Source organism: Chlamydiales bacterium (assembly GCA_041395025.1).
In the GTDB taxonomy this organism is placed as follows: Bacteria; Chlamydiota; Chlamydiia; order Chlamydiales; family JAAKFR01; genus JAJACP01.
In genome coordinates this window covers 230,686-288,356 of sequence record JAWLBH010000001.1, presented here as the reverse complement: position 1 = coordinate 288,356, position 57,671 = coordinate 230,686, and the positions used below count along the sequence as shown (strand labels likewise).

The window sequence follows — 57,671 nt, the reverse complement described above, 5'->3', positions numbered from 1 at the left end:
AGGAGTTAAGGCTAATAGAAAGAGGAGGAATATTCTGAGGCCAAGCCAATTCAAGCATTTGCCCTTTGACCGGTTTAATCGGTAGTCCCTTAAGAAGAGCCATATTTGTTACTCCGGGTCCTATTGCGATAAGAATGCGATCATATGACGCAAGGTCATTTTTTCTCATTAGTTTGCTTTGACAGTATTGGACACCAAACTTAGCAAGTTTTTGCCATAGTCCTTGCAAATAACCTTTCACATCAATTGTTAGCCCTTCTTTAATATAGAGTGCTCCACTCTCTTTAGAAAGGAGCAGTCCTGGCATTTTTTCGAGACATTGATGATAGTCCCACCAATCAGTATCAGAATGGCTATCGGCACATCTTTTAAAAGCTCTGAGTTGTTCTTGGTTAAGGGCAGGTCGAAGAATCCCTTTAGAAAGAATGACAGATTTTCCAATTCCTTCACTAGCCACTGTAATTAAGCGGTGTGTATCTTTTAAACAGTGATCTCCCTGCCAGCTCCTACGGGCTTCTTTCCCAGGATAAATATGAAGAAGACCTGAAGAAAGCCCCGAAATTCCTTCTCCGATTGGCTCTGGATCGTATACATCTATTGAAATTGCACCAAATGTGTAATGCAAAAGAAAATAAGCAACCGACAAACCAGAAAACCCCGCCCCTAAAATAGCGATACGCATAGTTTTTTTATTTAAAAGACATAATAAATTCATTATCATTGTCAAAAAAACTCAAGGTGTCAATCAAGAAACATCTCAATTGAGATAGCCTCTTAATTGTCTGGTCTTCGCGTTGCTCTCAGTACTTTGAAATGGGCGCTATTAAGAATAGAGTTTTTTCGTTTTAGATGATAAATCAGTATTTTTATTTACAAAGGACAATTAGTCGTAGAAATAGAATAAAATTCACACATAGAGAAGATGATCGAATCATGTTGGGAATTGAGAAGTAAAGTTACAAGGATTTAGTTGGATCATGATCAATTTGTATTATTTAATAATGAAGACTTATTCATGCAAGTGGAATTTTTATTTTTAGGTACAGGAAATGCCGCGGGTGTTCCAATGATCGGCTGTAAATGCTCAGTTTGCCTATCGAACCATCCTTTTAATCAGCGATTACGTCCATCAGGTTTACTGACTTTAGGGAATAAGAGGTTATTAATTGACTCAGGACCTGATTTTCGAACACAAGCATTGAAATTTGAGATAGACCGATTAGATGGTCTTGTGTTGACACATGCCCATTTTGATCACATTGCTGGTCTGGATGAATTAAGAGCCTATTATCTTCTTGACCATAGAAGACTTCCTGTACTTCTTTCTATGGCGACTCTTAAGGCATTAAAAAAAAGATATCCTTATTTGTTTAAACGTAAAAAATTGAAAGCTAGCTTAGCTGCACAACTAGATTTTCAAGTGTTAGAAAACACTCGAGGTCAAACAGTTTTTTGCGATGTTCCTCTCAACTATATTACCTATGAACAAGGAGGGATGGAAGTCAATGGATATCGTTTTGGTTCTTTTGCTTATCTCTCTGATATTAGAGAATATCCGAAAACAATTTTCCAAGATCTCCAAGGTGTAGAAAAACTTGTCCTCAGTGTAGCGAGTGTCAAACCATCACTCATGCATTTTGGCCTCGAAGAAGCATGGAGTTTTTCGCAAAAAACAGATGCCCATGAAGTATATTTTACCCATCTTGGACACAAACTGGAGTATCTAGGAATTAACCAAACCCTACCTACTGGTTCTTTGCTTGCCTATGATGGACTAAAACTAAAGTTTACCTATGAATTTTAAAGATGAAACAAGACTAGATGGAGGGATCAAACTCAAAGATAATGAGGATATTTTTGCAGTTTTGATAGGAATTCATAAAGAAGTGGCAGATTTAGACATCTGTTGTGAACATCTTGATGAATTAGCCAGTCTTGCACATACGTTTGGTCTCACCAAACTTCAAAAAGTCCCATGCCGAATGCAAAAAATTAAAGCATCTACTTTTCTGCATTCTAAGAAAATTGAAGAAATTGCCGATCTATTAAAGGCTCAGAAAGGACAGCTTGTAATTTTTGATGAGGAAATCTCACCTGCACAACAACGTAATCTTGAAAAAATACTGCGTGTAGCTGTTATGGATAGAACAGAATTGATTCTGGAGATTTTTGCACAACGTGCTCAAACAAAAGAGGCTCAATTACAAATTGAACTTGCAAGAACAACCTATGCATTTCCTCGTTTAAAAAGACTTTGGAGTCATCTATCTCGGCAAAGGGCAAGTGGTGGCTATCTAAAAGGAGAGGGAGAAAAGCAAATTGAAATAGATCGTCGTCTTCTAAAAGAGCGTTTCAAACGTCTTTCAAAAGATTTACAGAAAGTACAAATCTATCGACAAACTCAAGGTCATGCTAGACGCCGTTCAGGCATTCCAACATTTGCAATCATTGGGTATACTAATGCAGGCAAATCTACTTTACTCAATGCACTCACACAAGCTAATGTCTTAGTTGAGAATAAACTTTTCGCAACTCTTGACCCGACGACTAGAAAATTTATTCTTCCCAATAAACAGGAAGTATTGCTTACAGATACAGTCGGTTTTATTCGCAAACTTCCTCATACTCTGATTGCTGCTTTTCGTAGTACGTTAGAAATAGCATTACATGATGATGTCCTTATTCACTTGATTGATGTCTCTCATCCTTTAGCCGAAGAGCATGCAAAAACAACACGAACTTTGCTTAAAGAATTAAATGCAAAAGAGGATGCGATTATTACTGTTTTAAATAAAATTGATTGCTGCAACCATCCTCAAATAATTGATCGTCTCAGGATGTCCTATTCTAAAGTTGTTCTTATTTCTGCTAAAAAAATGACCAATTTTAATGAATTAGCTCAAATGATGATGGATGAGTTAGCAGAGAAACGCAGAATCGTAAAATTAAGAATTCCTCAAAGCGAATATGCTTTGGTGACGACTTTAAGAAGAGAAGGAAATGTCTTATATGAGGAATATGAGGAAAATGATGTGATTTTACGTGCAGAAATTCCTATTAAACTATTCAATCTGTTTGAGGGTTACTTAAGTGCAGATTAGACATCTTCCTCTTGAAGAACGTCCTAGAGAACGTCTTGAAAATCATGGAGAATTAGCTCTATCTATTATTGAGTTAATCGCTGTAATTATAGGGAATGGTACGAAAGGAAAATCTGTTTTAGCTCTTTCTCAAGAACTTTTGGGAACATTTGGCTCTCTTGTTGGGTTAGCAGAAGCAGGAATAAATGATTTGTGCGCTATTAAAGGATTAGGAAAGGCAAAAGCGATACAGCTTAAGGCTGCTTTGGGTTTAGGGCAACGTCTTGCTCGTCAAGGTCGGTCACCGAGATACTCTATTTCTACTCCTGAGCAGGCGTATTTTTGGGTGCGAGATCGAATTGCTTTGCAAAAACGAGAAATATTCGGAGCGATTCTTCAAGATACACGAGGAAATGCGATGAGATGGGAAGAAATTTCTGTAGGAACTCTTACTCAAACTCTTGTTCATCCTAGAGAGGTATTTTCACCAGCTATACATTATCGAGCTGCGAGTCTTATTTTAGCCCATAATCACCCCAGTGGAGATCCGACTCCTTCACCTCAAGATATCATTTTAACCCGTAATCTCATTCAGGCAAGCCGGGTGATTGGAATTCCTATTCATGACCATATTATTGTGAGTAGCTCAAGTTTTTTTTCTCTTAAACAAGAAGGTTTTATCAAGCTTTAAATATTAGAAAGGAGTACTTGTAATTCTATACGCTGATCATGTAAGTGAAAAGTTTAGAATCATCAGCCCATCGTTGATATTTATAAATTAATTGTGCTTGAAAAAGAGTTTCCAATACACATTCTAAGCATTCATAAACCTCAGAAGAGTTATTAGAAAAATCAACTTTTGGAGTTATGGTAAATTCAATCGGCCTATCAGATGGGTCTGTTTTATCACAAGTTGCGATTTTTTCATTTATGAATCTGATGAGTTTAAGAGCAATATTTAGAGTCTTCCCTAGAAGACTTGGGTTCTCTAAATTATTTTTAAAATTCAATGACTCAAGATCAACCTCGAAAGGCGTATGTACATCGGTGATTTGATTCTTTAAGCGATATCTTTCTTGGATGTTTTTGCGTCTTTTCGCAATTTCAGCTTCTCTTCTTGCTAATCCTTGACAATACCAAACGTGAATTTCTTCTTCGGTAATTTTTCTTTTTTTTTTGTCTATATCTGTCGGATAATTTTTACCAATCAGCGTTTTCGCTACTGATAGAACAGTTTCAAACTGATTTTCGTAATATAAACATCCAAGTAGACCTCTTCTAAAAGGTTTTTCTAACCCAAACAGTCCTTCTAATGGATCAGCACTCACCTCTTCACAGTCAAGAAAAGCGATCTTCTCAGAATCTTTTAAAATGGGATTGTTGCACCAATTATAGTCGGTTAAACGGGTTTGAATTAAGAAATGTGCTAATACTTCAATTTTTTCATTCGATAAAGATTGATATAAATACTCCTGGTTCATTAGATCAAAATCTAGTTTTTTTTCAATCATTAAATAGCATCTTTTTTGATTATGACTGTCTGGTGGCAATGGGCAGAAAAATGCTGATGGAATGATGATATGAGATCGAAAATGATGCTTTTTATCCTTTCGAATAAGTGTTTCTGCATTTACTGCATTTTCAAAACGTGCTTTCATATTAGGTAAGCCAGATTCAGATTCCATTGCGATTTTGAATACAAAATCTAGTTTGTTTGGTTTTACAATTTCAAAAATATGATGATCAATTCGACTAAAATAAAATTTAAAGATATCTATATCAGAAGAAATGAGTGAAGAATCATGTTTCAAAATTTCATTCAGATGAGTTTGAATTTTAGCGAATGGATCTGCTTGTATATTGATGGCATTTCGCCATGTTTTTTTTATTTCCTTGGAGGAATCTTGACCTATTAATGAGAACATAAAAAAATTCCTTATAAGTTTATAAGCCAGCGACTAAAGTTAGTTTTTTTTTTATATATTTATCAATACAAATAGTGATCTAAGTTGACTTTTCGGAGCAGTTTTGTCATGATTTTTTCCTTTTTATTATGGGAAAAAAAAAATTTCGACTTGCTACACTAGGATGTAGAACCAATCAGTATGAAACACAAGCCTACCGAGATCAGCTGACGCAAATTGGCTACTTAGAGGCTAAGGAGGGAGAAGAAGCAGAATTATGTATTGTTAATACTTGTACTGTCACTGACTCAGCTGATCGAAGAAGTCGCCATCAGATTCGTCAACTCATTCGTCAAAACAGAGGAGCTCAAGTTGTAGTCACAGGGTGTTTAGCTGAGCAACCTCCAGATTGGCTGCAAGATATTGAAGGTATTTCAATGATTTTTCCTAATCAGGACAAAGAAGAGCTTATTGCTCATCTCTTTCCTAACGAAGAGATTCCTGAATTTTCTATTAAACATTTTGAAGCCCATACACGAGCTTTTGTTAAGGTACAAGATGGGTGTAACTCATTTTGTTCTTATTGTATTATTCCTTATGTACGTGGTCGATCGCGCTCTCGTCCGATTCAAGATGTGGTTCATGAAGTCACAGGACTAGTTAATAATGGATATAAAGATATTGTGATCACTGGGATTAATGTCGGTGATTATGAGTGGGGATTAGCAAATCTTATGAGAAATCTTGATAAGATCGATGGACTAGCACGACTGCGCCTTTCTTCAATTGATCCAGATGAAGTTGATGATGAATTGATGGAAACGGTATTGAATGGTAAGCATACCTGCCATAGTCTGCATATTGTCTTGCAGTCTGGATCAAATGTAATCCTGAAAAAAATGAACCGGAAATACACACGACAAATTTTTTATGAAACGATTGAAAAGTTACAACGTGCCTCTCCTTATTTTACATTTACAACTGATGTGATTGTAGGGTTTCCTGGAGAAACAGATGCAGATTTTGAAGAAACTCTGCAGGTGATGAAAGAGGTTCAGTTCGCAAAAGTACATATGTTTCCTTATAGTCGTCGTAAAAGGACACGAGCGAATCTCTATCCAAGACAGATTTCGCAGGATATTATTAATACACGTAAAGCAAAACTTATGCAGGTAGCTGAACAAGAAGCTTTTGCTTTACGTGAGAAATATGTAGGAAAAATAATGTCAGTATTAACTGAAAGCCATTCTCTCGGCCATACCGAGAATTTTCTGACTGTTTTATTGGATCAGAGAGAGGAAATTGTAGCAAATGAACTCATTAATATGCGTCTTGTAAAAAATACCCCGGAGGGTTTAATTGGGATCATTGATTCGCATTGTAGCTAGGCTTCGTCCTTTTTCTCATCTTCCTAAAACAAGATGTTTGATTCCTGGAACTGGTCAAATTGTAGAAGCTTATCCAAATCGCATTCTTTTAAAAAACCTTGAGACAACAGACACGAAGGAAATCCTCCTCAATATTCAAGGACCATTGAATCATTTCACAGTGATTCAGGATCTTGAAAAAGGATATGTCATGGTTTTTAGTGAGAAGTATCAGGTCTATATTCTTCCAAATGGCCAAATTCATTATAGAACACCACGGAATTTTCCTTTGATAAAAAATAGAGAAATTCTTTCTTTTGGAATGCATAAGAAACAAGATTGGGAGTTGATAAGAAAACGCCTTGATTTTCGTGAAATATTTCCAATTTGGTTTCGACTGGGTGCTCTTTTAGACCTTTCTCCTAGAAAAGGAGTAAATCAAGGAATGTATACTCTTTTAGCAGAGTGTAAGGAGGCAATTGCTGCCCATCAGCCTGAATATATTCTTCATGCCTTTAAAAAACTTTTTCTTGCAGGATTTGGAGGATTATTTGTACCTCGGCTCATTGATGAGGACTATCATGGAATTCTTCCTGAGCCATCAAGTCTGAGTAAAGGATCTCCTCTGTATTTATTGACTGAAGGTGCTGATCTTATTCGTTCATTATTTTTAACGCTATCTGGCAATAAGATTTTCGTTCTTCCTAATCTTCCTCCTGATTTATTTGCAGGACGTCTGACTGGCTTTGCCTGTCAACCTTATGGAGAAATTGATTTAGAATGGTCTAAAAAAACTATAAGACGGCTGGTATTTAGAGCTACATGTGAAGGAGAAATCACATTCTGTTTTTCTTCTTCAATCCGTTCATATCGTTTAAAAGTGATTCCACAAAAGCATGGAGAAACTCGTACAACAAGAGAATCTCTAGAAATAAAATTAGGAAAAACTTATTTATTAGATCAATTTCAAAAATAAATCCCTTTTTTCTGAATGAGGCTCAAAGGATTCAAAGAAACAGATCGGAACTTTTTCAATGAATTTCAGCGGATTGTCAATGGAGATCACTCTAATCCACACCATTTTTTAGGACTTCATCCTGATCATAAACAGGAGAAAAAGTGTATTTGTCTTTATCGTCCAGGTGCCTGTGAAATTTTTTTAGAAATACGTGGGAAAATTCTCTCTGCTCAAAAGATTCATGATGCAGGTTTTTTTGAAACTATTGTTTTGAATGATATTGATTTCTCTGATTATCGAATTTACCATCAAAATGGCTTACTTGCTCATGATCCCTATGCCTTTCCCCCTACTTGGGGCGAGATCGATAGTTATTTATTCAATCAAGGGACCCATTATCAAATTTATGAGGTTATGGGTGCACATAAAATTACACACCAAAATATTGAAGGCATTTCTTTTGCTGTTTGGGCGCCTTCTGCAACTAGAGTTTCAGTAATTGGAGATTTTAATTTTTGGGATGGACGTGTGAATCCAATGCGTATAATGGATACATCTGGGGTTTGGGAATTATTTGTTCCCGGTCTTAAGCAGGGAGATCGGTATAAATTTGAAATTAAAACAAGTAAAGGAGAACTCCTTATCAAAACAGATCCTTATGCTCATAGTGGGGAAATTCGTCCTGCAACAGCTTCTGTCATTACCGATATGAATGCTTTTAATTGGGAGGATCAATATTGGATTGAGAGGAGAGATAATCAACAGAATATATGTAAACCATTGAATATATATGAATTACATATTGGCTCATGGAAAATATTCAAAGATCATGATTCGAACTTTCGAACTATTGCTATTGCACTTACAGATTATTGTATAGAGATGGGATATACTCATGTTGAGTTACTCCCTATCAAAGAACATCCTCTCGATGAATCTTGGGGATATCAAGTTTCTGGATTTTATGCGGTGACAAGTCGTTATGGATCTCCTGAGGATTTTCAGTTTTTTGTTAACTATCTTCATCAACATAATATTGGGGTGATTCTTGATTGGGTGCCAGGTCATTTTCCTAAAGATAGCGCGTTTTTAGCTTGTTTTGATGGAACTTGTCTTTATGAACATGTGGATTCTAAGCAAGCAGACCATCCTCATTGGCATACTCTTATTTTCAACTATGGTCGTAAAGAAGTTATGAATTTTCTGATTGGTAGTGCACTTTTTTGGATAGATAAGATGCATATGGATGGACTACGTGTTGATGCAGTGGCTTCGATGATCTATCTTGACTATGGTCGAGAAGGGAAAGAGTGGATTCCAAATATTTATGGGGGAAAAGAAAATCTCGAAGCCATTGAATTTATTAAACATTTAAATTCAATTATTCATAAGAGATTTCCAGGAGTGATGATGATTGCTGAAGAATCGACTGCTTTTTCTGGAGTGACACATTCTGTTGAATCAGGGGGTCTTGGTTTTGATTATAAATGGAATATGGGATGGATGCATGATACTCTGAACTATTTTCAACAAGATCCTATTTGTCGACGCTATCACCATAAAGCATTGACTTTTGGCCTTCTCTATGCTTTTTCTGAAAAATTTATCCTCCCTTTATCTCATGACGAAGTTGTTCATGGTAAAAAGAGTTTAATCTCAAAAATGCCAGGGAATTATTGGGAAAAATTTGCTAATTTGAGGTTACTTTTGAGCTATATGATTTGTCAACCAGGTAAGAAAATGGTATTTATGGGAGGAGAATGGGGGCAATTCAATGAATGGTGGGTCAAAGAAGAAGCACATTGGCATTTACTTCAATATCCCAGTCATAAAAAACTTCAAAGGATGGTTAAAGAGATAAATCATTTTTATCTTCAGCATCCTTCGCTTTGGGAAGGTGATTGCGAGAATAGTGGATTCCAATGGATTGATTTTTCAGATGTTGATCTGAGTATTATCAGTTATCAAAGAAAAGGCAAATCTGATAGTGACTTGCTTTGTATCCATAATTTTACCCCAGTCTACCATTGTAAGTATTTTTTAAAATTTCATGGATTTTCTTATCTTGAAGAGGTTTTTAATACTGATGAAGAGAAGTATGGGGGGTCAGGGAAATTAAACGATGAAGTTATAGGAGTTAAAGATGAAAAAGGAAATACAGTAGGATGCTATCTTCAACTTCCTCCACTAGCTACCTCAATCTTGAAAATTATTTACTAAAAACTCAACATTTTTTAAAATTCCTTAAGATATGAGCTCTTTTGCAACTAAAAATATTCTAACTCCTATTTTTGTTCCTGAATTATATTTTATTAAAAAAACAAATATTTATTGCAATTATCCTATTGGAGGCCGTCTAGCTACCGGGATAATTGCCCTTGTTTCTGGGTTTGTTAAGCCCCTTTTGTCGCTTCCTATTGCTGCAATAGGGATCATTGTCATGCCAATTTTTGCTGGATTATCTGCTTATAAAAAGGACTCTCATAGAGCGAAAACTTATCTTAAAGCTTGTGGATTTTGTTGCATCGTCTCCTTTAGTGGAGTCGCTTTTTTGATCGCAGCAGCTTATCTACCTCTTATCTGGTCAATGTCTTTAATTGTTCTTATTATTTCTTTGAGTATTATTTGGCATGTCCAATATGCGATGCCATCCCCTCCACTCCCTCAGTAGATAGGTGAGTATTTTGATGATTAGTTGAATATTGAATTAAATTATTAATTATGTTATAATTAATTAAGTTTTTATTAAATATAATTTTATTATGTCGTCAATAAATTCTAATTTAGTGAATAACATTAAAGGGCAATTTTCAAAAACATTTGATCAAATTCTTGCCTTACCTGATAAGCCTTCAAAAGCATGGCAACGTAAAGCCCTCTATATTCTTTTTGATCTTGGAATGATTTTGCTTGCCTGTGGATTAATGGTAACAACGATGGGTTCAGGTATTGGACATACCCTTCAAAATCTTAGTTTGACGAATATTATGATGATTGTGCCTCTAACGGGATTAGCAGGTTTAGGGTTAACTTTTCTAATTCAGGATATCATTCCCCAAAAGGCACATCGAAATGTAGCAAAGGTCATGGCAGTGGCTGCTCCTTTGCTTCTTGTTGCTGGTATAGCGGCATTATTTCTAGCAGCAGGAAAAGCTAGTGGAGGAGGTATTTTTAGCCTCACACAAGCCATGACGAATTCTTATTTCTACATAGGTTTGTTATTGATGCCTATTGCTTTTCATTTAGCTACCCGCGTACCTCGGGTGTTTAGGAAAACATGTCCCTATATTATGAAAAAGCACTCTCCTTCTAAAATAAAAAAACAAGCTCGTCAATCTTCTTTAGTCTTCAAAGAAAACGATCCAAGTGCAAGAGAAGTAAGTCGTAGTCATCGTCATAACCAATAGGGAAGAAATGCTTTTTTGCATTTTTTATTCATAATCTGCGTAAAACAGCTATATGACTTAGAATAATTCCTCTAAGTAGGCCATTTTATTTAAAGAATTTCTAGTTTTTTTATCGGTTATGGATATGACTCATATGCTTTTGTTCATTAAGTAAGAGATAAAAAACAGTGTTAAGATTCAGATGTTGTTTTATTATCTAAAAGTATGTTCTGACTTCTTCTATGATCACAGGAGTTAGGTATTTTCTCATTTGCTTTTCTTCTCCAAATATTGTTTATGTGTCTTATTAAAAAAGGGCATACATATCTCAAGTTGTTCGGGAGTGATTTGGTCTAACCTCTGATAAGTTTGTGCTAATTGGTAACTCATTGTTGGAAATAGGCTTTCAATAAAATGTTTTTTCTTATTATTTTCTATTTTTGAGAAGTCAATAAGAGAAATTTGCTCTTTTTTTAAATAGCTAAAATGTGTCTCTTTGAAAAAATGTATGTATATATTGAGTTGTTCAGCATTGAATTCTTGTAGGATGCTAATATTTCTGTTGTATGTTGCAGGGGAGTTGGTGGAGGGTAAAATACTTTCAATAATATTTTTATTCTGAGAATTGGCCTCCTTCATTTTTAAAGGATTAAGAGCAAGAATTTGCTCTTTTTTTAAATAGCTAAAATGTGTCTCTTTGAAAAAATGTATGTATATATTGAGTTGTTCAGCATTGAATTCTTGTAGGATGCTAACATTTCTGTTGTGTGTTGCAGGAGAGTTGGTGGAGGGTAAAATACTTTCAATAATATTTTTATTCTGAGAATTGGCCTCCTTCATTTTTAAAGGATTAAGAGCAAGAATTTGCTCTTTTTTTAAAAGATTAAAATGTTTCTTTTTGAAAAAGGGAAAATAAGTATCTATCTCTTTAGGGTTAAGTTGTCTCAACTTATTTTCAGTTGATTTAAGTGCTTCAGAATTGGTTGGAAAGAGGCTTTCAATAAAATGTTTTTTCTTATTATTTTCTATTTTTGAGAAGTTAATAAAAGCAATTTTCTCATCTGTTAAATCGTCTAAAGGTTGGTCTTGTAGAATATCTTCATCTTTTTGCAATGAATCTAATGGGAGTGTTGAGTTATCTATTAAGGAAGGATTTTGAACCAGTTTCGAGGAGAGGGGATCCTCGAATTTATGATTAATTACTAGCTCTTCATCTGCTAATTTTTTTGGATCTAGTTGACTAGAATTCTCAGAATGCAAAGGTGGAGTTGTTTTATCTTGAGGTTTAGCAGGGGAGAGCACCGAGTTTGTGTCTTGAGTTAAGTCAGTCTGATGATCGATAGGATGTAAAATATTGAATGGTGGTGGTGATTGGATCGGTGATGATTGCCTTCTAACATCTGCTAATTTTTTTGGATCTAGTTCACTAGAATTCTCAGAGTTCAAAGGTGGAGTTGTTTTGCCTTGCGATTTAGTAGGGGAGAGCACCGAGTTTGTGTCTTGAGTTAAGTCAGTCTGATGATCGATAGGATGTAAAATATTGAGTGGTGGTAGTGATTGGATCCTAGAGGATTGTGTTTTTGTCTTATTTACAAAGATATATTTGCTCAATAAGCAGACAGACAGAAAAATCCCCCCGCCAAGAGCAAAAGAAGAATGCCCTAGATGAGGATGTAAGCAGACAGCTGTAGCTAAACTCCCGATAAATGTAATGATGCCTAAGGCAAAAAAAAGACAACTTCTTGTATTTATCGATTTTGATCTGGATGAATCAGAATTTAATGGATTAGCTAATAAATTAGTATTTTCATTGATTTTCATAAAGATAACTATGTCATTTGTTTTTTTTAACTTCTAGTAAATATATTAAATACAATTAGTGAAAAATTAGTATTTCACCCAACATAGGGTTTGTTCTTTTTAGGAAAGAAGAATGAAGAAAAAATAGATACTGTGCCATTTGCTTTTGAGAATTTCAAACTGTATTTTTTTTATTGGATTAAGGAATAGAGGTGAGAAATGCATAAAGTAGAAAAGTACAGTCAACAACTGGAAACAGCTTTAGAAGAGTATTAAAACGAGGTATATAGTTCTTTAATAATTAAAAAATAGAACTTTATGTATAAAAAACTCTCATATCTTTTTTTATGATAAGCCAGTCTATTATCTTTCTTTTAGTAAGTTTAAAGTTTTTTTGTTTTTTTACCTCTTGATTTGCCTGCCATTTTTCTATTCTTTCCTAATCTACAGATGAACATATCTTTTGCTATGGATCTCATGGTGTGATTTTAAAATTTGTATTTTTAGCGGAAAAAGATTTTTTTCAGGGGAGGAATAAGTTCTAGGTATTATGTATATACAAGTTTCTATTTAGTCTCGATATTCATTAGGATGATTTAAATCATTATAACGAAGTTGACCTGTCCATCCAAGTTTAGAGCGTAAAGTAGAAAAAAAGTCAGAGTGTGCAAGATGGACCATTTTAAATTTTCTTTTCGCACAACTCATACTCACTATCTCATGAGTGGCAAGTGGATGAGAAGAAAATCCATCACAAGTCACCTCAACTGGATTATAGGGACTTAGGTACTGGATCTCAATTTTATCAGATGGAAGAAGAACGATTGGACGATTAGAAATGGTATGGGGGTTGATGGGGGTAATTACAATTGCTTGTAAAACTGGTGTAAGGATAGGACCGCCAGCAGCTAAAGAGTAAGCAGTTGACCCATTGGGTGTCGAAATGATGATGCCATCTGCACAAAAAGTATTGAGATATTTTCCATCTACATGAATTGAAAGATCAACTAGAGAAGAATTGCGTGAGCGATGAATAACGATTTCATTAATCGCAAAAATCGCTTGTTTATCAGAGATCATCCCCTCCATAGTCAAGCGTTCTTGAATCGTGTAAGATCCATTAAGAAGTTGATCTAGGCTAGGGTAGAGATGAGATAAAGGCACATCTGCCATGAAACCAAGGTGTCCAAGATTGATTCCGAGGATAGGTGCATTAAGATAAGGAAAATGATGGATCATGCGTAAAATAGTCCCATCTCCACCAAGGGAAATTAAAAAATCAATTTTATTAGGTTCGATAGAGTGTAAAAAAGGAATATTTAACTGAGTGGCTTCTTCTTCACGTGCAATCACAGTGACCCTTCTATTTTGTAAATATTCAATGACTTTTTGTGTGATTTCAGAAGAGCCTCTCTTTTTCATGTTGGTGAAAAGAGCGATGATTTTATTAAAATCTCTCTTCATATCTTGAATCGCCTGTTTTTACTCTTTTTTAATTAATTTAATTATCTCTTTAGTAAAGAACGGAGGAAAAAATAGACTGAATTTCCATTTTTATAAAAAATTATCTATTCGAATATTGGAAAAATGGAAAATGAGCCATAACTTTTTGCAACATTTTTTCGGGAGTTAATCCAAGCTGGTTTAGTAAATCCTCATACCCCCCTTGTTCTACAAATATATCAGAAACTCCGAAATTTAAGATTTCAACTTGTCCAAAATCATGAGACATAAGAAAGTCGTTGACTTCGCTTCCGAGCCCCCCTTTAATTGAGTGCTCTTCAATAGTGACAATACGGTTATATTTAAGAAGTAAATCTGAAAAGAGGTTTTTATCAAATGGTTTTATGAAGATTGGATCAACTACTCCAGCTGATATTCCTCTTTCTTGAAGTAAATCACGTAGACATAACGCAGCTTCACATTGGTGGCCAAGAGCAATAATGAGAAGATCCTCTCCTTCAGCTAATACCTCTCCCTTTCCAAGCGGACGGTGACATATTGCATTCTCCGATTCTTCCGTTGGTAAGTTAGGATAGCGGATCACTGTCGGGCGTTTCCAGCTGAATGCAGATTCAAGTAGCTCTTTAAGAAGATGGCCATTTCTGGGTTGGCAGATCACTATATTAGGCATAGTACGTAAAAAGCCAATTTCATAAATACCATGATGAGTGGCTCCATCATTTGGAGAAAGTCCACCTCGGTCGACAGCAAACACAACTGGAATTTCTTGCAGACAAACATCTTGAAAAAGATTGTCTAGAGCCCTTTGAAAAAATGTTGCATAAATTGAACAGACAACATCAAGATCTCGATTCTTAGCTAGACCCCCTGAAAAGGTAACTGCATATCCTTCAGCAATTCCAACATCAAAAAATCTTTTTGGATATTTTTCCTGAAAAGAGACAAGACAAGAACCCAGAGACATTGCAGGAGTAATGACAACCAGTCGACTATTTTTTTTACCCATACTTAACATGTGTTTACCAAAGATGCTAGGAAATGTGAGCTTTTGAGATAAAGAAGGAAGAAATTGGCATGTTTTGGGATCAAAAGGTTTGACACCATGGTATAAAATAGGATTTTGTTCAGCTTGTTCAACTCCTTGTCCTTTTTTTGTCAGAATATGAATGACAATTGGCATATTTAGATTTTTTACTGCTTGAAAGATTCCAATGAGTTTTTTTACATCATGTCCATCGATTGGACCAATATATGAAAAGCCAAACTGTTCAAAGAAAGGAGCTGAGCTAACAATATTTTTCACTGATTCGGTAAGTTTGAGCCCTTGTTTAGCAAGAGAAGTCCCGCAAATAGGAATTTTTGATACAAAAGTTTCTAATTCGCGCGTCCATTTACTAGTTGTTGGGTTATTTAAAAGGCGACTCAATATATTCGTGATTCCACCTACATTTTTTGAAATCGACATTTTATTATCATTAAGAATCAAAATAAAGCGAGACAAGTTACGAGAAATATTATTTAAGGCTTCCAGGGAAAGACCGCATGTTAATGTCGCATCACCAATAATAGGAATCACATGATGATCTTTATCAAATAGATCTCGTGATTGAGCTATCCCAAGAGCAAGAGGGAGCGCAGTGCCTGCATGGCCAGCATAGAAATGATCATGAGGGGATTCTTTAGGATCAGAAAAACCACTCAATCCTTTGTATTGACGAATTCTATCAAAACGAGAGTCATTTCTTCCTGTGATTAATTTATGGGTATAAGTCTGGTGACTGACATCAAAAATCAATACATCACGAGGAGAATCAAAAACGTAATGAAGGGCAAGGGTGAACTCGACACTCCCTAAGTTCGAAGCAAGATGACCTCCTTTCACCGAAAGGACAGAAATAATTCGTTCCCGAATTTCTCCTGCAAGTGTTTTTAATTCGAGAATTGAGAAATGTTTAAGATCTTTAGGAGAGGAGATATTTCCAAGGTGAGTCAAAATGCCTCTTGAGGTTCAAAGGGTTTTTTAAGAGGTATCTCATCCTCATCGATTTCGATTTTCCCATCTCGTCTTTTAATTAAAATTTCAATACGTTCTTCAACCTCTGATAAACGTGAGCTGCATCCTATAATCAATTGATCAGCTTCTTCATAGAGTTTAAGTGACTCATCCAAAGGAACATTTCCAGAATTCATTCGTTCTAGAATGACTTCTAATCTTGCAAATGCTTTTTCGAAATTAAAAATTTGTTCATTCATCTTCTACCCTTAAAACCCTTTCACCGTTGCTAAATAAGGCTTTGACTTTTTGTCCAGGACTTAAATGTTTAGCTGATAATATAACTGAATCTTCATTTAAGGCCAAGATGATGGCATATCCTCTTTTTAATACATTTTTTGGATCTAAAGATTGTAGTTGTTTAACGATTTCTTTTAATCTATGTTTGTTTAATGCGATTTTATTTTTAATAGCTTGATTCAGTTGTTTGATTTTTTCACATAGATGATTCTGAGAAAGGATAAATTGATTTGTAGGTTTTAAGCCATTAATATCTTTTTTCTTTCCTTCTAGCATATAGCGCTTGCCGAGGAGCATGTGTTTAATTAATCTATCCAAGGAACTCTTAATCTCATCCAGCTTTTGTAAATTGCCTCCTATGAGCATGTAAGAAGTTGAGAACATCGGATGAGAGGTATATTTTTCAAGAGTCACTCGGGAGTGTTTGACTTGATGAAGAAGAGCACTTGTTAAATGGTTATGCATTTTTTTTAAAATTTGAAGATGATGCTGTTTTTCTACGCTCACAATTTCAGCAGCAGCTGAAGGAGTAGGCGCTCGTTTATCAGCAACAAAATCTGCAATCGAAATATCCGTTTCATGACCAATTGCTGAAATGACCGGAATTGTACTCTCAAATATTGCTTTAGCAACGATCTCTTCATTAAACGCCCATAAATCTTCGAGACTACCTCCTCCTCTCCCAACAATCATTACATCGCATAACTTGTATCTATTCATCTCTTCAATAGCATTTGCAATTTCAGCAGCAGCTGTATTACCCTGCACACGAATAGGATTCAGAATCAGATGAAACCCTGGATATCTTCGTGATAGGATATGAATGATATCACGGATGACAGCCCCTGTGGGACTAGTCACAACACCGATGCAATGAGGAAATTTTGGAATAGATTTTTTCTTCTCTTCACTAAACCATCCACGTGCACTAAGCTTTTTTTTCAGTGTTTCAAGTTTTAGTAGCAGTTCCCCTATCCCTTGGTATTCAATAGATTTTGCAATAATTTGATATTTTCCATGAGGAGGATAGACAGAAAGAGATCCTTTCAAAATGACATGGTCGCCTTCTTTCAGTAGACGAGTAATAGTATGTTCATTCCCTCGGAAAAGTACGACAGGGATTTTTGCACCAGTATCCTTGAGATCAAAATAGAGATGCCCACTTGCTTGAAGTTTATAATTACTTATTTCGCCCTGAACAGTGATATTTATAAACTTAGATTCGAGTTGATGTTTAATCGCTAAAGTTAATTCGGTAACGGTAATGAGAGTTGACAAACTGTTCATTTTGATGATAAACTATCAAAAATTTTTAATCTCAAATAAAGATAAAAATGGCGCAAACATCAGATGTCCATCGACCTATCATAATCACAGCTAATTGGAAGATGTATAAGACAATTGAAGAAGCAAAAACGTTTATTAAAACTCTAGCATCCCTTACCCAACAGAGTCAAGCGACCATTTACCTAGCTGTTCCTTTTACAATCATTCAAGCTGCTGTAAATTGTGCAAAAGAGCATAAGATTCCGATGATAGTTGGTGCACAGAATATGAATGATGCAAGTGAAGGAGCTTTTACTGGAGAAATTGCAGCTCGCATGCTTATAGAAGTAGGAGCTCAATTTGTTCTTCTTGGTCATTCAGAGAGACGTCTCTATTTTCATGAAAGCAATCTATTTATTAATCGTAAAATCAAACGTGCTTTGAAAGAATCTCTACAACCTGTTCTTTGTGTAGGTGAAACTCTTGACGAACGAGAAGCTGGGGAGACGGAAATGGTCATAAAAACCCAGTTACTTCAATCTCTTGAAGGGGTGAATCCAAAAGAATTATTGAAATTGATTATTGCCTATGAGCCAGTTTGGGCAATTGGGACAGGGAAGAATGCTGATCCTATAGAGGCTCAATTAGCGCATAAGTTGATACGGCAAGTGATTAGAGAAGAATGGGGAGAAGAAGTAGCAATGAATATGGTGATCCAATATGGTGGCTCAGTTAAGCCAGACAATGTGAGTGAGCTAATTCACCAACCTGATATTGATGGTTTACTTATTGGAGGAGCTTCTCTTTCTATTGATTCATTTATTAAAATTATTCATGGTGTAATACCGAAATGACTATCGTTTATTATTTATTTCTTTTTCTTTTTCTTTTTATTTCTTTGATTCTTTGTTGTGTGATTTTAGTTCAAGAAAGTAAAAGTTCTGGTCTTGGTGCTTCATTTGGAGGGGATGTAGGGGATTCTTTATTCGGAGCATCTACCCCTGAAGTGTTAAAAAAGATTACAGCTGGGCTTGCTATTTGTTTTCTTGGTGGATGTATTATTTTATCTTTATGGACTGGGGCAATAGGACGTGCAAAAGCACAGCAGAGAATAGGTACAGAGCTTATTGAGCCATGAAGCTACCTCTTTACTATTACAATCACCCTATTTTGCGGAAGCAATCTACTCCTGTTGGAAAAATTACAGATGATATTCGTCAGCTTTGCTTCGATATGATCGAATCAATGCTTGCTTATAAAGGGATTGGATTAGCTGCTCCACAAGTTGGTCATCTTTTGCGGATTTTTGTTTCCAATGTAGATTTTGAAGATGAGAAAGGAGAAATTCATCTAGGAGAGCCAGTAGTTTTTATTAATCCTATCCTTTCAAATCCAAGCGATGTTTTTGTAGAAAGAGAAGAAGGGTGTCTTTCCATTCCAGGATTGTATGAATTCGTGAAACGTCCTTCGAAGATTACTGTTGAAGCAAAGAATCTCGAGGGAAATTCTTTTAAGAAGGAGTGTTACGGTTATCATGCTCGAAATATTATGCATGAAAATGACCATCTTAATGGGACTCTTTTTATTGATCGAATTAAAGGGAAACGTCGTACTCTTATTGAACCAAAGCTGCTTGAGATTAAGCAAAAATATTTTCAAAAATAATTTTCTCATATAGAAACCTATTCACTTAGCTTATAGTGAAAACACTGGATATAAAATCTTTTGTATCATTCAGAAAACTAGAAACTTAGTTTACACAAAATTTTCTTGATAATAAAAATATTTTTACATGAATAAAAATCTGTTTATAATTATGTATTAATACTATTCTAAATTTTAATATTTGCATGGATTTAAGTTATAGTATTTTAAAAAAACTCAATGAAATTGGAATTGCTCTTTCAGAAGAGCATGATATTCCTCGTTTACATGAAAGAATTCTTCAGAATGCTAAAGAATTGACTCATGCTGATGGAGGAACGATTTACACTGTTCTTGAAGGAAAAAAGCTTCGATTTGAAACCATTTTATCTAATTCGCTTAAACTTCATCTTGGTGGAACTTCTTCTAATGCGATTACTTTTGAGGATATTCCTCTTTTTTTAGAGACAGGTCAACCCAATAATAATTTAATAGTTACCTACTCAGTAAACTATAAGCAGACGGTCAATATAGAAGATGCATATAAAAAAGGAGCAAATTTCTCTGGGACACGTGAATTTGATGCCCAGACTGGATATCTGACAAAAGCCGTTTTAACTATTCCGATGAAAAATTATGCGGAGGATGTAATTGCTGTTCTACAATTACTTAATCCCACGAATCCTATCGATGGAACAATTTCCTCTTTTTCTCAAGAGGATATTCAACTTGCAGAATCATTTGCTTCACAGGCAGCGATTGCTCTCAATAATCAGTTATTGATTCGTAATCTTCGTGAACTTTTTGAGGCTGTCATCCGTATGATGACTTCTGCTATTGATGAAATTTCTCCCTCAACTGGAAATCATGCCAAGCGTGTTCCTCTCATTACAGAACTTCTTGCTGAGGCAATCAATAGGACAAAAGAAGGTCCATTTAAAGAATTTTTGTTTAATCATAAACAACTTTATGAGTTAAAGATTGCTGCTTTATTACATGACTGTGGCAAAATTACTATTCCAACACACATCATCGAAAAAAGAAAAAAGCTAGAGAGTGTATATGATCGTTCAGAGATTATAGATGTGCGTTTCAAAGGACTAGAGATCAAAGAAGAAAATCATCTCCTAAAAAAAAAGCTTGATTGGTTGGCTAACTATCATCCAGACAGTCTTCGTGTTGCTGAAAGTTTTTTTGATTCTTTTGATCAAGCTTATCATCAAAAAATACTGAGTATAAAAGAGGATCAAAAATTCATTCATCGTTGTAATGATTCTACTGAGCCAGTCACATCAGAAACGATCAAAAATATCGATCGAATAGCCTCACTTTATTGGAACGAGAATGAACCTATTCTTACTTCTGAAGAAAGAGAAAATTTATTAATCCCAGAGGGAAATTTAACAGAAAAAGAGCAATCAATTATCAGAAATCATTCCTTAATGACTTATCGGATGCTTTCACAAATTCCATTTCCTAAAGAGTTATCTGCTGTACCTGAGATTGCTGCTTCTCATCATGAAAGAATGGATGGGAAAGGATACCCTCGTGGATTAAAAGGTCAGGATATCTTGATCCAGTCGAGGATTTTAGCTATTGCTGATGTCTTTGAATCGCTCTCTTCTCCTGATCGTCCCTATCGAAAACCAGCTACTATATCTGAGGTTTTGAAGACGATGAGTAGGATGGTTAAGGCAGGCTATTTAGACCCATCCTTATTTGATATTTTTATAAAAGACAAGGTTTATCTCAAATATGCCATCCATTACTTAATGCCTGAGCAAATTGATGTTTAATCATTCTATGTTTCAAGCTGACATAGCTATCGGTAAGATAGTTTAGGTGGTCGTTCTGGGTTGATTTTGAGAGAGATTAGATACCGATGATCAGCAACACGCTTTTCATAGATTAGGCGGAGGTCCCAGTGGTTAAATAGGGTTCTTCGAAATTCAACCTGATATTCTAGAAAATTTTTCTGTTTTTCTCTAAATAGCTCACCATTTTTTCCAATAAATGTTTGATGACCACGATTCCATCCATAACGGGAGTCTAATTGTGCAGTCCAATTAGGTGTAGGACGGATAAACATGCGAAACAGCAAAGTTTGTCGACGAAAGGAAAGAGGGGATTCAAGAAGTTCTTTTTCATTATGAGCACTTTCTAAGATAAAGTTATAAAAATCTGCTTTACGCCAATCAAATTTGCTATGGTAACAATAATCCAATCCAAAGGCTAGATGATGACTAACTGTCGCATCAATTCTACCAGAGAAAAAATCCACTTGATCGTTTAAAAAATTCCATCCCCCATCTAGAGTAAACAAAAGAGATTGAGAAGGCTGCCATTCGATATTTAGATATCCTTTAGGAATGGCTTTTCGATGGGTTTTTTGATCAATAAAAATATTTGCCCACGCATCTACTGTAAGAGGTTGAAATATTCCAGAAGATCCTTTGACAAAGATCTTGTTTTCGATCCCCATTTTTAAAAGATTGAGTTGATGATACCCATCATTGATGGTAAAGATAAAGTGGTCATTGTTAGAGACACTCGGTTGTGTAAGATAGGTATAATCAATATAAGGCTTAACAAGATGTTTCAATCTTTGATTAGATTTTGATAGACAAGAGTTGAAATGGATTCCAAATTTTCCAATCCCTTGTCCTGCTGAATTTCCAGACGGGGTGTTAGTATAGCCAATGCCAATAAAAGCCACTTCAGGTGTTGCAGTAATGGGTCCAAACAAAAAAGGACGGTAAGCATGAGGAGAAAAAGAGATTCTACCTGATTGGAAATTTTTCCCATGTACATCTTCACTAAATGCATAATTTAGATAACTAGCTTTAAAAATATTTTCGATGATAATTCCCGTATGGGGAATTTGAAAAGGATGCAGATAAAAACTAAAAGTCGGGAGTTCTTGGTTAACTGATTGGAAAGAATTAATACGCACATTACCAAATAGAGCGGCTATCCATAGATCTGTTTGTTTCTTCAATTCAAGCTGGGTGCGTCCTGCTGTAGGTAGTTCGAAATCTTGAATTTGGAAGTCAGATGCCATATTTGGATCACTCACATAATCATACATCCCATCAATACTCATTCCATAAAAGCTATCATGGTAGGTGCCTTGAAATTGATAACGATCCCGGTCATTTGGATCGTTGATCGCGATATCATGAACATAATAACTGCGAGTATAAAATTGTGTGGATTTAAATTTCTGATGATAACGCGTTTCAATACCGCCCCCTAATCCGTGACCAAAAAATTCATCGATTCGAGCTGTTCCCTGAAAATCTTTCCAGTTAAGAAAGTGATAAAGAAGACCAAGATAGGACCCCATGAACCCCCCCCAACCAAATTTCACAGCGAAAGGAGTATTTCGACAATTTTCTAAGTCAAAACAGATTTGCGGAAACCAAAATACGGGGATCTCTTCAATAGTAAACGTGATGTTTTTTGCTTCCATCACATGGTTTTTCGAAAGGGTAATCTTTGGTGAACGAATAGCTATATCTGGGTATTTTGCCTCAGATGTTGTGAGAAAACCATCTATGACTATTAGATGTCCGTCTTCGAAAAGTAAAATTTCGTTTCCTCCTAAATACCAAGGAGGCTGAGCTGTTTTACCATGAATGAGAAAACCAGTATGAGTGAGAAAGTCATAATAAAGAGAATCACCTACAAGAACCCATTCTTGGTAGTCAATTAAGAGGTTACCATGACATTCGATAGTAAACACAGGAGGATCAATATCAAGATTATGGGTATAGATGAAAGATTGTGCTTGGACTCGAAAATTAGGAGCAATAAGTACGCCTCCCTCCTTTGTGGATAGAACCCCATCCTCATAACATGGATGATTTAAATCGAGAATAATTTGAGGTTGATCTTTAGGAATTGATAAATCAAAAGCAGAATATTTATTCTTAGTTTTCGAATCATGAAAAGAGTCAGAAAGTCCTCCTAGAAGAGTGAGTGGAGAGACACAAAGAAAAATCAGATAAAAAAACCACATTAGAAAATATGTTGTATACAAAATCAGAGAGATTATTTTATGCAATACAATAATCTAAGATTTCATTTTGAATGAGTAAGAAACCATCTTATTATCAAAGAGGAGTGTATGCAGTTGATGCATTATTTGACCAGATATTACTCAGTTGTTCTGATCAATAATCCTGCAAGAGCATATTTATTTTTTGGGTTTCCATAAGCCATCGCATAAATAAGAGCTTCCAATCCAGCTTGATTTTGTCTTTGAGCAAGTGTTTCAAATGTTTCAACTAAAAAACGGGAAGTTTCTTCAGGAGTGAGTGCATGTTGATTTGGAAGAAAATTTTCATCATCTGATTCACGAAATTGAATCATTAACTGATCACCAAACGATTTTACCCAATTGATCAGTTGTTGTTGATAGGGTCCCTCTTGACCTAGTCTGTAAAGAGCAAGAGTGCAATAGTTACGTATGAGTGGCTCTCCCGCTTTTTGCTGCCCTTCTGATAGAAGGGCTATACTCTCTGGAGTTCCTGTATTTTCGAGTAGCATAGCAGCGAGAGGGATTAATTGAGTTTGTTTTTCATCAATGAGTTTTTTTACAATTTTTAGAAATTGATCATTTGGTAGTTCAATAGACTCCATAAGGACTTTTTCACGTAATGCAAGTGTCTGTTGGATCACTCCGGGGTACCCTTGAGTATTTTGATGATGGGAAGGAATTGTTTTCCAGGCTTTAAGTCCACGACCTGGTGAGGAAAAGGCTATGAATCCCAAATCCCTACTTCCTGGAATCAAAATCTCTGTAAGAGAAGTTTCTTCACGGAGTTGCAAGAGTGATAAGCTTGCATTAAGACGCACATCTCGATCCACATGAGAGGTCATATCATGTAGAACTTGTCTTCCCTCTTTGATTATGCCAAGTGATGTAATAGCAAATAGATCACCTAAACGTGCCATCTCTTCAATGAGTTTTAAAGCCTCACAATCACCTATTTCATAGAGAGCTACTGCAGCAGCAAGCCGTACCTCTTTTCGGTAACTTTGTAAGCAGTTTTTAAGCAAAGGAATGGATAGAGTATCTTGCAGTGCACCTAATGCAAGAAGACAGGCTTCTTGTTGAGCATGGTGAGTTTGTGAAGCAAGGTGGCGAATTTGAGGAAGAAAGTCATCGCGTCTCATTCTTGCAATAGCTAAAATTGCTTCAATACGTACTTCAATATTTGCATCTGAAAGTAGTTGTTTTAGATACTGATTCGCTTCTTTTCCATCTAAGTGAATAATAATTTGTGGAAAGAGGGATCGGACAAAATCAGGAATTTTTACCATCAGTGACTGCATGTGCATTAAAACGGAGGGATGATTTTTTTTGGCAAGTTGGTAGCACCCCTCAAGTTTTGTAAGAAGAAAAGGAGATGAAAGCGCTTCTAAAAGAAGCTCATCTGCTCGATCATCATTTTGTTTTCCTAAGTAACTTAAAGCGATAAGCTGAATTCGTGGCTCTTTAGCATGAATGCCTTTCTCAAGGATATGAAAAAGATCAGAAGAATTAGCGATCCCAGCACCAAACATGCACATCAATTGTGTTTCTAGGTCATCAGATTCAATGCCTTCTTCAAGCAGGCTTATGCCAGCTTGTTGTAAAAGAGCAAAATCATGTTCTCCATTTGCTTTTGCATATTTAAGATAGTTTTCAAAAGCTAATGCTGTTTTCCCTCGATGAAGAAGATAGAGCATTTGCCCAGACACCTCTATTGGATAGGAAGCAAATATGATTGAACTACAAAGATTTAAGATTGCGAATATAAAAGTAAGAATGATTTTTTTTTCTATTGTTAAATCGTCCAGTAATCTCATGAATGGATGGTTCATCTTTTGTTTTCATTAAAAATTGATGGCCAACTCTAAAAATACTTTTTGATTTCGTTCACGTCTAGGTGAATTTATATTTTTTTCATAATTTATTCTCTAATTCATCGTTTTGGAAAAATTCAAAGAAAAGTTTTTTACGATCCATTTTTACTGTCAACTATAAGCTGAAGTCGATATGAATCTTTAGGATTTTTATCAAGAAGTATTGAGATAGGGGTTTCTTTAACAGGCAGGAGGAGATAGAGAATATTTTTGATATTCAGGCAAATGGGATGATGCAGGTGCAGTTGAAAAATGGTGGCCATTTTTCACATAAATCTTGTATTCAATCTCTAAAATAGCCTTACTAGCATTTAAGCTACTAAGGATAGAGTAGGGGTGAAGTGCTTTTAGTTGTACCGTTTTTTGATAGATTTCTGTCAAAGTCTGGATCCTTTGTCGCTCTTGTGATTTGAAAATCACAAGGCGCACAAGGTGGCCAGATAGAGAACAGAAACTAAAAGCTCCTCCAGCAATTGCTAAAGGAACTGCAGCAGAGTTTAAAGGGGATCTATAATACAGAGAAGTAAGAGCCAAAATGGCTGAAACCATCAAGAAAACAGATGCGGGGATGATTATAGAAGTAAAGGTGGTTGCTACAGTTTTATCCTTAAGGGATTGACTCTTTTGAAGAATCAGTAGATGACAAATCTTTTTTATCTTTTCGCATTTGGTATTTAGACATATTGTGTTAATTTCTCTAATCTCTTTTCGCGTCTTACAAATTGCTCGTCCTTGTTTAATTGTGGCATAAATAGAGAAAGAAAAAATAGAAAATAAAATCATGATAGCAAAGATAAGAAGTGTAGCCTCACAATCATTTTGTCCTCTAACGGCGGCTCCTACACCTCGATGATAATAAGGAAAAAACAGAGGAGGCGAGACTAATTGATCAATCAGATTGAGAGCAATGAGACTTTCTAGATCACTATTCCTATCTTCTATCAGTTCTTTTTGCAATTTCCTATTTTCATGGAGTGTCGCGAGAACAAGTTTTGTAATCTTTTGTTTTTCTATTTCAAGAGCTTGTTCGTCTTCTAAACGACTTTCTTCTAAACAACTTGATGGAACTAAGTATGAGTCTTTTAAATAAAAAGAAAGTTGCGTTACAGGGTTTGATGACATAAAAATCTTTCACTCATTTCATAAACTATGAAAACCCCCTGATGATGGCTATTTTTTTGAAATATGTCTAGGATTTTTTTTGTGAAGAGTCGAGATAAATAAGGTGGCTAAACCTCCCATAAGAGGAATAATTTTTACTTTCCTGAATCCTGTATCTCTTAGTTGTCCTTCTAGTTCATTGCACGAGGCAAAATTCTCTATACTTTTAGAGAGATAGCGATAAGCATAAATATTTTTAGCTATACATTTACCTAAAAAAGGAAGGAAAAATTTCAAATAAATTTTATGTGCAAAACGTAAGAAAGGAGAACTTGGTCGAGTTAACTCTAAAATTGCAAAGCATCCTTCTGGTTTTAAAACACGAATGACCTCTTTAAAACATTGTGTAGGATTTTGCACATTACGGATACCATAAGCTATTGTCACAGCATCAACTGAATCTGTTTCTAGGGGAATATCTTGGGCATCTCCTTCAATAAGGCGATAACGTTTTTGGAATGCACTTCCTTTTTCTTTTGCAATTTCTAACATTTCAGGACAAAAGTCTAAGAGAATAGCTTGGCTATTTTGACTCTTTGCTAAAAAACCTAATCCAATTTCACCAGTTCCAGAACATAGATCCAGCAAAATATTTGCCTGAGTCACCGATTGAATTAATTTTCTATTCCACATTTTATGACAACCAAATGAGAAAATCGTATTTGCATAGTCATAATTTTTAGCAATACTGGCAAACATAGCCTGAATAGATTCAGGTTTGGATTTATGATACATCTTCTTTTAGTTTTTTAAACAGATCGAGCCCTTCAAGTTCTCTTTCTTTGAGTTGGTAATGGAAACTGTCATAATAATGATTAATAAGCAATTTGGGTAATTGTGTCTGGTGATAGGCCACCTCAACTAGATGTTGACGGTGGATCTTGCTCCATTCTAATGCTTGTCGAAGTTCTTTGCTATCAAAGAGTACTCCTTTTCTTATGGCAATGACTGCAAAGACAAAAGGTAAGCCTGTCATTTGATACCAAGCAGTTGCTAGATCAATTGTTTTATGATGAGGAATGGTTAAACGTTTAAGCGCATCATCTCCAATCATCAGGATTCCATCATAACTCTTACCTTTTATAAGAGGAAAAAACTGAGGGGTGACATTCCAAAAGTGACGGCATAGAATTTTTAATAAAATCACAGAAGTCGCACTCTGATGGGTCAAACCGATAGATCCTCCTTCTAATTTGCCTCGTAAATAGAGATTGACACTTAAAGATTCTTGATACGTTGCAATGCAAAGATCAGGAGCCAGTTGGTAAGAACCTTGTAAATATTCAATGGAACTAGTCAGAGCTGCTTCGATTTTTTCTGTACGTAAATAGTCATTTAAAATTGTGGGAATTCCATACTCAAAAGTGTGTGTTGTCTTCAGTACTCCCAATTTAAAAGGAAGATAAAAGGGCAGAGCATTGATATAACTCACTATTCCAAGATGCACCATTTACATAGAACCTGAATGAGTTAAAAGAGGAGTTCTTCCTGCTTTAAGAATTAAACTTGCCATTGTCTCTTTATTCATAATCAAATTCGAACCTCCAGCCATGGCAATGATTTTTTCCTCTGTATTTGTGGAAGAGAGATCATTTCCACCCCATCTGAGAATTTCTAACGCATCTTTTATTCCAATATAATTCCAAAGAATTTTTAGATGAGGGATATTATCTAAAAATAGACGAGAAACAGCATAGATTAGGGGAGTATTTTTATTTTTCAGTGCATTTTTTCTTTTTCCAAGTGCATTATTTTCTTCTCCAAATTTTAAGGGAATAAATGCACGAAAACCATTTGTATCATCTTGAAGATCACGCACTTTAGTTAAGTGAGTCACAATATGCTCATAGGTTTCAAGATGTCCAAAAAGCATAGTAATATTTGAGTGTAAACCAAGCAAGTGAGCTTGCTTATGAATTGCGAGATATTCATCGGAAGTGATTTTCCCTGGGGCAATCTTCTTTCTAATCTCCTCAACCAAAATTTCTGCTCCACCACCTGGAAGAGAGCCTAACCCCCAACTCATCATTTTTTTGAAGACTTCTTGAATAGAAATATGATGAAGTTTTGATAAAAAATCATATTCGACTGGAGTTAATGCTTTAATATGGAGATTAGGATCAAGTGTTTTGATCTGTTTAAATACCTCCTCATAATAATCCAAGTTACATTCGCGCCACAAACCTCCAACTATATGAATTTCTGTTAGCCCTTGATTGAGATTCATTTGAATTTTTTTTTGAATATCTGCAGGTGTAAGAAACCAGGCTTTTTTCCATCCTGGCTTTGCATAAAATGAACAAAGAGGACAATTAAGTTCACATAGATTTGTAGGATGGATATAGAGAGTCGAAGCAAAAGTGACAACATGACCTACTTTTTCTTCTCTTACCTTGTCTGCCATTGAGCGAATGCATTCCAGTTCATCAGGATGAGTTGTTTTTAGCAAAGAAAGTGCTTCTTCAGGAGTCAGACGTTCCTGATGACAGACTTTATCTAGAATACGATGTAGGGTTTGGTTATTTGTTTTTTTTACATACATCTTTTTCATTTTGACAGATAGAGCATGAACGACCATTTTTCTTATCTTCTTGAGGTCTACCACATCCTCGATTTAGCTTTGATTTGCCTGTGAAAAACAATCCAATTCCTAATCCAAATACTACACATCCCATTAAAATAATTGAAATCACTATTGTAAGAGAAAGAGAATTATTCATTTTTGGTTGGTTTTATTGACGATCTTTATTGAATAATCAATCCAAATTGGAGAGCTCCAAGCAATATGTTTATTTTCTTGAGTGACCCTTAAATAGTAAAAGACAAAAGGATTCTTCTCTTTTCCATCAAGAGTGATTTTATCTAATGGTTCCATATCATCGAATTGGTAATCATAATGATAGTCTTTTGGTTGAAAAGTATGCATCACTTTTCCATTACGAATAATTTCAATTAATTTAATCTTGTCAGTTCCAGCAACATAACCTGAAAGATGTCTATTGACCATTAAACCAGGTTTAAGATGACTGCTTAGCTCTGATCCCATAGGATGACCTGCTATGTAAAAACCTACAATTATGCGTGCTCCTGTTGTAGCATAGCAATTGCGTTTAGCTAAGGCCTCTAAGATCGATTCACGTGTATATTTTTCACAAATAATTGCTGTTAAACCTGGATTATACTGCAATTGTTCACTATGGTAGAATTCGCTATATATTCCACGATCATCTAATCCTCCTGCAACAAAGCCAAAACGCAAATTTTTCTTGAGTGCTTCAATAATAGAACCTTGAGGATTTGCCTCAACCTGACCTGTAATGGGATGAGTAGAAGCCATTTCTTCTGAGCTTCCCCATGCATTATAGATTTCCACAACCCGTTCAAAATCTTGGTTAAATTCTTTGAAATCAAAATGGTTCCCTTCTCCCATAGTAAAAGTAGGAATGGAAAGAATATCTTTTGTTGTGAAGGTTTTATAGATTTTTTCTAAAGAAGAATTTTTTAGCTCTTTTTGGCGTAAGATAGATTTATTATCTTTATAATAGAGAATTTCTCTTAACCCCTCTTTCCCAGGTTCTCCTCGATATTGAAACCCAGGAATCGCCACAAACCGGTCTTCTTCATTGAAATCCGCAATATTTTGACAAAGAGTCTTCCAAAGTTCATTAGATGTTTCGTCTACACTATCAAAAGAAGAAGTTGCAAAAAAATTAAAGGCTTTTTCATCACGGAAGTGACGGAGGCAATTTTCAATGTTTTCAGTAGAATCTACACGTTCTGATTCACCATGCAAGAGGCCCCAAAATAAATGATCACTATTTTCTGCAAAACACTTAATTGGTGGAGAGGTATAAATGTGATTATTATGGAGGTTTTTTAATTGAATCCTATATACACCAGCTTCATTAAAGTAAAGATTAGGAAGTGTAACAAACCCTGCTTCAGGGACAAAAAGTTTCCAGTTTAAATTTTCTCTTAAATGCTCGTAAGAAAGTTCAATAAGAGTTTCTGTAGGGGCAAAGTTAGTCAGATTTCCAAACTCATCTTCAAAACGAACAGTAATGTCAAAGCGTTTATTTTTAACGACAAAAGAAGGAGTAAGGATTTTAATCGTATGCAATTTATTTCCACGAATATCAATTGTAAAGATTTCTGGATCTTCATAATTTCCTTTTCCCTTAGGATCAATATAGAGGTAAAAAGGACGACGACGTTGAATTGTAAGCTGGCATTCATTCCCACAGTCGCTTGAATCCTTATGAGCTGTAGGAGGTGCGCCTATAAAGATTGTAAATTTCTGTCCAATTTTCATGCTTTTTGGGAGTACGCAAGTGAACTGTGGTACAATCATATTGGGATTTTCCACCTCTTCAAACTGAACAATTTGCCCATTTTCAAGCTCAAGATAGATGACATTAGCCTCTTCCTCTAGATTCACTGAGGGGACTTCCCAGTCAATATCTCGACCCTGACTCAAAATATCAAATTTCAATCGTGTCCCTTCAGGAAGAGAATTAGCCGTTGTATATTGAAATTTCCAAGTAGAGGTTTGCCCAGAACGGGCGATCTGTGGTTCAGAGTAGCAAATAGATCGACGCATAAGAGAAATAAATAATTAAAATTTAGAAAGGCTGAGCATATCTATGAGAGAGATTAATCTCAATTACATAGTGAAATTAAATTTCAAAAAATAATTTTTTTATTCAACAGCTTTGCAAGCTAGAGACATATCATGAGGAATAAGACAATCTATCGGTTTTTTCAATTTCATTTAGAGATGCCCTTTTAAGGCAGTGATCGCTTGATCTTGATGATCATAAACTTTAAAGTAGGAGAGAAATCCAGTAATATAAAGGACGTTTTCAATAGCTTTAGGAAGCGCAACAAGGAGAATACGTCGATTTTGTTTCTCGATTTTCTTATGACAGTGGACAAGAAGACGAATTCCAGCGCTAGAGATATAGCTTAGAGCAGAAAAATCCAAAATCACATTTTTCGTGCCCATTTCAATAGATTGAAGGATTTTTTTTTCAACTTCTTCAGAAGCACTGCTATCTAAACGTCCTTTTAAGACAAAAATCATCGCATTGTTTTCTTTTTTTTCAGTAATTTCCATGATCTAGTCTAAATTTTATCAGGAGATAGCGAAATGTTTAACAGATTGTCAAGTGTTATCTTTTATTTATGCAGACCATTTTTCTCATAGCATAATCAACAGAACTCTTTCAATTGGATTGATAGTAAGTTAGATCTTTAATCTTCGTGTATTTTTTTTCTAGCAGTGATTCGCACTTTTTCAACACTTTTATCTGAAGAATGCAAAATTTCAAGATCAAAGTTTTGGTAATGAATCTTTAAACCTTTTTGTGGAATTGCTCCTACTTTATGGAAAATATACCCCCCAATTGTATCGTAATCTCCTTCTTGAGGAAGATGAATATTAAAATTTTCTTCTATATCTAAAATTGTCATCCTCCCATCAACAATCCAGCTTTTTCCTCCCGATTCAGTTGTATAGTTAGCTTCTTCACTAGTATCATATTCATCTGCAATTTCTCCAACGATCTCTTCTAAAATATCCTCTATTGTAACTACACCTTCTGTTCCACCATATTCATCAACGACAATTGCCATATGCATTTGTTTGGCACGAAATTCTTGAAGGAGCTGTGAGGCCTTTTTTGTTTCGGGTGTATAAAAGACATTTTTTATGATTGAATCGATAGGGGATGCAATAAGAGAGGTTTTATCTCTGTCTTCAAGAGAATTCATATAGATTTCAAGAATGTCTTTAAACATTAATACCCCAATCATATTATCAATCGTTCCTTTATATACTGGAATTCGGCTATAACCCTCATTGATAAAGGATTGAGCTGCAAGCCGGATAGGTGTTTCAGCAGCTAGGCTACATAAATCGACTCTTGGTACCATAATTTCACGTACGATACGATCTTTAAATTTTATTACTGATTCAATCAGTTTTTTATCTGATCGATTAAGTTTTCCTTTTAAGCCTTTTTTTCTTAACACCTCCACAACTGTTTCTTTCATTTCTTCAACTTGATTCCCTAATTGTGCTTTTTCTTTTGCACGAGCTGAATACCATGCAAATTTTACAAATAAAAAGGAAAAAGGCAGTGAAAGAAAGAGAAAAAAAGAGGCAAATGGCATAGAAAAAGATAAAGCATAATCAGCAGCTCGTATACTCCATAGGCGAGGAAAAAACTCTCCGAATAATGAAATTCCTAATAAAAGGACTAGTAAAATGATAATGATTTGCCAAATAGAAAGAGAAAAAAGGAACAACGCATAAACTATTGTGAAAACAAATCCAAGAAAAGCGAAATTTTTTCCAAGTATCGTAGAAAAAATAAGGAGTTCAAAAGGAGGATCGTTAAAAATAAAAAGGTGAGAGGGATAATAAAAAAAACATTTACGATGTTGCTTAATCACATTTAAGGAAGAAATCTCTCCCAAATGCATGAAAGCATAAGAAACTGTGGTTAAAAAAAAGACCCCAACTAGAAAGAAAGAGGCAATAAGAATAGTATGAGTTAACATGGATTTTTAATTATAATAAAGAAAAAATATTCCTTTGATTAGCTGCATGAATTTTCAAAAATTATCTCATATTTATACATGTGTATTTTTGATGTTTACCCCTTTAAGAGGATTTGATTACGAATAAGAAATGTCATTAATTTTTGCTCAGCCTTGCGCATTTTTGCTCTATCGTGTTCTCCAATATCATTATAACCAATAAGATGCAAAAGCCCATGCACAAGATAAAGGGTGATTTCATGGTAGTAGTTTTGATCTTTGCTATTTTTTTTTAGTATATATTCAATCCCTGTTCGAGGACAAATAAAAATTTCACCTAGAACATGTGATCCTAAAAATTGATGCTGATCTATTGGAAAAGAAATACAATCTGTCGGAGAGGGGTCTCGGAAAAATTTCTTGTGGAGTTCCACAATCATTTTAGTTGTCACAAAATGGACAGACACTTCATCTGTAGAATATTTTTCTTTTACTAAGACCTGACTCACAATCGGCTGAACCGAGTCAGGATCAATAGAAAGATCAGATTGTTCATCAAAAACAAAGACTTTCATGCACTTATTTCACTTGAATTTGATTTTTGAAATTTATATTCAAGTTTTTAAGAGAGTTAGATTTCAATAGATGGCGTTTTAGGAAGACCTGTAACTATTTTATTCTTTTCTTGATCCCAACGACCCAGTTTCTTTAAAACTTCAATGCGCTCAAAACGTTTAAGTACATTGCGCTTTTGACCAGTTTTTGTAGATTTTCCGTAACTTTTATGACGAGACATTATTTAACCTTTCTTGACTTTAGCAATAAATACTCCTTCCATCAAAACAGCATTTTCATGCTCTTTAAATCCTTTAGAAAGATGATCTTTTTTTGATCCTGTTTTTGGAAAAGGATGTTTTGTTTTATAGGGGGATCGACCCCGACGTTCTGCTTTTTTCCCAACACGAGTCATTTTATAACCTCACAAATGAAAAAGCATTTTACTGTCTTAATACAAAAGCTTCAAGATAAAATCTCAGGTAGATTGACTGAGTCCGAGGTGATGACTCCACAGGAGATAATATATTTGAATGCATCTTCAATCTTCATATCAAGATAAACTACTTCATCTTCTTTATACATCATTAAAAAACCTGATGTCGGATTCGGGGTCGTTGGAACAAACACAGTAATTAAAGGAATTCCCATCGTTTTCTCACAGATTCCAGGGGCTGGACTACTCACAAGACCAATAGAGTAAGCTCCATTTGTTGGAAAAGGAACCATGACAACTTGCTTAAAAGAACGAGAAGAAGAGCCGAAAATAGTTTTTATGACCTGTTGAGTGGCTTTATAAATTGTTTTAATAATAGGAATTCTATGTAGGATATAATCATAGACTGAAAGTAGAGATTTAAACACGACAATACGTGCTAGAAAACCAAGAAGAATGGTGAAGAAACAGATTCCAAAAAGCAAAATAATCCGGAGGATAATGTGAATTAATGTTTGATATTGTTGGAAAAAAGGGATAGCGATTAAAAAATGTTCAATTAACCCAACGAAAGGTCGAGTAAGAATATTAATAATGAATCCTAATAAAAGGACTGTCACGGCAAGGGGAAGAAGGATAATAAGACCAGTAATAAAATATTTTTTCATTTAAATAAAAATCTCCAAGGAAGAAGGGCATCTTGTCCAGCATAATCAATACCGACACGCGGTTTTGCTATAATTGTTTTAGAGGGTTTACCTTTTTCAATCCAGATGGTTTCTTCAAGTAAAGAGTAGCCGTTGAGATTTTTATCAATTCCAAGAGCTTGGGCAACTCTTCCTGGACCATTCACAAATGTCTTATCAATTTTCTTTTTTTGTCGTCTTTGTAGCATCGTATTGATGCCAATAAGAGGAGTAATTGCACGGATTAAAATAGCATGTGGAAGACCTTGATGATTAGTCACAATATTCAGCATACTATGAATTCCATAGCATAGGTATACATAAATGACTCCACCTTCTTGAAACATCACTTGGTTGCGTTTTGTGAGTCGATTTTTATAGGCATGAGAAGCCCGGTCTTCTGGCCCACGGTAAGCTTCTGTTTCAATAATTTTTCCTCCAGTTAATAGACCTTCTATTGAAGTAAAAAGAAGACAACCGAGTAGTTCTTGGCTAATCTTGACAACATTATCACGTAAATAGAAATTAAGAGGGAGTTTCATATTTGATGCGTTTCCATTCGATATCTTGCCTGATCAAGTTCACTTTTATCACTTTAAGATGAATAACCTCACCTATTTTCAGAGTACATTTTTCATGAATGAATCCTTCTAAAAGGAGTTCAGCTACTTCAAACCCAAATCCAAAAGACTTAACAATCACGACAATAGCTTGATAAATTTTATCTGGATTGTCTTTTTGGATCTTTTCAAGGAATCGCATTTTCTTTAACAGAATAATGGTATTTTCAGCTCTGTTTGCAAGCCGTTCCTTTTCTGAAGATGTTTTGGCAATCTTTTCATAGTTTGCTTCTGGATCTATCTTTTCAAATAGAAGACGATGGACAACAAGGTCAATATATCGGCGGATCGGGCTTGTAAAATGTGTATAATGTTCAAGTCCTAGTCCGTAATGACCAATGTTATCTAATGAATAACTAGCCATTTTCATAGTGCGAATAAACTGTATTGCAAGAAATTGACCCACAGGACTTGTCCCTATCTGATCAAATAGGGATTGAATTTCTTTCCCATCAGGTTGTTCAGAAATGCAAAAACCAAGTTGTTTTGCAATGAAGGAAAAATCTTTCATATTTTCTGGATTGGGTTCTTCATGAATTCGATAGGTAAGGGGTTTTCCCTCTTGATGCAAATGAGTGGCTACGATTTCATTGGTTTTGAGCATAAATTCTTCAACCAGCTGATGGGTTACATCATAATCCACTATTTCAATCTTGGTCGGCATCCCCTTATTATTCACTTGGATGGCTGTATCAGGCAAAGCAAAGTCTATACTTCCTCTACTCAATCGCAATGTTTTCAGATGACTATGTAAATCCCTCATTAACTGCAATTCTCTAAAGAAAGGATTTTGTCTTTTCCCTTCTAGCACTTCTTTTGCCTCTTTGTAAGTAAAACGATGTTTACTCTCTATAACACTGCGTGTAATCCGATAACTTTTTAGCTCTCCTATAGGATTAAACTCCATCAAAACTGAGACGGCTAGTCGATTGACTTTAGGTTTAAGGCTACAAAGATGGCTTGAAAGTTCATATGGAAGCATCGGGAGAACTTTTTCAGGAAAATAGACAGAGCTACATCTTTTTCCTGCTTCTTGATCTAAGCAGGTGCCCGATTTAACATAGTAAGAGACATCAGCAATATGGACGCCTAATTGATACTCTCCTTCTTTGTTTTTTGTGATTGAAAGTGCATCATCAAAGTCTTTTGCTCCATCAGGATCAATAGTAAACGCATCGAGTTTTCTTAAGTCCTCGCGTTCTAAGATCTGTTCATCAGTCACATTTTTCCCATAACCTCTTGCTTCTTCTAAAGCCTCAAGAGGGAATGTATCTTCTAATTCAAAATCCTTAATAATACTTTGAATGTCACATGAAGGATCGGAAATATGACCAAGATAAGCGGATATTTCTCCCACATTGTCTTTTGATCCTTTCCCCCACACAAGGACATGAATCATGATCCGATCACCTACTTTTAAATCATGTGCTTTAGAAGGTAAAATCCGCATACGTTCCCTTTCTCCTAACAAGGGAATATAGGCATAAATTTTTTCTTTTTGTCTAATCGAGATAATAACCCCAGAGAGGTAGGTACGTCCTCGTTTCAAGATTTTTACTATTGCACCTTCTGGACCTTTTTCTGAAAAAGACTGTGTATAAACACGTATTTTCACAATATCTCCATCGACCGCTCCTTTCATTGCAGAGCGTGGAATAAAAATGTCATTAGGAGATTGAGAACGATCATCAGGAATTAAAAACCCAAATCCTTTTGGATGAACACGAATCGTTCCAATCAAAATAGAAGATTTTTTTTTCATAGGCAAAATTCTAACAAAAATGTTCTTTTAAATTTGTGTATTTTTTAATCACTAGTATAATTAAGACCATTATGGATCAGATAGCAACAAGTTCCAATACACTCGCCGGATCTTCTAATATGTTTTTGAGTAAGTTCTCTAAAACTAAAATGGATTACATTACATGGATTGTTTTAGGAATTTTAGGGTTATTGATGGTGGTAACTGGAGCTTGTTTAATGGGCTGGATTGGAACAATTCCTGCACGAATGTATGGATTTTTCTTTTTAATTGCAGGAATTGCTGCTGCTATTTATTCGACCATGATGATTTATCGATTAAAGTCTTCTTAAATTTTTTTTAAAAATTGAAAAAAGTTTAAAAAAATACTTTATCTATTGTCAAATTAGATTTTTAGGTTCTCAAGATATATATTTTTTCAATTTTTAAATCTTTATAATTAATTAACACTTATTTAATATAATGATACCAAATCAAGTAATATGATTTTTATCAATTTAGGCCATAGGCATGAGTGATCCAAAAGTAGGAGGGATTTTTCTAAAAGACTTAGGGAAAATCTCTTCATTTCAACAACAGATAGACAAAATTGATGAGGATTGCATCCAATCTAAAAAGGTCAATACTAAAGAATGGAGAGTTACCACTTTGGTTCTTGGCCTCTTGACACTGATTACTGCAGCAGGAGGAGGTTTTTTAATTTCAGGAGCTGCTGGAATTTTAGTTGGTGGGCTTTACGCAGGATTGCCTTTTTTACTTGGATCTGTCTGCTTAATTATCATGATTATCCATCAAACTAAAAAATACTACGAAGCGAATTGCCAGTCCGATAAAATTCGCTTGTCTAAGCTAAACGAGGTGATTTTAAACGAAGAAATTCTCGAAGCTATGTTAGAAGCAGACCCGATGAAATCGAGACATTTTACGAGTATTATTCGTCAAATATCTACTAAAGAAAATTTCCAAGATTTTGTAGATAAAGCATATAAAAAAATACAAACACATGAAAGTGTAGCTAATAGTCTAAGCATAGGATTATCCGACCAAAATCAGCAAAATGTGATTAGAGCGATTGCAGATGGAGTTTTAAAGCATTCCTTGTTTCTTAGCGAAAACCTCCCAGCAGAAGAAAATAATCAAGGTCCAAATGAGAATAGAAATATTCAAAGGCAAATGATCAATTTTAACCTGTCTTCTGGGTTGATTCCTTTTGAACAACAACATTATTTTCTTGAAAGAGCGTCACAAGATGCAGTAGGTGAGATCTTAACCAAAATGGACAAAGAATGTTATGCTGAACATATCGAACGACTCGACATCTCATCTCGATTGCTGATGAGTTTTATCGCAAATGATAAATTTTTAGAATATAAAGAGACTCAACTGAATGCACATCAAGGCGACAAGGTTACTAAATTAATTGAAAAGGTGATTGAAGAATTTAAGGATACAAAATATGAAGATTTAGTAGCTTATTTTAAAAAATTTGATTTGCTAGACTTTAAGCATTTTCAATACGTTGCTGAAACAATCATTTCTTATTTTTCGAGAAAAGAAAAAAGTTTACCACTAATTAATCTAAAGGCTGAAGAGGCTCAAATATCGGATGCCACAACAGTTGCTCAGCTATCTGGTCCAGTGGCTTCATCGTTTAATCAAAATACTCCTCAACAGATTTTAGAGATATTGTCTAAATCTTTACAATTAAGAAGGCAACATGCTGTTGAAGATGAGCAAGGTATAGGTAGAAAAAACCTTAATAAAGTAAAAAAATTTGTAGACGAAGCTGATAATAACAGCTTTATTGAGACGGAATGTTTTTTGTATTTGCTCGGACATATTTCGAAAAAATATGCTGAAGAATTGATTGAAAATGTCAGTGATTGGGCTCACATACCAATCTTTATTGGAGCTCTTATGTATAAAGATGAAAAGGTACTTGATCTGCTAGCTATTAATGCGAATCGACTTTCAACTAGTCAACTAGAGAAATTATTTGAATATAACATTCAAGAAGATACAAAAATTAAGTATTTTAAATCTTTAAGTTTAAATAAAGCGATAGATTTGATGATTGACTTGCAAATAAGCACTCGTGAGAGTGGCATCTGGGTTTATCAACCTGAGGCCTTAGCTAGAGCTTGCGTTCAAGTCAACAGCTATGATGCAAACAATTTTTCGCTCATGTTTGGTCAGATGAATTTTAATCAAAAAAAGAAATTTTTTGATGCTCTCATTGAAATTAGGCACAAACTCAATAGTGACCTACTTAAACTAGAGGAAACGATGATGAATTCAACTCTCCAACGTACACTATTGTTGGATGAAGAGAAGATCGATTTTACAAAAGATGAGAAAGAAGAGATATCACATCAGAATTTTGATAAAACAGCCTTTTTAAAAAAGAAAAAGGAGGGATTCTTAAAGAAGATCGAAATTGTTTTATTTAATTTTAAATTCGAATTCATCCAATCACTTTACCTTCGAGATAACATTAACCAAGAAGAGGCAGCGCTTATAAAAGAGATTGTTAAAGATGACTATAAAATGTTATCCCAAATATTATTAAGAAATATCGATAAGGACACCCGGATTAGCCTTTTTTTCCAGAAGGCTCTAGTGAAAACGTGTTGGACATCCTTTGAGGGAGGATATAGAGAATGTTTTATTGAAACATTGTTTCAGAGCTTATTCCCTCCAAACGACGATAACAGTATTTCTATGATGAAAAAAGAGGCATTGGATCTCATTCTTTTAAGTTCTGATAATGATATGATGCATTGGTTCACGAATCAGATATTAGAAAGTTTGGCTCAAAATTTTTTGAATAAACACCGAAAGGACCCATATAAAGATTTTGTAACATTTTTTGCTTTTAAAAATGCTGGTCTTGAGGACCAAGCTACATTGAAATTTGCATCCTGTATGGCTAACGAAATTGCGAAAGCATCAAACAATTTTGTATCCACGAACACTTTATTGGAAAAATTCGGTGAATGTTTCGATAAAAAATAAAAGATAAGAACTACACTAGGTCTTGCGTGATTCCATGTCAATTGTCACTGAGTGGTTTTCTACTTACAGTTTTTTTATTTTCAAAGATCTGTTAATCTAGCTGGATGACACATTATCATCCTCAACTGATTGAAAAAAAATGGCAGCGTTTTTGGAAAGATCACCAGTCTTTTAAAGCTTCTGAAGATCCCAGAAAGAAAAAATACTATGTTCTCGATATGTTTCCCTATCCTTCAGGTGCGGGTCTTCATGTAGGGCATTTAATTGGCTATACAGCTACTGATATTCTTGCACGTTATAAACGGAGTCAGGGATTTTCTGTTCTCCATCCTATGGGATGGGATAGTTTTGGCTTACCTGCTGAGCAATATGCAATTTCTACTGGAACTCATCCAGCTGAAACAACAAATACGAATATTAGCAATTTTAAAAAGCAACTTGATTCAATTGGATATGGATACGATTGGGAGAGAGAAGTTCGGACGAGTGATAAAAAGTATTACAAATGGACTCAATGGATTTTTACTCAACTCTATGAAAAGGGATTAGCTTATCAAGCTGAGCTATTAGTCAATTGGTGTCCTGCTCTTGGAACAGTGTTAGCCAACGAAGAGGTCGAGCATGGATATGCAAAAGAAGGTGGTTATCCAATTGAACGCAAGCCACTTAAGCAATGGGTGCTAAAAATTACAAGCTATGCTGATCGATTGCTGGAGGATTTAGAAGGAGTAGATTGGCCAGAAGGGCTTAAACGTCTTCAACGCAATTGGATTGGAAGAAGTGAAGGAGCAATAATTAATTTTTTAATTGAGGGGAGAGAGGAGCCATTAGCTATCTTTACGACCTGTCCACACACAATTTTTGGAGTCACTTACCTTGTCCTATCTCCTGAACATCCTCTTGTGAAAGAAGTGACAACTCCTGAGTACCAAGCTGCTGTTGAGCAATACAAACAGCTTACTGCGGGAAAAAGTGATTTAGAACGCACTGAACTGACAAAAACTAAAACAGGAGTATTTACAGGAGGATATGCACGTCATCCCATGACAAATGTAAAGTTACCTATCTGGATTGCTGATTATGTGTTGATTGGTTATGGAACGGGAGCCATTATGGCAGTACCAGCTCATGATGAGCGTGACGAAGAGTTTGCCATAAAATTTGGATTGCCGATCAAGCGAGTGATTAATGAAGACAATCGGATGGTAGAAAGTGGACATCTCAATGGGATGTCTACAGAAGAAGGATTAAAAGCAATTACTGTTCAATTAGAAAAAGAGGGAATGGGTCGATGTGCAATCAATTATAAGATGCGTGATTGGCTCTTTTCTCGTCAGCGGTATTGGGGAGAGCCACTTCCGATTTTACATTTTTCAGATGGGACTATGCGAACTCTTACTTTAGATGAGTTACCTCTTGAGCCTCCTCAAATTGTAGATTATAAACCGACTGCTTTGGGACAAAGTCCTTTGGCCAAAAAGCAAGATTGGGTGTCTATCATTGATCCAAAAACAGGAAAAAATGCGCTTCGAGAAACAGATACCATGCCTCAATGGGCTGGCTCGTGTTGGTATTATCTTCGTTTTTGTGACCCACATAATGAGTCTCTTGCATGGGATCCTGAAAAGGAAAAATATTGGATGCCAGTCGATATGTATGTAGGAGGGGCTGAACATGCAGTGCTCCATCTTTTATACGCCCGTTTTTGGCATAAGGTTTTGTATGACTGTGGCCTTGTCACAACATTAGAACCTTTTCAGCGATTAATGAATCAAGGGCTTGTGGTTGCACGGGCTTATCAAAACAAATCTGGTATATATCTCTCTGAAAATGAAGTTTTTGAAAAAAATGGCCAATATTTTCATCAAAAGACAAAAGAACGACTACAGAGTCAGATTGAAAAGATGTCTAAGTCTAAGCTTAATGGAATCTCGCCGGATACAATTATTGAAGAATTTGGAGCGGATGCGATGCGTCTGTATTCTATGTTTATGGGGCCGATTGATAAAGAAAAAGTTTGGAATACGAGTGGAATCAGTGGATGTCGCCGTTTTTTGAATCGTTTTTTTGAGATGGTTGTTTCATCAAAAGTGACTGAAGAGTCAGATAAACTAGGGATACAATTGGCTCATCAACTTGTTGCAGAAGTCACAGAAGATATTGAAAATCTTCTATTTAATACTGCGATTGCCAAGATGATGTCATTTTTAAATGCATTTATAAAACTCTCTACATATCCTAAAGAGGCAGTGAAACTAGCCATTCAGGTTTTGGCTCCCTTTGCGCCTCATATTGCAGAAGAATTATGGGCCTACCTAGGAGAAAAAAGCTCGATTTTGGATGTACCTTGGCCAAAAGCAAGGTTGCACTATTTGGTGAAAGAGTCTGTCACTTATATTATCCAAGTGAATGGAAAGTTACGTGGGCGTTTTGATTTACCAAAAGATGAGGAGCAAGAAACGATTATTGCACTTGCTCAGAAAGATTTAAAGATTGCAAAATACCTAAAAGGCCATCTTGAGAAAGTAATTTTTGTTCCAAAAAAATTAGTGAATTTTGTGATTAGATGATTTTTTTATATAATTTAGGTATTCATTTTTTTGCTTGCTTTAGAGTGTTAAGTCAATGGAGAAAATATCGCGGTCTAGTTAAGGCCAAGTTAGGTCAAGGATTCCCTGAGATTAAAAAAGGGAATAGGGTAGTTGTATGGGTGCATGCCGTCTCAATGGGAGAGACCAAAGCCATTGCTCCTCTTATTGAGAAGATGAAATCGCTGACAGAGCCTCCGCTTATCATTCTTTCAACTGCAACACAAAGTGGTCATGAAGAGGGAAAAAAGGGAATGGCGGATTATAAAGTCTATCTTCCTTTTGATTTTCCCTATATTATCCGACCGATTATTCGTCGTCTTTCTCCTGATCTTGTGATTTTGACTGAAACAGATTTTTGGTACCATTTTCAGGATGCTGCAAAAAAATCAGGAGCCACCCTTGTAGTGGTGAATGCAAAATTATCCCAACGCTCTTTTGCTCGTTATCAAAAATTTCCTTTTTTAATTCGCTACTTGCTTCATCCTATTGATTATTTTTATGTTCAAGGCGCTCTATATCAGGAACGCATTCATAATCTTGGAATTCCTTTAGATAAAATGTCTATCACAGGGAATATTAAACTGGATGTTTCAACAAAAACTATTCCAACCATTAATCGTAAAAATCTTGGATTAAATAGTCACTTTGTCATCACACTAGGCTCTACTCATCCTCCTGAAGAAGAGATCTGGATTCGCGCCTTAAAAAAACTGTGGCAAGATTATCCTGAGTTAAAGGTATTGATTGCTCCTCGTCATCCTGAACGATTTGAGGTGGTCGCCCATTTATTAAAAAAAGAATCGCTCAATTATACTTCTTGGAGTGAACAAGGAACACTCGATTGTCACAATATTTTACTTATCGATGCCATGGGAATTCTCAATGCCTTCTATCAGATTTCTGATCTTGCTTTTGTAGGAGGAAGTTTTACTCCTGCTATTGGAGGGCATAATATTTTAGAACCTTGTTTTTATGGAAAACCTGTCCTTTTCGGACCTCATATGGATTCTCAACCTGATTTAGTTGAACTCATGCTCTCTTATAGTGCTGGGATCCAGATTACTCCTAAGGATATTTATCCTACTCTTAGGAAATTAATTTCTAACCCAACTCTTTGTCATAAAATCGGCGAAAATGGTCTTCATTTGCTCCATCAATCGCGTGGTGCAATGGATAAAACATTTAATGCACTTCGTCCCTTGATTGAAAAAAGGAATTCATGATAAAGTTTTTTCCTTACCGCGGGATGGAGCAGTGGTTAGCTCGTTGGGCTCATAACCCAAAGGTCGAAGGTTCGAATCCTTCTCCCGCTAATCCTTTATAGATCTTATTTTTAAGGCAGTAAGTCCACTTCATGGCGGCATAGCTCAGTTGGTTAGAGCAACGGAATCATAATCCGTGGGTCGTTGGTTCAAGTCCGACTGCCGCTATTTCTTTACAAGTAACAGCCAGCAGCTTCTTGAGTGGTCAATTCAGCATTAATGAGAATTGAAGTTATAGAATGTCTTCAGACATTTGAGTCAAAATGTTAAAAAGAAGGCAACTCGCTTGAGTGGGAATAACAAAAACAAATTCTTGGAGTCCCTTTTGATGATAAACTCGATACCTGCCTGGCTTGATTTCGAGAAGAATCAAGCGAACTCTTTGCTCAGTTGTAAATCATTTTAGATTAATCATGAATTTGTTTTACTATTTTTCTTAATTCAAATATAATGTAATAACGTTATTTTAAATTTCTTCACTAAGATTCAGTATACTATGAGCCAAGTTTCAATTCTCTGTGGTTTTCCATTTTGTCAATCTACTCAGGGTAAAGAGACCAATCTTTCTATCAAGATTAGGGTTATAGCCATAGCTTTAGGGATTATTGCAGCTATCGCAGGTATCCTGAGTGTGTTTGGGTTAGGTCATCTTGGCGCTGCAGCAGGGGGGGCAGTATTGTCTGTTGGAACTCTTATAGCATTAGTAGGAGCTTCGATAAAATGTATAAAAACCTCAAGATCCCAAACCATATACACTCATTGATAGTAGTAAACCCCTGTTAGAGCCTAGATCTGTTGAAGAAGTGCCAGTTCAGTCTCTCGAACTTGATAAGAATAGTCTTAAAAAACCTCAAGGTCCCAAACCATATACACTCATTGGTGGTAAACCGCTAGTAGTGCCTAGACTTATACTTCAAGAAGTGCCAGAAAAGACTTGCATTGAATTTCTCAAATTAGATGAGGAAAGTGTTGTGTGGATTGGTACAGAAAAAAAAGAAATCATAATAGGAGAATGTGTTGGCTGTGGAGGCTCTAAGCGAGCTATGAAAATATCAGAGGATGAAGTCTTAATGCTGCCAAATAAGAAGGTTACATTCCCTACCTGGCGAAGTATGGTAGATGAAGAAGTGCAGATATCTAATAGACTGACTGAACTCGGTATTCTGACTGTTGGATCTAAATGGGTTGATATCTTCTTAAGCAAAGACTCAAATTACCCCTTACCAGCCTATAGTTGCCCTTCATTTAAGAGTCTCACGAAAACAGGTAGGTATGTTATTGATAGAAAAAACTCAAAAAGCTCTTGTTGGAAAAATAGATCCTATTTCCAAGACAATAAGGATCGGTTTGCTATCGAAAGTTGGCTTCCCATCATTAAACCTTTATTACAAGACATGCGGGTTCTTGCCAAAAACAATTGCCTGTTTTATCAAGATGCTCTGAATCTTGTTATCATAAAGAGTGAACAGGGATATATTGCTCGCTATTTTGGCTTTGACTTTTCGAGCAATTACAAAGCTTGTGAAAGAGTATATGGGTTAAGAGAAGATGATACGACGGATGAAATGGTGACATGGCTAGGTGGTGCCTTAGAATACATATTTTGGGAACAGTACGATTTTGATACAAAAAAAGAAAATGGTACTTTAAGTGAAGAATACAGCAACTTAATTAAAAAATTTAAAAATGAGTGCCCTCGAATTCTACAAGAAATGCAAAAATAGCCATCTCTTATTAACTGACCATATATTTTTCAGATCAGATGACTGTGATGCATGGAATATCAAATTTTCCGTTCAATCATAGAGTCTAATAAATTCCAGTAGATTGTTGAATATTAATCTCCTATGTTTATTTACATTAAAATTGGATGGTCTTAGGATAAAACATTTAATGCACTTCGTCCCTTGGTTGAAAAAAGGAATTCATGATAAAATTTTTTCCTTACCGCGGGATGGAGCAGTGGTTAGCTCGTTGGGCTCATAACCCAAAGGTCGAAGGTTCGAATCCTTCTCCCGCTAATCCTTTATAGATCTTATTTTTAAGGCAGTAAGTCCACTTCATGGCCGCATAGCTCAGTTGGTTAGAGCAACGGAATCATAATCCATGGGTCCGTTGGTTTAAGTCCGACTGCCGCTACTCTTTACAAGATTATAGAAAAGCATTTTAGATCGCTAGAACAGTCTTTGGAATGAAATTTTTGACAAGTAGTGCACAAAAGGTAGCCTGTTCCAGGATGCTGAAAAGTAAGCATACAGCGCTTGTGGGGGACTAATACAAATTTTTGATTTCCTTTTTTAAAGATAAAATAAAAAATTATTTGCAATAAATGCAGTTATTTTTGTTTTTTAACAAAAAATATTGAATTATATCATAAATATCTTTATAATTTTTTCTTTAATTATTAAGAGGGATTTAACTATGAACCAAGTTTCAGTAGCTCGTGGATTGCCATTTTTTCAATCGACTCAGAGTAGGCAGACCAAGCTTTCTATTGCACTTAGAGTGACGTTCTAGTCTTAGCTATCATGGTTGCCATAGTAGGTCTGTTCGTTTTATGTAGTGGTCTAGGTCATATTGCCACTATAGGAGGTTTGGCCATATTCTTTATCGGAGTGTCTGCACTTGTTGGCCTTGCAATAAAATGTATAAAAAAACCTCAAGCTCCTATTGAGCAATCTTTCAAATTAGATGAAGATCAGACAGTTAAGACAGAGGTCAAGAGAGTACCGACAAAGGTGATCGAGCAATTTCTCACCTTAGATGAAGAAGGCAACACGGTATGGATTAACGACGACAAAAAAGCAATTGTATCCTTCGGTGAAGAGAATAAACCCTTAGTAGTACCCAAATTTAGAGAGGCTAACGGAGCCTCGCCAGAGGCGGTTAAGCAATTTCTCGCCTTACATGAAGGAGACACAGTATGGGTTGGCGAGGACAAGAAACCAATTAAAATAGGAAATTGCCTCGATACGGGAGGTTCTAAGCGACCCTTAGAAATCCCAGAGGGTTTAGTCTTGATGTTGCCAAACAAGGGTCATTCATTGAAGAGTTGGCAACGTGTTGTAGATGAAGAAGTACAAATATCTGATAAATTAATCGAACTTGGTATTCTGACTGTCAAATCTGAACGAGTCGATATCTTTTTAAGCGAAGACTCAGATCAATCTTTTCCAGCCTATAGATGCCCTTCATTTAAGAGTCTCGAAAAAAAAGATATGTATGTTATTGATAAAAAAAAAACAGACACCCTCTACTTGGACATTAAAGAAATCTTTTTTCCAAAGCGACGAAGATCGGTTCGATGTCAAAAATTGGATTCCCATTATCAATCCCATTGTACACGATATATATACTCTTGCTAAGTACAATTGCCTTTGGTCTTCCGATAATCTGAATATTGCTATCATAAAGACTGAATAGGGGTATATAGCTCGCTATTTTGGTTTTGATTTTTCTAGCAAAGTTACACATTGCAATAAAATGTATGGGTTAAGAAAAGGAAATCTAATAAGAGAAATTTCTAAATATGCAAATATTGCTTTAGAACAGATATTTGCGGCACAGGAGGATTATGATACAGGAAAATATAATCTGTGTTTAGGAAGTGATTACGAATTTTTACTTAGAAAGTTCGCAAGAAATAAAAACGATCAATTCAAATTGCTGTTCGAGCATAGAGATAAAGTTGATATATACATATAGTCAGCTTGTTATGCTATTTAACAAACGATTATACAGATCATATTGGGAAAAGGAGATTTGCTTTTTGCGGAAATTTTATCTATGCGTGGTAAACCTTGCAGCGCAGCTACAATTAATCTTCATATAGTAAGACTATTGCCCACAGCTCCCATGGATTAATGAGCACTCTATCTTAATCTAAAAAAGCTTAAAGAGAATCCAGGTGATGACTGTATGTTAAATGAAGAAGAAGTTGACCTACTTCTTCTTGCATAGAGTTCGTCAAATCAATTTTAAAATCATCGATAGAAGAAAGGAAAGAGTTGAGCACATGGTAAAAACATTGAAGACACAAAGCCACGTCTTCAATGTTTTTTAAAAAAATTTCATATCCTATATTCCACTAAACTATCATTGATCCCCTTTGTCATCTTTAGAACAACACCTGCCAACTATGCCTCCGATCATTCCTAGTATGACAGCAGAACCTACACCAATCATACAATAAGAAGCAAGCTGAGGTAAGATTATTGATCCACTAATTCCTAAAATACCAGCTACTAGCAGTGTAATAGCTGATGTGGCCAAAAACGTGGTTACCCCAGCGCAGATAAAATTCATATTCTTTTGATCCACGATATTTAAAATACACATAACAACCTCACTGTTTGAAAATAATAATATTACTTATTGATCTAAACAAACACTGTAAACAACTGAATTAGTAATATGCAATACAAATTTTTATCTTTTCAGGAAAATAAACTAACTCTCCTTAACTACATGGTATATTAATTTATCTCATTGTAATTTAATTGTTAATAGAAAAAATCTTTTGTTTTTAGAATTAAAATTTATCAGAGATTCATAATCCTATGGCTAACAAATAGCACATTAACAGATGGCAAAGATTCAAAAACTTAATATATGGGTTGGTAGCACCAATTATAGATTCTAAATTCACATCTTATTTCCAGATTAGCCAGATTGGTTAGTTTGCTCTTCGAGGGGGGGGGGATTTTATCACAAAAATTGAACGCATAGATTAATATTTCTTTTCAGTTGTTATAAGCTTGAAAACTCCATTCTTAAAAAACTTAGTCGATCAAGCTTTATGTTCTTCCTATAGCCTAGAAGCTCATTGAGTTTAATATGGTAGTGAAATCTACCTTTTGGTATGGAATTGCCTCTCAAAAAGCGATAGTCTTCTTTTTAGACATTTGGGTCAGAGTTCTGAGAAGTCAATGTACAAATCCTGCGGGGCAGCAATATGAATTCCTGTACCCCTTTTGGACATACATTGCCTATCTTTTTTCTCAGACCTTAGCAAGTGGCTATTACCCTTAGATTATTGGTCAGAGAGCTAAAAAGAAATCATCCATTTTAATATTGATGTCATGATATGCAAAATTTTTAAGAAAATATTCTTAATATTTTCTTAAATCAGAAGTATCTTTATAATTGTTTATTTAATCATTAAGAGTGATTTAACTATGAATCAAGTTTCAGTGGCTTGTGGTTTTCCATTTTTTCAATCAACTCAGAATAGACAAACTAAGCTTTCTATTGGACTTAGAGTGACTGCTTTAGTCTTAGCTATTATTGCAGCTATCATAGGTCTTTTAGTTTTATGTAATGATCTAGGTCATATTGGTACTATAGCAGGTTGGACTACATTCTCTATCGGAGTGTCTATTGCACTTGTTAGTCTTTCAATAAAATGTATAAACAAACCTTTACCCTTGCCTACAACTTATTATAGATTAGAAAAAAATGAGCTTGTTTTAGAACAATGGAAAGAGAATACTTTGGATGCAAACTCCCTGCCTATTAAAAGCAAAGGAGAGATATTACAGCGGTCTCCAGTTGCTGCTACTTTAGACCATATGGGCTTGGTCATCTCTACTATTACGCCTCAAAATATTGTTTATCATGATGAGGACTTGCTTGCCACGGCTATTGTTTTTAAAGCAGCGCCAGCAAGGCTTATGAAACCTAATGTCGACACGATGCTGATCTGTTCTGGAATCTACCGATTATTAAAAACTGGTTTAGAATTTAATTGTGCTATAGACCTTGGTGCAGGGTCTGGGTTTATCGCGAAATATCTCGCATTGAAGAGACCTAATAGCAAAATTACTGCTATTGATATTGAATCAGAAGCGATTGAGTATATGAAGTCATCAGGTGCAGGTATGCCAGAAAATATCGAGATAGTTCAAGAGGATGCTATTGACCATTTAAAACAATATTATCATAAATATGATTTGATAGTGAGTAATCCTCCTTATGTTCCTACTGAGACAGAAACGCAATCTGAGCAAAAAATCAAGATTAAGAAAGGAAATTTTTGGGAAGGGACTCAGATCATTTGTGATATATTTGAAGAAATATTCCCAAACATGGCTCCAGAAAAACATATCGTTCTCGTAGTGTCTAGTATGTCACTCAAATCTCAAAGATTAAATAAGATTTTTCAAGATCTAAGCGCATGTGAAGCTAAAATAGTATTTTCTCAAGAAGTTGTCTATAAAAACTTTTATGCAGGGAATGGTAAAAGTAGCCATTTAATAGCAACCGGAGAAGAAAAAAATCGTGTGGTGTGTTTTAAAAACTTAAATCTTGAATTATTTGTAGGGATGACTTTGCCAAGTGAACCACGAATTTTTCGGGAAGACAATACAAAAAAGCAGATACGGTATTTCTGGCAGATGATTTATGTTATAGATTTTAAAAAAAAACCATAACATATAAATTTTTAATCAAAAATTAACACTTCGTTTTTGCATAATTTTAAGATTAAAGTATGATTTATGACCAGTCTTGGTAGTTAGACAATTCCAATTGATATTTTTCCAAGTATTCAATAAATATTTTCTTAAATGTTTTAGTAAACACCTCCTATTTATCATCTCTAAAAAAGATTTTTTCATTTTAGTCTACATTTATGAATCTTGCTAAAGGGAAATTAGAAGCTAAAGTGAAGTTAGAAGTGCACCTAAAAGATCTAAAGTATGGTATAAAAGGATAAAATCTACGATCTTTCACTCGACTTATTGAAAATAAAGAGTTAGATTAAATTTTTAGGTCTTATGCAGAAAGTAGGTGAAAAAACTGATTTAAGAGAATGGGTCGTTATTGATAACCAAGGAGTCCGTCTATTTGGAGTCCTCCACCGACCGCTTCATGTTTTTAATCCCCCTGTTGTTGTGATACTGCATGGATTTCGAAGTAGTAAACACGGGTCTAATCGAGCTTATGTAATTCTAGCCGAATCATTAGCAAAAGAAGGAATTGCAGTATTACGTTTTGATTTTAGAGGTTCTGGGGATAGTGAAGGTTCTTTAAATGAAGCTTCTTTGGAAGATTTAATTTCAGATGGTTTGGCTGTTTGTCAATATCTTTACAAATTAGATGGAGTCAATGGATCACATTTAGGAGTATTCGGAGTCTCTCTTGGTGGGGCAATTGCTATTGAAGCACTTGCTCGAAAACCACTAGCAAAAGCACTTGCTCTTTGGGCACCTGTGGCTAGCGGTCAGCTTTGGTTAGATGATTTTATCACCTCTCATCCAGAATGTTTGACAACACAACCAAAAAGATTTTTTGAACGCAATTCACAACTTCAGCTCACTCCTCTTTTTCAAGAACAGTTTGCAAATCTTGTGGCTTATTCCACTTTATCTTCAATGCCAGATTTACCTGTGTTGCATATGCAAGGAGGAAATGATACAACTACTTCTATTTCCCATCAAAAAGCCTTTAAAACACATTGTAGTGCAAATATGCAATTTCTCCTCTATCCTGAAGAGAAGCATTCTTTAGGATATGCAAGAGTTTTTCCTAAAATCATAGACGCAATCATTACGTTTTTTAAGGAGCATTTACAATGACAAGCCCTCTCGAATTTGCACGTTTAAATGATAAACCCTCTCTACCAATCTGTTTGCATAATCTTTCTTCAATGAGAGCAGTAGCAGGCAGGTCAACCGAAGCTGTCGGTAATCAGAAGGAGATTAAAAATTTATTACCAAGAACATATGGTCAACCTGTATTAAGATTTCAGCAAGGTAAAAAAAAAATACAGACGCCATTGCGTTTAGGAGTGGTTTTTTCTGGAGGTCCAGCACCAGGAGGTCATAATGTCATTATCGGTCTATTCGATGCTCTTAAAGCTCTACATTCTCAATCTCGTCTCTTTGGTTTTTTAGATGGGCCTTTGGGTGTGATCAACCATCTTTATATCGAACTCAACGAAGAAATTTTGGCTAATTATCTTAATACTGGGGGATTTGATTTAATTGGTTCAGGACGTACTAAGATTGAAACAGCTGAGCAGTTTGTATTGTCTCGTAAAAGTGTAGAATCTCTTGCTCTTGATGGCCTGATTATTATTGGGGGAGACGATTCAAATACCAATGCTGCTCTTTTAGCAGAATATTTTGATCGAGAGGGTTGTCAAACACGTGTCATTGGAGTACCAAAAACCATTGATGGTGATTTAAAAAATGATGAAATTGAAACTTCTTTTGGCTTTGATACAGCTTGTAAAACTTACGCAGAGCTGATAGGCAATATTGCAAGAGATGCTCTATCAACTAAAAAATACTATCATTTTATTAAATTAATGGGGCGTAGCGCCTCACATATTGCCCTTGAATGTGCCCTGCAAACCCACCCAAACATCACCTTAATTGGAGAAGAGATTGCTGCAAGAAGGATGACCTTAAGACAAATCACCTCTTTTATTGCGAATAAGATCTATGAACGGGCTAAACGAAATAAACATTATGGAGTGATACTGATCCCTGAAGGACTTATCACTTGTATTGTTGATATCCAAGATTTAATTGAAGAGCTGAATACCTTAGTAAAAAATGAGATCAAGGACCCTAAGGCCAGATTATCAGTTGAGGGGCGTAAAATGTTTGAGGCTCTGCCTAAAGAGATAGCGCATCAGCTTCTTTTTGATCGTGATTCTCATGGAAATGTTCAAGTGTCACATGTCTCGACTGAACATCTGCTGATCGGTATGGTGAAAGATATCTTAAAACAAAGATCAGATGACTGCAAAAAATTCCTTCCTATTGATCATTTTTTGGGATATGAAGGCCGCTCATGTCCTCCCTCGAATTTTGATGCAGACTATTCCTACACGCTGGGATTCGCAGCCACACTTTTGGTCGATGGAGGGTATACAGGTTATCTAAGTACAGTGCATGGACTTGCAGGACCAAGTAAAGAATGGGAAATTGGAGGGGTGCCAATGACCATGTTGATGCATTTAGAAAAACGACAAGGCGAATTTAAACCTGTAATCCGAAAAACTCTTGTTGACTTAGAAGGTGAGCTGTTTAAATCTTTTGTTTCCTATCGTGATCTTTGGAGCCTAGAGGATCATTACCGCTATCCAGGGCCTATTCAGTTTTTTGGTCCTGAACCACTTAAAAATCGAAGGACCCTCACTCTTGAGAAAAAAATATAAAGCACAAAATGCCTTAATATAGTAAAATTTCTCTTTATTTTAGTAAAAATTCTATTACCTATTTCTAATAAATCCAATTTTAATCAAAAATTAATATTTATTTTGTATAATAAATTATTAGAATTCAAGGATGACTTATGTCTGATTTTAGCAATATATCGACCCAGGGGCATGACTACTCCTCAAGATCTTACCAGGACAAGAAGCTTGTTCAACAGAATAGACGTCCTATTTATATTGCATTGATTATCCTAGGAGTGGTTGGAGGAGGGGTATTAGGATTAGGAGTGGTTGGGCTTGGAGGGTTTCAAGGCTGGTGGGGTACGGCTGGGATTATTTCTCATATTTCTCAGATAGAAGCGGTTGCTATGATTTCTCTAGGTGGAGGAACTACTCTTAGTGCCTTCTTTCCTTTTGCGATTGACAGTGTCAAAAGGTATATTACAAAGAAAAAAATTACAAAGTCTTTGACACAATCGTTAAAGGATACGCCCCCAAAAAAAACCCTAAAAGAAGATGAATCTCAGACGTCTTCTAAATTTACCCAATTATTTCTAGAAGATTTTAGTGCTCAAAAAAAAGAAGATTCTCAAAAAAATCGTCCTTTAGATCATTCGATTAACCCTCCATCTCACCCTCCATCTCAAAAGGATATAGTGGAAGATGACGATGCAAGTGCAAAATCCAAGTCTATCTCATTTGAATTTGATGAAGATAATCGAATACACCAAGATCTCATCCAGGATGTCGTCCAGAACAGCGATAAACCATTGAAGCGGTCTCAGTCATGGAAATCAGGTCGAGTACAGGAAAGATCAATGTCTATGGAATCAAGTGAGTTGCATTTTTCTCGCTCAAATATCTTTGACAACAATTCTCATTTTCAACGGCAGAATCTGCGACCCAAAGAGCGTTCTGGATATCAATTAGTAAGCCAACTTAGTAGTCAAGATATGGGAGAAGTTATCTACCCATTTCAGTCCAATACTAATCATGAGGTAAAATCTTCCCAGATTAAAAGTCTTTCCTCTTTCCATTCTCAAAATGCAGACAAAGATGAGTTTATCGTAGTAGATAAGGACTCTGAAATGAGTGATGATGATTTTAGTCTATTTAACCATACAGACAGCTTTCATAAGATAAACTATAGCGATTTTAAAGAGATCGAGATAACGAAAGAAGATTTGGACATCGAACTTGACTATGAAATAGTTCCGTTTGGATTAGATGCCTCAAATCCTATAGAAAATCGATATTCCAAAATTGTGAAAAACTTTAAATATGAGGAGATATCCCAACATAAATACGCCGTTGTTTTAACAGAATATCGTACACATTTAGGTCTAGATCGGATCGAAAATATGAAAAAGACAGTCGAATCCAATCCAAAATTCTCGCATCTTCGAATATTTTGCGACGATCTGCTCAATAAGACAGGCCCTGATTTTCGAAAAGTTTATAGAGATCTTATTCAAAAGATACGATTGGTTATTCAATCGCAAGCTTATAAAGATCTTGTATCATCGAATCCCGAGCATGAGATTGTAAAATTTGTGAGAGATTTTTGTTATATCCGCTGGGCAGATACACACCTTTATCGCTATCTTGAAGATATTATCCAATTAACAACTCAAAAAGATTTAATACCTCTTTGTGATGCCTTAGAAGACTATCCTAAAAAAATTCTTGGCTTAAATGAGAAAGTGAATCAGGGTAAGGCGAATAAAAAATCACAGCCGGCTTTGAAAAAACAGCAACTTTTAGGAGCATTAGGTTTACAAGATTTTTGTGGAAAAGAAAATACACCGGGTGTGATGGCTACCCAATACTTTAAAAATCAGAATCAAGAGACTTTGCCTATTATTTATGCGCGCCATGGGGTTCCAACAGCACTACGCGAAGATCATTCTTCATTCCAAGTTTTCATAAAGAAAGCAGGAAATCTAATTCGCTGTTTCATAAAGGGTGGTAGATACAATCTAGAGGAAGTAACGGCTGATTATCAGGAATATCTAAGAACTCTTGAATCTAGAGGTCAAGGAGAGTTGTATTGTGTCCACCAAAGAAGAACTCGCAATGCTGTGGAAGATGAAAGTGATCGTGCTCTTCAAATTGAAAAATTACAGGAAGATCATAAGAATATTGCTGTTTTAATACAACCAGTAGAAGGAGAGTTTTTTAAATATAAAAAGGAAACACTCACTCAACTTAAGGCAGCACTACAAAAGTTATTTTTTTCAGATTCACCTCTAGATTCCAAACAAGCAGCTGTACTACCTTATGCTCTGTTAGAGAATAAGGAGGCTCTGAAAAAGTATAAAAATGATTTTAATCAGATCTTAGAAGACGTACAAGAGATTTTTTTCTCTGATCATCTCCCCAATCAGCACCTATCAGAAACAGATAGAGAAACTTACATTTTTCTCTTTTATGCTTTTCAAAGAATGGATCTTCTCTTCCGTTTAAAAGAGCTGACCGGTTATAGACCCGCTGCAATAAAAACTATTTGCAAAGATGATTTAGATCGTGGAGGAGCACAGCGATTTGTGATGAATCGTTTAGGGGATTATATGCGAGGCGAAGAGGAGGATTCAGAAAGAAAGAAAGAAGCCATGGTCAATTTAGTCGGTCCTCCAATTCTTGTGAAGAAGATCGGAGCGATTGAGAAACGCATTAAGCCAGCAATGGCCGTAGAAAACCATCTTGCTAAGATGACTGATCAGCAGAAAAATCGGTTAAGGAAATATACTTTTGGGAAAGAACAATGGAAGATGAACGATGTGAAGGTGGAAAAGTTAAGGGAACAATCAGGATGGCCTTCAGTTTATGAACAAACGCAAGAAAAATTAGAACATGTGGAGGGGGACAACGCTCTCGGTCTATTCAAGCAGTATTTAGGATTTGAACATGAGCAGTGGGAACCATTTGATGTAAAAATCTCTGAAGGATATGTAGATAAAGAGAGTGGCAAGTTCATAAAAGAGCAGATTTTTATGCAGGTCAAACGTGATGTTAACAGATCTTATGCGCCTGAAGAGAATAGAGAAGAGTGCTTTTTTATAGATGATAATGGTCGAGAGGCATGTGTTACAGATTTTGCATCTTTACAAAAGATGATTCTTAATCATTCTCTTGTGAATGGGGAAGAACAGAATCTGCTACAGATATTAAGTTGTTTCCATCAAGCTGCTTTTGTCGATGTTTTAACCCTTATCCAGAAAACTACATGGGGTCGTTTTATATCTTTGAATTGGAAATCGTCGAATGCAAAAAGGTCCTTGAAATTGATCGTGGATTTATCTAACCAAAAAAAAATTACTATTTCTAGTTATTATCTTTCTCCAATCTCCGACGTAAAGAGCACCTATGATGTCGTACACTTGCCAATAAAAGCTAAGGCTCATACTTTGATTGAATATACCGAAGGAGAAAATGGTTCTTTAGTCTCAAAAGGATATATGAAATGGCATATCATAGACTCAGAAATAGACTCAGAAAAGGAATAACATATTCATCAAGACTCCCCAGTTATGAAAGACAAAGTTGTATGCATAGGGGTTGTACCATCCCACAAAAGAGAGAGGATGGACGAGCTTTAAATGCGGATGGAGATAGCTTCCTATGTTGATTGTTTTATGATGAATTAAAGCATACCCTACGAAGGGTTTGTCAAGTACAATGTCGTGAGATCCAAGGCCAAAAAGGGCTTCAGTAAAGAAGCCCCAATCGCAATATTTGGGTTTAAACTCTAGGCTAGCAATTCCATGTAACCATCCATTCCCTCGGTTAGCAATTCCCCATCCTCCAAAGACCCATCCTCTCATCCACCAATCATTGCGATCTGTCCATTCTTTCCCAATAGTCGCATGTAGCTCACTATTGATTTCTCCATGATAGGGAAAATTATAGTTATGTAGGTAACGTTTTCCTGGAAAGGAGAGTGTGATCCCGGTCGTCAATGTGATAGGATCGCCTCTAATATCATCAAACCACTGATAACGGATAGTTGTATAGACTGCTTGATAAGAGAAGGGGATAGGATCGATTTGAGTCAAGAGAAGATCCATTTTGATATTCCAATAGGGCCAGGGAGTCAATTCAAAATGGCCTGCAAGAGTGTAGCATTGACTAGGATCTAAGAAGATTTCTTTTGGAGATTGAACAAATTTTTGTTGGCTATAACTATAAGAAATCTCTTTTTGCATCTCCCATAGAGGAGGTAACCAAGGTGCATAACGGATGTTTTCATTTGCATGAAGAGAGAAAAAGAGAAGAAATAAAGAAAGTCGTTTCATTAACCTGAATTTTCTGTCAGCCATCTTTCTGCATCAATAGCAGCCATACAACCACTTCCAGCTGCGGTGATGGCTTGGCGATAAATTGGATCTTGAACATCACCAGCAGCAAAAACACCATCGATGCTTGTATGAGTGGAACCAGCCTTTACAACAAGATAGCCATTATTTGTCTTCAGTTGTCCTTGTAGAAATTCGGTATTTGGTTGATGACCAATAGCAAAAAATACCCCTGCTGCTTCCTTTATCTCAGTTTCTTTTGTCTTCACATTTTGGATAGTTACTGAGGAGACAACTCTTTCTCCATCAATTTTTGTAATGACTGAATTCCATAAGATTTCAATTTTTGGGTGGTTCATGGCACGTTCTGCCATGATTTTTGAAGCACGTAAGCAATCTCGTCTGTGAACAAGATACACTTTTTCTCCATATTTAGTAAGAAAGATGGCTTCTTCTACCGCTGAGTCACCACCCCCAATGACATAAAGGGTCTTTCCTCGA

49 protein-coding genes and 3 tRNA genes (2 of these 52 only partly in view) are annotated in these 57,671 nt (G+C 35.6%); 26 read left to right on the top strand and 26 right to left on the bottom strand.

What is annotated here, in order from left to right:
- A protein-coding gene (locus tag R3E91_01285) for an FAD-binding oxidoreductase (GenBank protein ID MEZ5314835.1) crosses the window boundary here: on the bottom strand, window positions 1–715 show its 5' portion. The gene continues 371 nt to the left of window position 1, outside the view; only the first 715 of its 1,086 coding nucleotides appear in the window; the start codon lies at window positions 713–715; its stop codon lies beyond the left edge, outside the window.
- Window positions 716–1,015: 300 nt separating this feature from the next.
- On the opposite strand from R3E91_01285, the gene R3E91_01280 reads away from it, so the two are divergent.
- From R3E91_01280 to radC, 3 genes are read left to right on the top strand one after another with little or no spacing between them, the layout of a single operon-like run.
- Window positions 1,016–1,804 carry an MBL fold metallo-hydrolase gene (locus R3E91_01280; protein ID MEZ5314834.1) on the top strand — a complete coding sequence of 263 codons (789 nt, stop codon included), beginning with the start codon at window positions 1,016–1,018 and terminating at the stop codon, window positions 1,802–1,804.
- A complete protein-coding gene (gene hflX / locus R3E91_01275) occupies window positions 1,794–3,101 on the top strand; it encodes a GTPase HflX (GenBank protein MEZ5314833.1) in 1,308 nt (435 codons plus the stop codon). The genes R3E91_01280 and hflX overlap by 11 nt, the downstream gene beginning before the upstream one ends.
- Window positions 3,091–3,771: a DNA repair protein RadC gene (gene radC / locus R3E91_01270; GenBank protein MEZ5314832.1), complete on the top strand. Its 681-nt coding sequence runs from the start codon at window positions 3,091–3,093 to the stop codon at window positions 3,769–3,771. Before hflX ends, radC begins: the two co-directional genes overlap by 11 nt.
- 25 nt (window positions 3,772–3,796) lie before the next feature.
- On the opposite strand, the gene R3E91_01265 is transcribed toward radC, so the two are convergent.
- Window positions 3,797–5,005 carry a hypothetical protein gene (locus R3E91_01265; protein ID MEZ5314831.1) on the bottom strand — a complete coding sequence of 403 codons (1,209 nt, stop codon included), beginning with the start codon at window positions 5,003–5,005 and terminating at the stop codon, window positions 3,797–3,799.
- A 128-nt stretch (window positions 5,006–5,133) separates the two neighbouring features.
- Between R3E91_01265 and mtaB the strand changes: the two genes are divergently transcribed.
- From mtaB to R3E91_01240, 5 genes are all read left to right on the top strand, one after another.
- Window positions 5,134–6,372 carry a tRNA (N(6)-L-threonylcarbamoyladenosine(37)-C(2))-methylthiotransferase MtaB gene (gene mtaB, locus R3E91_01260; protein MEZ5314830.1) on the top strand — a complete coding sequence of 413 codons (1,239 nt, stop codon included), beginning with the start codon at window positions 5,134–5,136 and terminating at the stop codon, window positions 6,370–6,372.
- A complete protein-coding gene (locus tag R3E91_01255) occupies window positions 6,353–7,327 on the top strand; it encodes a hypothetical protein (GenBank protein ID MEZ5314829.1) in 975 nt (324 codons plus the stop codon). Before mtaB ends, R3E91_01255 begins: the two co-directional genes overlap by 20 nt.
- A 15-nt stretch (window positions 7,328–7,342) precedes the next feature.
- Window positions 7,343–9,529 carry a 1,4-alpha-glucan branching protein GlgB gene (gene glgB / locus R3E91_01250; GenBank protein MEZ5314828.1) on the top strand — a complete coding sequence of 729 codons (2,187 nt, stop codon included), beginning with the start codon at window positions 7,343–7,345 and terminating at the stop codon, window positions 9,527–9,529.
- A gap of 31 nt (window positions 9,530–9,560) precedes the next feature.
- Window positions 9,561–9,980: a hypothetical protein gene (locus R3E91_01245; protein MEZ5314827.1), complete on the top strand. Its 420-nt coding sequence runs from the start codon at window positions 9,561–9,563 to the stop codon at window positions 9,978–9,980.
- 91 nt (window positions 9,981–10,071) lie between these two features.
- Window positions 10,072–10,716, top strand: a complete 645-nt coding sequence (locus R3E91_01240; GenBank protein MEZ5314826.1) for a hypothetical protein — start codon at window positions 10,072–10,074, stop codon at window positions 10,714–10,716.
- Window positions 10,717–10,962: 246 nt separating this feature from the next.
- Here R3E91_01240 and R3E91_01235 read toward each other — a convergent pair whose 3' ends face one another.
- The 5 genes from R3E91_01235 to xseA all read right to left on the bottom strand — a co-directional run bounded on the left by R3E91_01235 (window position 10,963) and on the right by xseA (window position 17,530).
- Complete coding sequence (locus tag R3E91_01235; GenBank protein ID MEZ5314825.1) at window positions 10,963–12,516, bottom strand: hypothetical protein; 1,554 nt, start codon at window positions 12,514–12,516, stop codon at window positions 10,963–10,965.
- Between the two features lie 549 nt (window positions 12,517–13,065).
- On the bottom strand, window positions 13,066–13,959 hold the full coding sequence (locus tag R3E91_01230; protein MEZ5314824.1) for an NAD(+)/NADH kinase: 894 nt from the start codon (window positions 13,957–13,959) through the stop codon (window positions 13,066–13,068).
- A gap of 100 nt (window positions 13,960–14,059) precedes the next feature.
- Window positions 14,060–15,952, bottom strand: coding sequence for a 1-deoxy-D-xylulose-5-phosphate synthase (locus R3E91_01225; protein ID MEZ5314823.1), 1,893 nt, complete (start codon window positions 15,950–15,952; stop codon window positions 14,060–14,062).
- Window positions 15,949–16,212, bottom strand: coding sequence for an exodeoxyribonuclease VII small subunit (gene xseB, locus R3E91_01220; GenBank protein ID MEZ5314822.1), 264 nt, complete (start codon window positions 16,210–16,212; stop codon window positions 15,949–15,951). The genes R3E91_01225 and xseB overlap by 4 nt, the downstream gene beginning before the upstream one ends.
- The gene (gene xseA / locus R3E91_01215) at window positions 16,205–17,530 is read right to left on the bottom strand and encodes an exodeoxyribonuclease VII large subunit (GenBank protein MEZ5314821.1); all 1,326 of its coding nucleotides are present in this window, start codon (window positions 17,528–17,530) and stop codon (window positions 16,205–16,207) included. Before xseA ends, xseB begins: the two co-directional genes overlap by 8 nt.
- Window positions 17,531–17,586: 56 nt before the next feature.
- Between xseA and tpiA the strand changes: the two genes are divergently transcribed.
- The 4 genes from tpiA to R3E91_01195 all read left to right on the top strand — a co-directional run bounded on the left by tpiA (window position 17,587) and on the right by R3E91_01195 (window position 20,958).
- The gene (gene tpiA / locus R3E91_01210; protein MEZ5314820.1) at window positions 17,587–18,372 is read left to right on the top strand and encodes a triose-phosphate isomerase; all 786 of its coding nucleotides are present in this window, start codon (window positions 17,587–17,589) and stop codon (window positions 18,370–18,372) included.
- Entirely contained in the window at window positions 18,369–18,656 is a 288-nt protein-coding gene (secG, locus tag R3E91_01205; GenBank protein MEZ5314819.1) for a preprotein translocase subunit SecG, read from the top strand. Before tpiA ends, secG begins: the two co-directional genes overlap by 4 nt.
- Entirely contained in the window at window positions 18,653–19,183 is a 531-nt protein-coding gene (gene def, locus R3E91_01200) for a peptide deformylase (protein MEZ5314818.1), read from the top strand. The genes secG and def overlap by 4 nt, the downstream gene beginning before the upstream one ends.
- Before the next feature lie 185 nt (window positions 19,184–19,368).
- A complete protein-coding gene (locus R3E91_01195) occupies window positions 19,369–20,958 on the top strand; it encodes an HD domain-containing phosphohydrolase (protein MEZ5314817.1) in 1,590 nt (529 codons plus the stop codon).
- 26 nt (window positions 20,959–20,984) lie between these two features.
- Here the strand turns inward: R3E91_01195 and R3E91_01190 are convergent, their stop codons facing one another.
- The 16 genes from R3E91_01190 to R3E91_01115 form a co-directional block, all read right to left on the bottom strand.
- Window positions 20,985–23,183, bottom strand: coding sequence for a hypothetical protein (locus R3E91_01190; protein ID MEZ5314816.1), 2,199 nt, complete (start codon window positions 23,181–23,183; stop codon window positions 20,985–20,987).
- A 137-nt stretch (window positions 23,184–23,320) separates the two neighbouring features.
- Complete coding sequence (locus R3E91_01185) at window positions 23,321–25,018, bottom strand: HEAT repeat domain-containing protein (GenBank protein ID MEZ5314815.1); 1,698 nt, start codon at window positions 25,016–25,018, stop codon at window positions 23,321–23,323.
- Window positions 25,019–25,255: 237 nt separating this feature from the next.
- Window positions 25,256–26,197 carry a hypothetical protein gene (locus R3E91_01180; protein MEZ5314814.1) on the bottom strand — a complete coding sequence of 314 codons (942 nt, stop codon included), beginning with the start codon at window positions 26,195–26,197 and terminating at the stop codon, window positions 25,256–25,258.
- A 48-nt stretch (window positions 26,198–26,245) separates the two neighbouring features.
- On the bottom strand, window positions 26,246–26,971 hold the full coding sequence (gene ubiE, locus R3E91_01175; GenBank protein ID MEZ5314813.1) for a bifunctional demethylmenaquinone methyltransferase/2-methoxy-6-polyprenyl-1,4-benzoquinol methylase UbiE: 726 nt from the start codon (window positions 26,969–26,971) through the stop codon (window positions 26,246–26,248).
- Window positions 26,961–27,686 carry a menaquinone biosynthesis protein gene (locus tag R3E91_01170; protein ID MEZ5314812.1) on the bottom strand — a complete coding sequence of 242 codons (726 nt, stop codon included), beginning with the start codon at window positions 27,684–27,686 and terminating at the stop codon, window positions 26,961–26,963. The genes ubiE and R3E91_01170 overlap by 11 nt, the downstream gene beginning before the upstream one ends.
- The gene (locus R3E91_01165) at window positions 27,687–28,778 is read right to left on the bottom strand and encodes a CofH family radical SAM protein (GenBank protein MEZ5314811.1); all 1,092 of its coding nucleotides are present in this window, start codon (window positions 28,776–28,778) and stop codon (window positions 27,687–27,689) included.
- Window positions 28,756–28,956 carry a hypothetical protein gene (locus R3E91_01160; GenBank protein MEZ5314810.1) on the bottom strand — a complete coding sequence of 67 codons (201 nt, stop codon included), beginning with the start codon at window positions 28,954–28,956 and terminating at the stop codon, window positions 28,756–28,758. Before R3E91_01160 ends, R3E91_01165 begins: the two co-directional genes overlap by 23 nt.
- Window positions 28,953–30,836: a DUF3604 domain-containing protein gene (locus R3E91_01155; protein ID MEZ5314809.1), complete on the bottom strand. Its 1,884-nt coding sequence runs from the start codon at window positions 30,834–30,836 to the stop codon at window positions 28,953–28,955. Before R3E91_01155 ends, R3E91_01160 begins: the two co-directional genes overlap by 4 nt.
- Window positions 30,837–31,007: 171 nt before the next feature.
- Complete coding sequence (locus R3E91_01150; GenBank protein ID MEZ5314808.1) at window positions 31,008–31,352, bottom strand: STAS domain-containing protein; 345 nt, start codon at window positions 31,350–31,352, stop codon at window positions 31,008–31,010.
- A 137-nt stretch (window positions 31,353–31,489) separates the two neighbouring features.
- Window positions 31,490–32,800, bottom strand: coding sequence for a hemolysin family protein (locus tag R3E91_01145; GenBank protein ID MEZ5314807.1), 1,311 nt, complete (start codon window positions 32,798–32,800; stop codon window positions 31,490–31,492).
- A gap of 95 nt (window positions 32,801–32,895) precedes the next feature.
- Window positions 32,896–33,354: an rRNA maturation RNase YbeY gene (gene ybeY, locus R3E91_01140; GenBank protein ID MEZ5314806.1), complete on the bottom strand. Its 459-nt coding sequence runs from the start codon at window positions 33,352–33,354 to the stop codon at window positions 32,896–32,898.
- A 56-nt stretch (window positions 33,355–33,410) separates the two neighbouring features.
- On the bottom strand, window positions 33,411–33,575 hold the full coding sequence (locus R3E91_01135) for a small basic protein (protein ID MEZ5314805.1): 165 nt from the start codon (window positions 33,573–33,575) through the stop codon (window positions 33,411–33,413).
- Window positions 33,576–33,578: 3 nt separating this feature from the next.
- The gene (locus tag R3E91_01130) at window positions 33,579–33,749 is read right to left on the bottom strand and encodes a hypothetical protein (GenBank protein ID MEZ5314804.1); all 171 of its coding nucleotides are present in this window, start codon (window positions 33,747–33,749) and stop codon (window positions 33,579–33,581) included.
- A gap of 50 nt (window positions 33,750–33,799) precedes the next feature.
- Window positions 33,800–34,438, bottom strand: coding sequence for a DUF502 domain-containing protein (locus tag R3E91_01125; GenBank protein ID MEZ5314803.1), 639 nt, complete (start codon window positions 34,436–34,438; stop codon window positions 33,800–33,802).
- Window positions 34,435–34,998, bottom strand: a complete 564-nt coding sequence (locus tag R3E91_01120) for a DNA-3-methyladenine glycosylase (GenBank protein MEZ5314802.1) — start codon at window positions 34,996–34,998, stop codon at window positions 34,435–34,437. Before R3E91_01120 ends, R3E91_01125 begins: the two co-directional genes overlap by 4 nt.
- The gene (locus R3E91_01115; protein ID MEZ5314801.1) at window positions 34,982–36,838 is read right to left on the bottom strand and encodes a ribonuclease R; all 1,857 of its coding nucleotides are present in this window, start codon (window positions 36,836–36,838) and stop codon (window positions 34,982–34,984) included. Before R3E91_01115 ends, R3E91_01120 begins: the two co-directional genes overlap by 17 nt.
- Window positions 36,839–36,909: 71 nt before the next feature.
- Here R3E91_01115 and R3E91_01110 point away from each other — a divergent pair, with 71 nt between their 5' ends.
- The 10 genes from R3E91_01110 (at window position 36,910) to R3E91_01065 (ending at window position 47,071) form a co-directional block, all read left to right on the top strand.
- Window positions 36,910–37,170, top strand: coding sequence for a hypothetical protein (locus R3E91_01110; GenBank protein MEZ5314800.1), 261 nt, complete (start codon window positions 36,910–36,912; stop codon window positions 37,168–37,170).
- Between the two features lie 178 nt (window positions 37,171–37,348).
- Complete coding sequence (locus tag R3E91_01105) at window positions 37,349–39,853, top strand: hypothetical protein (protein ID MEZ5314799.1); 2,505 nt, start codon at window positions 37,349–37,351, stop codon at window positions 39,851–39,853.
- Between the two features lie 104 nt (window positions 39,854–39,957).
- Window positions 39,958–42,423 carry a leucine--tRNA ligase gene (gene leuS, locus R3E91_01100; GenBank protein ID MEZ5314798.1) on the top strand — a complete coding sequence of 822 codons (2,466 nt, stop codon included), beginning with the start codon at window positions 39,958–39,960 and terminating at the stop codon, window positions 42,421–42,423.
- Entirely contained in the window at window positions 42,420–43,667 is a 1,248-nt protein-coding gene (locus tag R3E91_01095) for a 3-deoxy-D-manno-octulosonic acid transferase (protein MEZ5314797.1), read from the top strand. Before leuS ends, R3E91_01095 begins: the two co-directional genes overlap by 4 nt.
- Before the next feature lie 17 nt (window positions 43,668–43,684).
- Window positions 43,685–43,757 (top strand) — tRNA-Met (locus R3E91_01090).
- Between the two features lie 43 nt (window positions 43,758–43,800).
- Window positions 43,801–43,874 (top strand) — tRNA-Met (locus R3E91_01085).
- Window positions 43,875–44,202: 328 nt separating this feature from the next.
- Window positions 44,203–44,469, top strand: coding sequence for a hypothetical protein (locus R3E91_01080; protein MEZ5314796.1), 267 nt, complete (start codon window positions 44,203–44,205; stop codon window positions 44,467–44,469).
- A 40-nt stretch (window positions 44,470–44,509) separates the two neighbouring features.
- Entirely contained in the window at window positions 44,510–45,430 is a 921-nt protein-coding gene (locus tag R3E91_01075) for a hypothetical protein (GenBank protein MEZ5314795.1), read from the top strand.
- Between the two features lie 224 nt (window positions 45,431–45,654).
- Window positions 45,655–45,727: transfer RNA gene (locus R3E91_01070), tRNA-Met, on the top strand.
- A 507-nt stretch (window positions 45,728–46,234) separates the two neighbouring features.
- The gene (locus R3E91_01065) at window positions 46,235–47,071 is read left to right on the top strand and encodes a hypothetical protein (GenBank protein ID MEZ5314794.1); all 837 of its coding nucleotides are present in this window, start codon (window positions 46,235–46,237) and stop codon (window positions 47,069–47,071) included.
- A 730-nt stretch (window positions 47,072–47,801) separates the two neighbouring features.
- Here R3E91_01065 and R3E91_01060 read toward each other — a convergent pair.
- A complete protein-coding gene (locus R3E91_01060) occupies window positions 47,802–48,044 on the bottom strand; it encodes a hypothetical protein (protein ID MEZ5314793.1) in 243 nt (80 codons plus the stop codon).
- Between the two features lie 839 nt (window positions 48,045–48,883).
- Here R3E91_01060 and R3E91_01055 point away from each other — a divergent pair.
- From R3E91_01055 to R3E91_01040, 4 genes are all read left to right on the top strand, one after another.
- Window positions 48,884–50,137 carry a methyltransferase gene (locus R3E91_01055; GenBank protein MEZ5314792.1) on the top strand — a complete coding sequence of 418 codons (1,254 nt, stop codon included), beginning with the start codon at window positions 48,884–48,886 and terminating at the stop codon, window positions 50,135–50,137.
- Window positions 50,138–50,482: 345 nt separating this feature from the next.
- On the top strand, window positions 50,483–51,283 hold the full coding sequence (locus R3E91_01050) for an alpha/beta hydrolase (GenBank protein MEZ5314791.1): 801 nt from the start codon (window positions 50,483–50,485) through the stop codon (window positions 51,281–51,283).
- Window positions 51,280–52,875, top strand: a complete 1,596-nt coding sequence (locus R3E91_01045) for a diphosphate--fructose-6-phosphate 1-phosphotransferase (protein ID MEZ5314790.1) — start codon at window positions 51,280–51,282, stop codon at window positions 52,873–52,875. The genes R3E91_01050 and R3E91_01045 overlap by 4 nt, the downstream gene beginning before the upstream one ends.
- A gap of 137 nt (window positions 52,876–53,012) precedes the next feature.
- A complete protein-coding gene (locus R3E91_01040; GenBank protein MEZ5314789.1) occupies window positions 53,013–56,381 on the top strand; it encodes a hypothetical protein in 3,369 nt (1,122 codons plus the stop codon).
- Here R3E91_01040 and R3E91_01035 read toward each other — a convergent pair.
- Window positions 56,367–57,170 carry a hypothetical protein gene (locus R3E91_01035; GenBank protein ID MEZ5314788.1) on the bottom strand — a complete coding sequence of 268 codons (804 nt, stop codon included), beginning with the start codon at window positions 57,168–57,170 and terminating at the stop codon, window positions 56,367–56,369. The genes R3E91_01040 and R3E91_01035 overlap by 15 nt on opposite strands.
- A protein-coding gene (gene trxB, locus R3E91_01030) for a thioredoxin-disulfide reductase (protein MEZ5314787.1) crosses the window boundary here: on the bottom strand, window positions 57,170–57,671 show its 3' portion. It continues 446 nt past the right edge of the window; 502 of the gene's 948 nt are visible here — the last part of the coding sequence; the start codon falls outside the window, past its right edge; the stop codon is at window positions 57,170–57,172. The genes R3E91_01035 and trxB overlap by 1 nt, the downstream gene beginning before the upstream one ends.

Coding starts and splice junctions, on each gene's coding strand:
- R3E91_01280 (MEZ5314834.1), top strand. CDS start 1,016: ATGCAAGTGGAATTTTTATTTTTAGGTACAGGAAATGCCGCGGGTGTT.
- hflX (MEZ5314833.1), top strand. CDS start 1,794: ATGAATTTTAAAGATGAAACAAGACTAGATGGAGGGATCAAACTCAAA.
- R3E91_01265 (MEZ5314831.1), bottom strand. CDS start 5,005: ATGTTCTCATTAATAGGTCAAGATTCCTCCAAGGAAATAAAAAAAACA.
- mtaB (MEZ5314830.1), top strand. CDS start 5,134: ATGGGAAAAAAAAAATTTCGACTTGCTACACTAGGATGTAGAACCAAT.
- glgB (MEZ5314828.1), top strand. CDS start 7,343: ATGAGGCTCAAAGGATTCAAAGAAACAGATCGGAACTTTTTCAATGAA.
- R3E91_01245 (MEZ5314827.1), top strand. CDS start 9,561: ATGAGCTCTTTTGCAACTAAAAATATTCTAACTCCTATTTTTGTTCCT.
- R3E91_01240 (MEZ5314826.1), top strand. CDS start 10,072: ATGTCGTCAATAAATTCTAATTTAGTGAATAACATTAAAGGGCAATTT.
- R3E91_01235 (MEZ5314825.1), bottom strand. CDS start 12,516: ATGAAAATCAATGAAAATACTAATTTATTAGCTAATCCATTAAATTCT.
- R3E91_01230 (MEZ5314824.1), bottom strand. CDS start 13,959: ATGAAGAGAGATTTTAATAAAATCATCGCTCTTTTCACCAACATGAAA.
- xseB (MEZ5314822.1), bottom strand. CDS start 16,212: ATGAATGAACAAATTTTTAATTTCGAAAAAGCATTTGCAAGATTAGAA.
- tpiA (MEZ5314820.1), top strand. CDS start 17,587: ATGGCGCAAACATCAGATGTCCATCGACCTATCATAATCACAGCTAAT.
- secG (MEZ5314819.1), top strand. CDS start 18,369: ATGACTATCGTTTATTATTTATTTCTTTTTCTTTTTCTTTTTATTTCT.
- def (MEZ5314818.1), top strand. CDS start 18,653: ATGAAGCTACCTCTTTACTATTACAATCACCCTATTTTGCGGAAGCAA.
- R3E91_01195 (MEZ5314817.1), top strand. CDS start 19,369: ATGGATTTAAGTTATAGTATTTTAAAAAAACTCAATGAAATTGGAATT.
- R3E91_01190 (MEZ5314816.1), bottom strand. CDS start 23,183: ATGTGGTTTTTTTATCTGATTTTTCTTTGTGTCTCTCCACTCACTCTT.
- R3E91_01185 (MEZ5314815.1), bottom strand. CDS start 25,018: ATGAGATTACTGGACGATTTAACAATAGAAAAAAAAATCATTCTTACT.
- R3E91_01180 (MEZ5314814.1), bottom strand. CDS start 26,197: ATGTCATCAAACCCTGTAACGCAACTTTCTTTTTATTTAAAAGACTCA.
- ubiE (MEZ5314813.1), bottom strand. CDS start 26,971: ATGTATCATAAATCCAAACCTGAATCTATTCAGGCTATGTTTGCCAGT.
- R3E91_01170 (MEZ5314812.1), bottom strand. CDS start 27,686: ATGGTGCATCTTGGAATAGTGAGTTATATCAATGCTCTGCCCTTTTAT.
- R3E91_01165 (MEZ5314811.1), bottom strand. CDS start 28,778: ATGTATGTAAAAAAAACAAATAACCAAACCCTACATCGTATTCTAGAT.
- R3E91_01160 (MEZ5314810.1), bottom strand. CDS start 28,956: ATGAATAATTCTCTTTCTCTTACAATAGTGATTTCAATTATTTTAATG.
- R3E91_01155 (MEZ5314809.1), bottom strand. CDS start 30,836: ATGCGTCGATCTATTTGCTACTCTGAACCACAGATCGCCCGTTCTGGG.
- R3E91_01150 (MEZ5314808.1), bottom strand. CDS start 31,352: ATGGAAATTACTGAAAAAAAAGAAAACAATGCGATGATTTTTGTCTTA.
- R3E91_01145 (MEZ5314807.1), bottom strand. CDS start 32,800: ATGTTAACTCATACTATTCTTATTGCCTCTTTCTTTCTAGTTGGGGTC.
- ybeY (MEZ5314806.1), bottom strand. CDS start 33,354: ATGAAAGTCTTTGTTTTTGATGAACAATCTGATCTTTCTATTGATCCT.
- R3E91_01135 (MEZ5314805.1), bottom strand. CDS start 33,575: ATGTCTCGTCATAAAAGTTACGGAAAATCTACAAAAACTGGTCAAAAG.
- R3E91_01130 (MEZ5314804.1), bottom strand. CDS start 33,749: ATGACTCGTGTTGGGAAAAAAGCAGAACGTCGGGGTCGATCCCCCTAT.
- R3E91_01125 (MEZ5314803.1), bottom strand. CDS start 34,438: ATGAAAAAATATTTTATTACTGGTCTTATTATCCTTCTTCCCCTTGCC.
- R3E91_01120 (MEZ5314802.1), bottom strand. CDS start 34,998: ATGAAACTCCCTCTTAATTTCTATTTACGTGATAATGTTGTCAAGATT.
- R3E91_01115 (MEZ5314801.1), bottom strand. CDS start 36,838: ATGAAAAAAAAATCTTCTATTTTGATTGGAACGATTCGTGTTCATCCA.
- R3E91_01110 (MEZ5314800.1), top strand. CDS start 36,910: ATGGATCAGATAGCAACAAGTTCCAATACACTCGCCGGATCTTCTAAT.
- R3E91_01105 (MEZ5314799.1), top strand. CDS start 37,349: ATGAGTGATCCAAAAGTAGGAGGGATTTTTCTAAAAGACTTAGGGAAA.
- leuS (MEZ5314798.1), top strand. CDS start 39,958: ATGACACATTATCATCCTCAACTGATTGAAAAAAAATGGCAGCGTTTT.
- R3E91_01095 (MEZ5314797.1), top strand. CDS start 42,420: ATGATTTTTTTATATAATTTAGGTATTCATTTTTTTGCTTGCTTTAGA.
- R3E91_01080 (MEZ5314796.1), top strand. CDS start 44,203: ATGAGCCAAGTTTCAATTCTCTGTGGTTTTCCATTTTGTCAATCTACT.
- R3E91_01065 (MEZ5314794.1), top strand. CDS start 46,235: ATGGTTGCCATAGTAGGTCTGTTCGTTTTATGTAGTGGTCTAGGTCAT.
- R3E91_01060 (MEZ5314793.1), bottom strand. CDS start 48,044: ATGTGTATTTTAAATATCGTGGATCAAAAGAATATGAATTTTATCTGC.
- R3E91_01055 (MEZ5314792.1), top strand. CDS start 48,884: ATGAATCAAGTTTCAGTGGCTTGTGGTTTTCCATTTTTTCAATCAACT.
- R3E91_01050 (MEZ5314791.1), top strand. CDS start 50,483: ATGCAGAAAGTAGGTGAAAAAACTGATTTAAGAGAATGGGTCGTTATT.
- R3E91_01045 (MEZ5314790.1), top strand. CDS start 51,280: ATGACAAGCCCTCTCGAATTTGCACGTTTAAATGATAAACCCTCTCTA.
- R3E91_01040 (MEZ5314789.1), top strand. CDS start 53,013: ATGTCTGATTTTAGCAATATATCGACCCAGGGGCATGACTACTCCTCA.
- R3E91_01035 (MEZ5314788.1), bottom strand. CDS start 57,170: ATGAAACGACTTTCTTTATTTCTTCTCTTTTTCTCTCTTCATGCAAAT.